This is a genomic window from Kitasatospora sp. NPDC018058 (assembly GCF_044327205.1).
Taxonomy (GTDB): domain Bacteria; phylum Actinomycetota; class Actinomycetes; order Streptomycetales; family Streptomycetaceae; genus Kitasatospora.
Genome location: NZ_JBIRFA010000014.1, coordinates 112925 through 170595 on the forward strand (window position 1 = coordinate 112925; position 57671 = coordinate 170595).

Consider the following 57671-nt stretch of genomic DNA (forward strand, 5'->3'; position numbering starts at 1 on the left):
GGACCGTCCTTGTCGAGAGCGGTGTGGTAGAGCATTCCCTCCTGCAGCGGCGACAGGGGCCAGACGTCTTCCACACCGGAGCGCGGCTTTGCACGAGTGTCGTCAACGGTCATGATCTGCTCCTTGTCGAAGTCATTCATCGGCCGGCCCGGTCTGGAGTCGGTCCATCTGGTCAGGCGTGAGAGCCAGGAGCATGCCGTCCTGGGACTCCGGCTTCCCGCTCTCCTCTCCCTCGGCCGGGAGCTCCTTGGCGAGCACCGCCAGCCGTTCGGGCGTCTTCTCCTCGAACACTTGCCAGGGCGACAGTTCCAGCCCTTCGCCGCGGAGCCGGGCCGACAGCTGCATCGAGCTGATCGAGTCGCCGCCGAGCTCGAAGAAGCTGTCGTCGACCCCGACCCGTTCCACCCCGAGGACCTCGGCGAACATGGCGCACAGCAGCTCTTCGACGGCCGTGCGCGGATCACGTCCGGAGGAGTTCCCGGCGAAGTCGGGGGCCTGTAGCGCCCGGTGGTCGACCTTGCCGTTCGGGGTCAGGGGCATCGCATCCAGCGGTACGAACGCCACCGGCCTCATGTGCTCGGGCAGGCGTTCGGCCGCCGTCCCGCGGAGGGCGGCGATCAGCTCGTCGGCCGACTGCGCGGCCGCCGGGACGACGTACGCCACCAGCCGCTTCTCGCCGGGCCCGTCCTCACGAGCGGCTATCACCACCTGGGCAGCCCCCGGATGGTCCGCCAGCACGGCCTCGATCTCACCCGGCTCGATCCGGTAACCGCGCACCTTGACCTGCGCGTCGGCCCGGCCGACGAAGACCAGCTCTCCCTCGCGGGTCCAGCGGACCCGGTCGCCGGTGCGGTACATGCGGCCCCCGGAGGAGTACGGGTCGGCGACGAACCGTTCCGCGGTCAGGCCCGGACGTCCGAGGTATCCACGCGCGAGCCCTGCCCCGGTGACATAGAGCTCACCGGCCACGCCGGGCGGCACCGGCTGCAGGAAGGCGTCGAGCACGTACGCCCGCACGTTGGTGATCGGGCGGCCGATGGGGACCACGTCGCGTCCCGGAGACAGCGGCGAGCTCATCGTCGCGCACACGGTCGTCTCGGTGGGCCCGAAGGCGTTGATCATCCGTCGGTCCCGCGACCAGCGGTCGACCAGGGGCAGCGGGCACGCCTCACCGGCGACGATCAGCGTCTCGAGGCAGTCCGGCAGGTCGTCCTCGACGGCCAGCACGCTCGGCGGCACGGTGACGTGGGTGATGCGCCACCGGCGCACCGCGTCACCCAGCGACACCCGCGGCGGCATGCTGCCGGGGTCGGCCAGCACCACGGTCCCGCCCGACAGCAGAGCCATGCACAGCTCGGAGATCGCGGCGTCGAACCCGAGGGACGCGAACTGCAGGATCCGTGCGGAGGATGTCACACCGAAGCGCTCGATCTGCGCGCCGGCCAGGTTGCCGAGCCCGGCGTGGGTGACCTGGACGCCCTTGGGCGTCCCCGCCGACCCGGAGGTGTAGATCACATACGCTCCGTCGCCCGCCGCCACGGCCGGCAGCGCCACTCCCGGGTCGGCGGCGGGCCGCTCGTCCAGTGCGACCACCACGCCCGCGAACCCGTCCGGCACGGCCGTCCGGGTCGCCCTCGTGCACAGCAGCACCTCGGGCGCGGAATCCGCCAGCATCAGCCCGATCCGACCGGCGGGATAGTCCGGGTCGACCGGTACGAACACCCCGCCCGACAGCGACACTCCGACCAGGGCCACCACCAGCTCCGCCGACCGTCCGACCAGCACGCCCACGCGCGTCTCGCGTCGGACGCCCAGCCCCACCAGCAGCCGCGCCAGATCCTCCGCCTCTCCCAGCAGCCCCTCGTACGACAGGCTCCGCGCCGCGTCCTCCACCGCGACCGCGTCCCGCGAGAGCTCCGCCCGGCGGCGGAACAGCACCGGCAGCGGCTCCGGCACGAACGGCGCACCGGTGGCGTTCCACCTCTCGACCACCAGGTCGCGTTCCGCCGCGCCGATCAGGCCGACCCGGCCCACCGGAGTCCGCGGATCGGCCGTCACCTGCTCCAGCGCCCGGACGACCGCCGCCAGCAGCTCCTCCGCCCGGGTCCGGTCGAAGACGTCCGGACGGAAGATGAACTCGCCGTGGACGCCGCCGTCGTGGGAGGCACGCATGGATATCGGATAGTGCCCGCTGTCGTTCGGGACCCCCGCAGGGCGCATGACGAGCGCATCGGGGTCTTCGGACGGGAGCGGCGGGCGGGGATAGTTCTCGAACACCACGATCGTGTCGAACGCGGCGCCCTGCCCGGCGAACTGGATGATCTCCGACAGCCCGACATGCTGATGCGCCATCATCTCGACCTGGCGCTCCTGCAGGTGCGTCAGCATGTCGAGGAACGGTTCACCACCCGCGAGGCGGGCCCGGACCGGCAGCGTGTTCATGAACAGGCCGACCACGGACTCGACTCCGGGGATCTCGGGCGGACGCCCGGCCACCGCGGAGCCGAAGACCACGTCGTCCCGGCCCGTCAGCCGGGCCAGGAGCAGCGCCCAGACCCCCTGGAAGAGGGTGTTCATCGTGACGCCGTGCCGGCGCGTGAACTCCACCAGCCGACGGCTCAGATCGTCGTCGAGTTCGAACCGGACGCGTTCGGGCTCGACGGGCGTGGTGGCGGTGTCCGGCGGCACGACGTGGGTCGCCTCGTCGAGCCCGGCGAGCTCGGTCCGCCACGCCTGCCAGGCGGCTTCCTTGTCCTGGCGGGAGAGCCAGGCGAGGTAGTCGCGGTACGACGTCGGGGCGGACAGGGACAGGCCGTCACCGCCCGATTCGTAGGCCGCCAGCACATCGCTGGAAAGGATCGGGAGCGACCATCCGTCGCAGGAGATGTGGTGGGAGGCGAGGGCCAGCCGGTGGCTGCGTTCGCCGATGCGCACCAGGTGCAGGCGCAGCAGCGGGGCCCGGTTCAGCTCGAACCGGTCGGCGTGCAGCTCCTCCGCGAGTCGCTCGAACTCCGCCAGCGCCTCGTCCTCGGGCAGATGGGACAGGTCGGTCTCGGTCCAGGGCAGCGCCACGTCACGTGCGATCGCCTGGACGGCCCGGCCGGACCCGAGCTGATGGAAACTCGCCCGCAGGGCGGCGTGCCGGTCGAGGAGGGCCTGCCAGGACGCGCGGAAGCGAGCGACGTCCAGTGGGCCGTCGAGGGCGAGGGTGCGGATGCCCGCGTAGACGTCCGGGCCCCGCTGGTCCATGGCGTGGAACAGCAGGCCCTCCTGGAGCGGAGAGAGCGGCCAGAGTTCGGCGAGGCCCGGAACGGCGGCCTCGATCTCCTCCACGTCCGCCTGCGTCAGTTCGACGAGGGAGAAGTCGCTGGGGGTGTGCCCGCCGGCTCCGGGGGCGGCGTGCGCGGCGAGGCCGGACAGCAGGTCCAGCCAGGCCTGGCCGAGCGACTCCGCCTCGGCCTCGCCGAGGATCCGTCCGGCCCAGGTCACGGTCAGACGGAGCTCGGGTCCGTCCGGGGAGTCGAGGAGGACGGCGTCGATCTCCACGGCGTGCCGCAACGGTGCGTTCTGCTCCGCCGCGCCGCCGACGGTCCCCGTCATCTGCCAGGGCTCCGGATCGCCGTCGGGGCGGGAGGAGAACCGGCCCAGGTAGTTGAACCCGACCTCCGCCTTCGGCAACGCCGCCAGGACCGGTGCCGTCTCGGCGTTCAGGTGGCGCAGCATCCCGTAGCCGAGGCCGCCGTCGGGCACGGCTCGCACGTTCTCCTTGACCTGCTTCAGCAGGCGGCCGGCCGCCTCGCCACCGGCGATCGCCTCGTCGGTGTCGATCCCGGTCACATCCAGCCGGAGCGGGTGGACGTCGGTGAACCAGCCGACCGTCCGCGTGAGATCCAGCTCTCCGAGGGGCCCGCGGCCATGGCCTTCGACGTCCACCACGACGGAGTCGCCGCCGCGCCAATGGGCGACCGCGCCCGCCAGGGTGGCCAGGAGCACCTCGTGGACACCGCAGTGGAAGGCCGGAGCGGCCTTCTCCACGAGCACGCCCGCGCGGTCGCGCGGCAGGGTCCATGACCTGCGTCCCGCAGTCGCGATGGTGTCGCGCGCGGGGTCGAGGGAGGCCAGCCGCGGTTGCGCGTGGTCGAGGATCTCCGTCCAGGTCTCGAGTTCCTCGGTCCGGGTCGCGGCTTGATCGGCCAGGGTCCGCGCCCATCGCCGGAACGGGACCTCCACCGGGTCGAGAGCGGGCTCCTCGCCCGCGACCACGGCCTCGCATGCCGCACGCAGGTCCAGCAGCAGGATCCGCCACGACACCGCGTCGACCACCAGGTGGTGCGCCACCAGCACGAGCCGTCCCACGCGACCGGGTCCGGCATCCACCCACACCGCCCGGATCATCGCACCGGCGGCGGGATCCAACCGCGCCGCCGCCTCGCCGGCACACCGGTCCGCGGCCTCATCGATGTCACCGGTGCCCGCCTCGACCCGCTCGACCAGACCCGCCGCGTCCACCGTCCCCCGGCCGGACACGACCAGGCTCGGCTCTTCGCCCCCGTCCGTGACGATCCGGCTCCGCAGCAGATCGTGGGCGTCGATCACCGCGCCCAACCCGGCCGCCAGCGCGTCCACCGACAGGTCGCCGGGAGCACCCACGGTCACCCACTGGGTCAGGGCCCCTCCGGTCAGCGCGCCGGGGTCGTGCTCGATGAGCGCCCGCATCACCGGCGTCCACGCGACCTCGCCGACACCGTCGGCGAGGTCTGCCCGCGTCGCGCCGCCGCGCTCGGCGACTGCCGCGATCCCCGCCGGTGTCTCCTGCGCGAAGACTTCCTTCGCGCCGAAGACGACGTCGACGCGGCGGGCTCGGGCGGCCAGTTGCATGGAGAGGATCGAGTCGCCGCCCAGCTCGAAGAAGCTGTCATCGGCTCCGACCCGGTCCAGCCCGAGGATCTCGGCGAACAGTGCGCACAGCACCCGCTCCGCCTCGGTGCGCGGCTCGCGGCCGGCGGGCTTCCCGGAGAACTCGGGAGCGGGCAGGGCCTCGCGGTCGACCTTCCCGTTGATCGTCAGCGGGAAGGCGTCCAGAACCACCACCGCGGCCGGGACCATGAACTCCGGCAGCCGCGCCGCGAGGTGTTCGCGGAGCGCGTCGGGGTCCGGGGCCTGGTCCGGTTCCGCGATCGCATAGGCGACCAGCCGCTTCTCACCCGGACGGTCCTCCCTCGCGACGACGACCGCCTGCGCGACCCGGGGAGCCTCGGCGAGTGCCGTCTCGATCTCCGTCGGCTCGACCCGGTAGCCCCGGATCTTCACCTGGGAGTCGGCCCGTCCGGCGAACAGCAGCTCGCCCCGGTCGGTCCAGCGTGCCAGGTCGCCGGTGCGGTACATCCTCCCTCCGTGCCCGCCGCCGGGCAGGAGGGGCCCATTGCCGGGGGCGAACGGGTCGGCGACGAACCGCTCCGCGGTCGCGCCGCGTGCCTCGGGATAGCCGAGCGCCAGACCGGCGCCCGCGAGGTAGAGCTCGCCGGCCACGTTCGGAGCGACCGGTTGGAGGAAGGCGTCGAGCACGTACGCCCGCCGCCCGGCCAGCGGGCGGCCGATCGGCAGGACGTCGCCCGTCTCGTCCCCCGGCTCGAGCAGCTGCCACGTGGCGCACAGGGTGGTCTCGGTCGGGCCGTACAGGTGCCGGACCCGGACATCCGGGCAGGCCCGGCGCAGCCGTGCGACGGAGGCGAGGGGCACCACGTCCCCGCCGGTGAGGACCTCGCGCAACCCGCTGAAGGAGTCCGGCGACTCCTCGGCCAGCACCCGGAAGCTCCCGGCCGTCAGATGGACGGTCGTCACGCCACGTGCGACCGCCTCCCGCAGGCGCTGCGTGTCGACCGCGCCCGGTTCGGCGACCAGGACGCGGGCCCCGCTGACCAGCGGCGCCCAGATTTCGAGCAGCGACGCGTCGAACGCGTGCGAGGCGTGCATCAGTACGCAGTCATCGGCACCGAGTGCCCAGCCGGGGTCGCCGGCCAGAGCCGCGACGCTTCCGTGCGGCACCGCGACGCCCTTGGGCACCCCGGTCGATCCCGACGTGTACATCACGTAGGCGACGTCGTACGCCGTGACCGTCGGCGTCCCCTGCCCCGTTCCCCCGGTCCACGGCACGTCCACGAGTACGGGCTCGACCCCGCCCGGCACCGCGTTGCGGGTTGCCTCGGCGCAGACCGCCACCGCCACGCCGGCGTCGGCCAGCATCCGCTCGATCCGCACCGGCGGGTAGTCCACGTTCACCGGGACGTACGCGGCCCCGGCCTTCCAGACCCCGAGGAATGCGACGAACAAGTCCGCGCCGCGCGCCATCACCACGCCGACGCGGTCGCCGCGCCGCACACCCATCCCGGCCAGATGCCCTGCCAGCCGGTCCGATTCCCGGTCGAGGTCGCCGTAGGACAGGGTGCGGTCCCCGTCGATGACGGCCACCGCGTCCGGCGCGCTCGCCGAGCGCCGCCGGAACAGCTCCACCACCGACGATCCCCCGGCGGCCTCGCCGGTCGCGTTCCAGCGCTCCACCACGGACGTGCGTGTCACGTCGCTCGTCGTGCCCAGGCGGCCCACGGGAAGCGAGGGCTCGGCCAGCAGTCGTTCGATGACGCGCACGACCTGCCCGGCGACCTCGACAGCGGTCTTCTCGTCGATCCGGTCGGGCCGGAAGGACACCCGGATCTGCAGGCGCTCGCCGGGACTGGCGCTCATGGTCAGCGGGAAGCCCGTACCGGTCCGGGTGAGGGCCGAGCTGATCGTGACACCGCCGTCGTCGCCGAGGCCGGCCGCGTCATGCGGGTAGTTCTCGACCATCACGATGGTGTCGAAGGCCGCGCCCGGCCCCACCGCCTTCTGGATCTCCGACAGACCCATGTACTGGTGTTCCGACAACGCCGACTGGCGTCGCTGCAGGTCCTGGAGCAGCTCCAGCACCGGCAGGCCGCCGTCGAGTCGCACCCGGACCGGAACGGTGTTGATGAACATCCCCACCATCCGCTCCACATCCGGCACGTCCGCCGGGCGGCCCGACACCACCGACCCGAACACCACGTCCGTCCGGTCCGCCAGCCGGGCCAGTACCAGGGCCCACGCGCCCTGCACGATCGTGCTCAGCGTCAGCCCGTGGCCGCGGGCGAAGTCGGTGAGCGTCCGAGTCGTCTCGGCGGACAACCATGCGCAATGCTCGTCCGGCATCACCATCGCCTTGCCCGCGTCGGCGTCCACCACCGTCGGCTCGTCCGACCCGGCGAACTCCGACCGCCACGCCGATCGCGTCGCGTCCTGGTCCTGACGGCTCAGCCACGCCAGGTAGTCACGGTAGGAGGGTGACGTCGACGAGCTCGGTCCGCCCGCGTAACCGGACGACATCTCGCCCAGGACGATCGGCGTCGACCAGCCGTCCAGGAGGACGTGGTGCGACGTCAGGACGAGCCGGTGCCTGTTCTCGCCGAGACGGATCAGCAGCAGCCGGAGCAGCGGCGGGCGGGACACGTCGAACCGCTCCGCCTGGTCCTCCGCGAGAAGGCGTTCGACCTCGACGGCCGCGTCGGCCTCGCCGAGATGCGACACGTCCGCCGTACGCCAAGGGATGTCGGCCTCACCCACGACGACCTGCACCGTCTCGCCCGAGCCGAGTTGGTGGAAGCTCGTCCGGAGCGACTCGTGCCGGGCGACCAGCGGCTGCCACGCCGCGCGCAGCCGTTCCGGGTCGAGCGGCCCGTCGAGGTCCAGGATCCGCTGGGTCTGGTAGACGTCCACTCCCCCGTCGTCGAGGGCCCGTTCGAAGAGCATGCCCGCCTGCAGGGGCGACAGGGGCCAGATGTCGGTCAGCCCTGGCGCGGCGGCCTCCAGCTCCGCCACGTCCCGCCGCGACACCTCGACGAGGTCGAAATCGGACGGTGTGTGGCCTCCGGCGCCGGGGGCGGCAGTGTGGGCGGCGAGGCCGGTGAGCATCTGCAGCCAGGCCTCCCCCAGCCGCTCTACCGTGGCGGGGTCGAGATCCCGGCCGTCCATGGTGAGCCTCAGTAGGGGACCGGCCGGCGTGTCCTGAACGTCCGCGCCGACCTCCAGGGCATGGGCGAGTACCAGTTCGGGGCCGGCGGCTCCCGCGCCGAGCGGCCCTTCGCTGACCTGCCACGGAGTGTCCGGGGAGGTGGCGGCCGACCGGCCGAGATAGTTGAATCCGATCTTCGGGGACGGCAGTTCGGCCAGCCTGGCCCCGGTGCCGGGGTTGAGATGGCGCAGCAGCCCGTAGCCGAGCCCGTCGCCCGGCACTGCGCGGACTTGCTCCTTCACGGCCTTCAGCAGCTCTCCGGCCGCCGCGTTCCCGGCCGCCGCCGCTGCCAGGTCGACGCCGGAAACGTCGAGGCGGACCGGATGGACGCTGGTGAACCAGCCCACGGTGCGCAGCAGGTCCTCGCCGTCGGCCGGGTGGCGGCCGTGGCCCTCCACGTCCAGGAGCACCCCGGCGTCACCGCCCCGCCGGCGCGCCACCGCGCCCGCCAGGCCCGCCAGCAGGACTTCTCGGATCCCGCAGTGGAAGGTTCCCGGGGCTTGATCCACCAGGCTCCGCGCCGTGGGCCCGGACAGTGTCCAGGACCATGAGTGCGGCCGCCCCTCGTGCTGCCCGGGGAACGGGTCCACGCCGTCCAGGACCCCGACCCAGTGATCGATCTCGGCGACGGTGCGCTCGCTGAACGCCTGCTCGGTCAGCCGCTGCGACCACTGCCGGTACGACGTCGTCGCAGGTTCGAGGGACGGGGTCCCTCCGGAGATCACCTCGTCATAGGCCGTGCGCAGATCCGGCAGCAGGATGCCCCACGAGACCGCGTCGACCACCAGGTGATGCGCCACCAGCGCCAACCGGCCCGGCTCGGCGCCTCCGGCATCGATCCACACGGCCCGCACCATGGTCCCCGTCGACGGGTCCAGGCGGCCTGCGGCCGTCGCGGCCTCGCGTCCGGCGATCTCATCGAGGTTCCCGGTCCCGGCCTCCACCCGGGTCACCAGTCCGGCCGCGTCCACCGTGCCCCGATCGGGCACGATCAGCCGTCCGTCGGACTCCACCCGGCCGCGCAACTGGTCATGGACGTCCAGCACCGCTCCCAGGGCGGCCACCAGCGCATCCCGGTCGAGGCCGGGCGGGGCGACGACGACTCGCGCCTGAGCGAAGCCGGGGCGCAGCGCGTCGGCTCCGAGGGCGCGCATCACCGGCGTCCAGGGAATCTCCCCGATGCCCGCGTCCGTCTCGGAGCGGCCCCGCCGCGTCGTTCCGACGGCCCCCGCCAGCGCGGCCAGCCGTCCGGGGGTCCGCTGCTCGAACACCTGCCGGGGGGTGAGGGCGATTCCCTCGCGCCGGGCGCGGGCGGCCACCTGCATCGACGAGATCGAGTCCCCGCCCAGCTCGAAGAAGCCGTCCTCGACCCCGACCCGTTCCAAGCCGAGGACCTCGGCGAACACCCGGCACAGGATCCGCTCGGCCTCGGTGGCCGGGTCCCGGCCCACCGACTTCGACGCGAAGTCCGGTTCGGGCAGGGCCTGCCGATCCACCTTCCCGTGGACCGTCAACGGCAGCGCGTCCAGCACGATCACCGCCGCCGGCACCATGAAGTCGGGCATCGTCTCGACGAGCCGGTCCCGCAGCCGTACCGGGTCGAGGTCCCGTCCCGCTTCGGCGACCACGTAGCCGGTCAGCCGCTCGTCCCGGGCGGCGACCACGGCCTGGGCGACGCCCGGAAGCCCGGCGAGAACCGCCTCGACCTCTCCCGGCTCCACGCGGTAGCCGCGGATCTTCACCTGATCGTCGGCCCTACCACCGAACACGAGCGTGCCCTGGTCCGTCCAGTGGGCCAGGTCACCGGTCCGGTACATCCGCTCGCCGGGGACGAAGGGATCGGCGATGAACCGCTCGGCCGTCAATGCCGAACGACCCAGGTAGCCTCGCGCGACACCGGCCCCGGCGACGTACAGTTCGCCCTTCACGCCCGGAGGTACGGGGCGCAGGAACGCGTCGAGGACGTAGCCGCGCCGGCCCGCGAGGGGACGTCCGATCGGCAGCACCGGACCGGTCTCGTCGCCGGGTTCGAGCAGCCACCAGGTCGCGCACAGCGTCGCCTCCGTCGGGCCGTAGAGATGCCGCACCCGGACGTCCGGGCACGCCCGCCGTACGCGCTCCACAGCCGCCGGCGGCACCTCGTCCCCGCCGGTCAGCACCTCCCGAAGCCCGGCGATCGACTCCGGTGACTCCTCGGCCAGCACCCGGAAGGTTCCCGCGGACAGGTGGGCGGCCGTGACGCCGCCCGCCACGTACCGGGCCAGGGCCTCCCCGTCCACCGCACCCGGTTCGGCGATCACCAGTCGGGCGCCCGACAGGAGCGGCACCCAGATCTCGAACAGGGAGATGTCGAAGGCGTGCGAGGCGTGCGTCAGCACGGCGTCGCCGGGCCCGATCCCCCACCGCGGCTCCCCGACCAGCCCCGCCACGTTGCCGTGCGACACCGCGACGCCCTTGGGCGTGCCCGTCGACCCCGAGGTGTACATCACGTAGGCGAGGTCGTCGGCTCCGACCTCCACCGCGGGGCGGGCGCACTCCGCCACGGCCCGCCGCGTCCCGGGATCGTCCAGGACGATCGGATCGAGCCCGCTGTCCAGCACCGCCGCCCGGCTCGCGGCCCGGCAGACCACCGCGGCCGGATCCGCGTCCGCCAGCATGAACTTCACGCGTTCCACCGGGTAGGCGGGGTCCACCGGCACGAACGCCGCCCCCGCCTTCCACACCGCGAGCAGCGTCGCGATCAGGTCGGATGACCGTTCCATCACCACGGCGACCCGATCCCCGCGCCGGACGCCGCAGCCGGTCAGGTAGCCCGCGAGCCTGTCCGCCTGCCCGGCCAGGTCTCGGAAGGACGTCGGCCGATCTCCGTCGGTGATCGCCGTCTCGTCTCCGCGACGCTCCGCCTGGCGATCGAACAGGGCCAGCGGCAGGCCTCCTGGCTCGGCGTCGGGTCCCGTGCCCCAGGCGTTCACCAGGTTGCGCTCGGCGGCGGTCGTCACGGCGACGTCGGCCACGGTGATCCCGCTGTCGGCCGTCAGCCGGCGCAGAACCCCCTGGAACCGCTCGAGGACGGCGAGCGCCGCGCCCGTGTCGAAGAGGTCGGTCAGATGGTCGAGCTTGAGGAGCATCGTGTCGCCGGGGACGGCGACCAGCGTCAGCGGATAGTGGGCGGCCTCCCTGCCCTGGTTCACCCGGACGGTGAAGGTCTCGGCGGAGTCCGGTTCACCGAGGTCGCGGGGAAAGTTCTCGAACACGAGCAGGGTGTCGAAGACCGCGCCGGGGCCGGCTGCCTTCTGGATGTCCGTCAACCCCACGTACTGCTCCGGGATGAGCGCCGACTGCCGCCGCTGCAACTCCGTCAGCAGTCCGATGACCGGCGTGGCACCGTTCAGCCGTACGCGCACGGGCACGGTATTGAGGAACAGCCCCACCATTGCCTCCACGCCGGGCAGGTCCGCGGGGCGTGCCGACACGGTCGCCCCGAACACCACGTCCGTCCGGCCCGACAGCTGCGCCAGCACCAACGCCCACGCGCCCTGCACGACCGTGTTCAGCGTCAGCCCGTGGCTGCGGGCCAGGTCTTCCAGCGATCGGGTGAGGTGTTCGGGGAGCTCGACCGTGACGCTCTCCGGTATGCCGGGCGCCCGGCCCGGGTCTGCGGGCGCCACCAGGGTCGGCTCCTGCGCGCCGCGCAATTCCGCCGCCCATGCCGCCAGCGCCCGCTCCTGGTCCTGCCGGTCCAGCCAGGCGAGGTAGTCCCGGTAGGACGCCACTTCCGGCAGTTCCGGCAGTTCCGGCAGTTCCGGCAGTTCCGGCAGTTCCGGCCGACCGTCGGCCGCGTACAGCGCCAGCAGCTCATCGAACACAATGGGCAACGACCAGCCGTCCATGACCGCGTGATGGCAGGTCACCACCAGTCGGTGCCTGGCGTCGTCGAGACGGATCAACGTGAGGCGCAGCAGTGGGGCCTTCGCGAGGTCGAATCGCCGTAGCCGGTCCTCCTCGGCCAGCTCCCGCACTGCCTCATCGGGATCGTCGAGGTGGGAAAGGTCGACCACGCGCCACGGCAGCTCCACCCGGCTCGCGATGACCTGCACCGTCTCGCCCGATGCACGCTGCCGGAAGCAGGCCCTGAGCGCGGCGTGCCGGGTGAGCAGCTCCTCCCATGCCGCACGTAACCTGGCCGGATCGACCGGACCCTGCAGCTCCAGGATCCAGTGGCCCAGGTAGATCTGGGGCCCTTCGTCGTCGTAGACCGTGTGGAACAGCAACCCTTCCTGCAGCGGCGACAGCGGCCAGATGTCCTCGATCCGCGACTGAGCCATCGATATCTCCCTCGATCCAGCGAACGGCTTAAAGGTCGTCGTCAAACTCGGCTTCGAGTTCCTCGATCTCGTCCTGGTCCAGGTCGAGGAGGTCGAAATCGGACGCGGTGTGCCCCCCGGCGGAAGGATCACCCGCCAGGCGGGCCAGGGCGGACAACACGTCCAGCCACAGCCGGCCGAACCGTTCGATCTCGGCCTCCGGGAAGAGACCGGCCGGCCAACTCACCGCGAGCACCAGTTCCAGGCCGTCCGGCAGTTCCCGGATGACCGCCTCGGCTTCCAGCGCGTGCGACGGCCTCACGTCGGGGTCCGATGAACAGCCGATTCCTCCGGACCGCTGCCACTCCCGCACTTCGCCCGTGGCGGACCGGCCCCGGTAGGCGAACCCGATCCGAGGCGACGGTGAGGCTTCCAGTACCGGTCCCGTTTCGCCGTTCAGATATCGCAGCAGCCCATAGCCGAGTCCGTCGCCGGGCACCGCCCTCGACTGCTCCTTCACCGCCTTCAGCAACGCCCCGGAGGCCGGATCGATCCCGCCCACGTCCAGCCGCACCGGATGCGCGCTCGTGAACCGGCCCACCGTCCGGGACGGATCCATCCCGCCGGCCGGGTGACGGCCGTGACTCTCCACGTCCACCAGCACCACGTGACCTCCGCGCCACCGCGCCACCGCGCCTGCCAGGCCTGCCAGCAGCACCTCGTGGACACCGCAGTGGAAGGCCGAGGTGACCTGCTCCACGAGCGCACCCGCGCGGTCCTTCGGCAAGGTCCATGATCGGCGTCCCGCGGCATGGCCGGCGCCGGGCTTGCCCAGCCGTGGCTCCGCTCCGTCGAGGAGCGCCGTCCACGCGGTCAGCTCCGCGACGCGTGCCGTGGCGGTCGCCTGCTCCGCCAGTGCGGCCGCCCACCGCCGGTACGAGACGTCCACCGGGTCGAGAACCGGCTCCCTGCCCGCGGCGACGGCCTCATAGGCGGCCTTCAGGTCCGGCAGCAGGATCTGCCACGACCACGCGTCGACCGCCAGCGGATGCGCCGCCAGCACGAGCCGTCCGACCCGGCCGGGTCCCGCGTCCACCCACACCGCACGGACCATCACACCCGCGGCGGGATCCAGCCGCGCGGCCGCCTCCCGAGCACACCGCTCCGCGACGGCATCGAGGTCCCCGGGGTTCGCCTCCACCCGCTCGATCAGGTTCGCGGCGTCCACCGCGCCCCTGCCGGACACGACCACCCGGGGCTTCCGGGCTGCCTCGACGATCCGGCTCCGCAGCATGTCATGAGCGTCGATCACCACGCTCAGCCCGGCCGCCAGCGCGTCCACCGCCAGATCGCCGGGCGCGCCGACGGTCACCCACTGCACGGGTCCCGTCCCCCCTACCGTCATCATCGGCGTCCAGGCGACGTCTCCTGTGCCCTCGGCCGGACCGGGCCGCGCGGCCGGATCGCCCTCCAGGTCGAGGATCCCGGCGATTCCCGCCGGGGTCCGGTGCTCGAACACCTCGCGCGCGCCGAAGGCCATTCCGGACCGACGGGCCCGCGCCGCCAGCTGCATCGAGGTGATGGAGTCTCCGCCCAGCTCGAAGAAGCTGTCGTCCGCGCCGACCCGTTCCAGGCCGAGAACCTCGGCGAACAGCGCGCACAGCGCCCGCTCGGAATCGGTGGCCGGTTCCCGGCCGGTGACGCGTCCGCCGAAGTCGGGGTCCGGCAGCGCCGCCCGGTCCACCTTGCCGTTGGTCGTCACCGGCAGGGCGTCCAGGACCATCACCGCCGCCGGCACCATGTAGCTCGGCAGCGCCCTGGCGATGTCCTCGCGCAGCCGTTCCGGATCGATGTCGCTGCCGGACACGACATAGCCGATCAGGCGCCCTTCGCGTGCCACCACCACGGCCTGGTCGATGCCCGGCCGCTCGGCCAGCACCGCCTCGACCTCGCCCGGCTCGACCCGGTAGCCGCGGATCTTCACCTGGTCGTCGGACCGCCCGACGTACACCAGCTCGCCCTCGTCCGTCCAGTACGCGACGTCGCCCGTCCGGTACATGCGCTGACCGGGGGCGAACGGGTCCGCGACGAACCGCTCCGCCGTCAGCCCCGGACGGTCCAGATAGCCGTGCGCCACCCCTGCGCCCGCGATATGGAGATCGCCCGCGACGCCCGGAGGCAACGGACGCAGGAAGACGTCCAGCACGTACAGCCGTCGGCCCGGCAGTGGGCGGCCGATCGGCAGGATCGACCCCAGCCGGTCGCCGGGCTCGATCGCCTTCCATGTCGCGCACAGGGTGGTCTCCGTCGGACCGTAGGTGTGCCAGACGACCAGCTCGGGGCAGGCCCGCCGGACCCGCTCCACCTCGCTGAGCGGCACCACGTCGCCGCCCGCCAGCACGTCGCGCAACCCTGAGAACGACTCCGGCGACTCCTGCGCCAGCGCCCGGAACTGGCCCGCCGTGATGTTCACCGAGACGAGGCCCTGTGCGACCTGAGCGGCGAGGCGCTCCGCGTCGACCACGCCCGGCTCGGCGAGCATCACCCGCGCACCCGAGACGAGCGGCACCCAGAGGTCGTACACGGAGGCATCGAAGGTGTGCGGCGCGTGCATCAGCACGGAGTCACCCGCTCCGACGCCCCACACCGGGTCTCCCGCCAGGGCCGCGACGCCGCCGTGCGGGACGGCGACGCCCTTCGGCGCCCCGGTCGATCCCGACGTGTACATCACATACGCCAGATCGTCCGCCCCGATCGGGACCAGCGAGGTCTCACCGTCGACGGCGTCGTCCATCATGATGAGCTCATGGCCCGGGGGCACAGCGGCCGCGGTCCCCGCACTGCACACCACCGCGGCGACCGCGGCGTCGGACAGCATGAACGCGACCCGGTCCGCCGGGTAGTCCGGATCGACGGGCACGAACGCCGCCCCCGCCTTCCACACCCCGAGCCATGCCGCCGGCACGTCCGGCGAACGTTCCAGCAGGACACCGACGCGGTCGCCGCGTCGCACGCCCCGGTCCTTCAGCACCCGCGCCAGCCGGCCCGACCACTCGTCGAGCTCCACGTACGACCAGTCCCGGCCCCCGGCCGTCATCGCCGTCGTGTCCGGAGTCTTCTCCACCTGCCGGAGGAAGAGATCCACCGCCGTCGGCGCGGCGATCGGGTCGCCCGTCGCATTCCAGCGATCGACGACCAGCTCACGTTCGGCGTCGCTCACCAGGTCCAGGCGGCCCACCGGCGTGCCCGGCTCCGCGATCATCCGTTCCAGGGCTCGAACGAGCCAGGGGAGAGCGGCCTCGGCGACCGGGGCGTCGACCATCCCCGGCTGATACTGCAGCTCGGTCTCGATGCTCTCGCCCGGCATGACGCCCAGAGTGATCGCGTAGGGGGACGCCTGGTGGAACTCCCGCAGGGTCAGGCTCAGATCGCGCGGGGACTTCGAGCCCGCCGCGGGATCGACGTAGTTCTCGAACACCACGATCGTGTCCAGGCCCGACCCTCCGAGCTTCTGGATCTCCGGGAGCCCGAGATGCTGGTGCGCGATCAGCGCGGACTGCCGCTCCTGCAGCTCCGTCAGCGTCTCCAGGACGGTCTTCTCTCCGTCCAACCGCACGCGCACCGGCACGGTGTTGATGAACAGCCCCACCATGCCCTCCGCGCCCGGCAGGTCCGCCGGACGCCCGGAGACCGTCGCGCCGAAGAGCACGTCCCGGCGGCGCGCCAGTCGGGCCAGCACCAGCGCCCACGCGCCCTGCACCACGGTGTTCAGCGTCAGCCCGTGGCCGCGGGCGAACTCCACCAGGGCGGAGGTGAAGGCCGGTGAATGGCGGATCACCTTCCGGACCGGCAGTTCCGGAGCCCGGCCGGGCCTTTCGGGAATGCCGAGCGCCGATCCGTCGGCGCCGGACAGCTCCGTGCGCCATGCCGCCCGGGCGGCGTCCTTGTCCTGCCGTCCCAGCCACGCCAGATGGTTCCGGTAGGAGGCCGCTGACCGCAGACCCGACGCGACGCCGCCGGCCGCGTAGACCTCGAGGAGTTCCGACTCGAGGACCGCCCGCGACCACCCGTCCATGAGCAGGTGGTGGCTCGTCGTCACGAGACAGTGCCGCTCCGGACCGAACCGGATCAGCGTCAACCGCAGCAGCGGAGGCCGCGTCAGATCGAACCCCCTGGCACGCTCCTTCTCCGCGATCACGGTCGCCTCGGCGAGCGCGTCCTCCTCGGCCAGGCCGGACAAGTCGCATTCGGTCCAGGGGAGTTCCGCCTCCCGGGGAATGAGCTGGACCGTCTCGCCGGACTTCCGCCGGTGGAAGGACGCCCGAAGCGTCGCGTGCCGGTCGAGGAGGGCCTGCCAGGACCTCCGGAGCCGCTCCGCGTCCAGCGGCCCGTCGATGATCTGGGATTGCTGGATGACGTAGATGTCGGGGGTCTCGTCGTCGAGGGAGGAGTGGTAGAACATTCCCTCCTGCATCGGTGACAGCGGCCAGACCTCCGCGAGCGCCGATCCGGGGGACGTGGTCGACTTGGTCACGATTCCTGGCCTCCTCCGAAGTGCGCCGCTATTGCCTCGAAACCCTCGATCTCGTCCTGATCGAGGTCGAGAAGGTCGAAGTCGGACGCGGTGTGTCCCCCGGCGGAGGAATCGTCCGCCAGGCGGGCCAGGCCGGACAGCACGTCCCACCACATCCGGCCGAACCGTTCGATCTCGGCCTCTTCGAAGAGGCCGGCCGGCCAGCTCACCATGAGCGTCAGTTCCGGGCCCTCCGGCGTTTCCCGGACGACCGCATCGGCCTGCAGCGCATGCGGCAGTGCCATGGCCTGATCCAGAGAACCGCCGATGTCTCCAACCTGCTGCCATTCCGCCACGTCGTTCTGCTGACCCACGACGAACCGGCCCATGTAGTTGAATCCGATCCGGGGCGCCGGCACGGCCTCCAGCACCGGTCTCGTCCCGGCGTTCAGATGACGCAACAGCCCATGACCGAGCCCGTCACCGGGCACTGCCCGCGACTGCTCCTTCACCGCCTTCAGCAGATCCCCGGACGCCAGGTCGATCCCCGACGTGTCCAGTCGCACCGGATGCACGCTGGTGAACCAGCCGACCGTCCGGGACAGGTCCAGCCCGCCGACCGCATGACGGCCATGACTCTCCACATCCACCAGCACCACATGACCGCCGGACCAGCGCGCCACCGCCCCCGCCAAGCCCGCGAGCAGCACCTCGTGGACCCCGCAGAAGAACAGCACCGGAACCCGTCCCAGCAGCGCCGACGCCTCGGCTCCCGACATCGCCCACGACCGTGAGCGCACGCTCCCCGTGCTCACCTCCGGCCTGCCGATCGGCCCGTCCCCCTGGCCCAGGATCGCCTGCCACGCCGGCAGTTCGCCGACCCGTTCCGCCGCGGCCGCCCATTCCTCCAGCAGGCTCGCCCACTGCCGGAACGGCACCGCCACCGGCTCCAGCGCAGGAGTCCGTCCCGCCGCGGCCGCCTCGCATGCTTCCCGCAGATCCGGTACCAGGACTCGCCACGACATTCCGTCGACAGCCAGATGGTGCACCACCAGCACCAGTCGGCCCACCCGACCCGGCCCGGCGTCCACCCACACCGCCTGCACCATCACGCCCGTCTCCGGGTCCAGCCGTCCCACCGCGTCCCGCACCGCGCCCGCCACGGCCTCGTCCAACGAGCCTCCGCCAAGCCCCACTCGCCGGACCTGACCGGCCGTGTCCACCGAGCCGCGGTCACCCACGATCAGGCGTCCCTGCTCCACGCGGGCTCGCAACATGTCGTGCGTATCCACCACGGCGGCCAGCGCGGCGGCCAGGACCCCCTCGCCCAGATCCACGGGCGCGCCCACAACCACCCACTGCGCGAATCCCGCACCGGTGATCCCGTCGCCCAGCATCCTCATCACCGGGGTCCACGGCACCTCGCCCACACCGTCGGCCGTCGCGGGCCGGGCGCGTTCCGGCAGCGGCGATTCCGGCACCAGCCGCGCGAGTCCCTCCGGCGTCTTCTGCCCGAAGACGTCCTGCGCGGCGAGGGCCAGTCCTTCCCGCCGCGCCCGCGCCACCAGCTGCATGGCGGTGATCGAGTCTCCGCCCAGGGCGAAGAAGCTGTCATCCGCGCCGACCCGCTCCCGGCCGAGCACCTCGGCGAACAGTCGGCACAGCACCCGTTCGTGCTCCGTGACCGGATCTCGACCGACGGTCCCGGCAGTGAGATCGGGGTTGGGCAGCGCGCTGCGGTCGATCTTCCCGTTCGGGGTGGTGGGCAGCGCTTCCAGCACCACCACAGCGGGCACCATGTGCTGGGGCAGCCGGGAGGCGAGGTACTCCCGCACCGCGTGCGGATCGACCTCGGCCGGCGACACGTAGGCCAGGAGGCGGTCGTCCCGGACGGCCGCCGCCGCCTGAGCAACCCGCGGGTGGCCGGACAGGACGGACTCGATCTCGCCGAGCTCGATCCGGAACCCACGGAGCTTCACCTGATCATCGGCCCGCCCGGCGAACACCAGCTCACCGCGGCTCGTCAGATAGGCCAGGTCTCCCGTCCTGTACATCCGCGCACCGGAGGCGAAAGGATCGGCGACGAACCGCTCCGCCGTCAGCGCCGCACGGCCCAGGTAGCCACGGGCCACCCCTATCCCCGCCACGTACAGCTCACCGGTGATCCCCGGCGGCAACGGCCGGAGGAACGCGTCCAGTACGTGGCAGCGGCTTCCCGCGATCGGTGCCCCGATCGGGACCACGTCCCGGCCCGCCGTCAAGGGCATGCTCATCGCAGCACACACCGTGGTCTCGGTCGGCCCGTAGGCATTGATCAGCCGCCGTCCCTCCGACCAGCGATCCGCGAGGCCCGGCGGGCAGGCCTCCCCCGCCACCACCACCGTCTCCAGCCCCGCCGGCAGCATGTCGGCCGTGGCGAGCACCGACGGCGGAACCGTCACGTGAGTGGCGTCCCACCGCTCCAGTGCCTCGGCCAGCGACACCCGCGGCGGCAGGTCCCGCTCCGGCGCCATCACCAGCGTCGCCCCCGAAAGCAACGCCATCAGCGCCTCCGAGACCGTGGCGTCGAAGCCCAGCGCCGCGAACTGCAGGACCCGTGACGACGGCGACACGGCGAACCGGTCGATCTGTGCCACCGCCAGATTCCCCAGGCCCGCGTGGGTGACGACGACCCCCTTCGGACTTCCCGTCGACCCCGACGTATAGATCACGTACGCCGCGTCGGCCGGCCCCACCCGCGGCGACACCGCATCCGGGCCCGCCGCGAGATCCACTTCGTCGATCACCACCGACCGATCGGCGAACTCCTCGGGCACTGCGTCCCGCGTCTTCCCCTCGCACACCACCAGCACGGGATCCGCGTCTCCCAGCAGCAGTCGCACGCGCTCGGCCGGATACGCGGGATCCACCGGAACGAACGCGCCTCCGGCCAGCGACACCCCCAGCATCCCGACCACCCACCACGCCGACCGCCCCACGACGAGGCCCACCCGGGACTCCGGTCCGGCCCCACGGCCCCTCAGCACGGCGGCGAGCGCCGATGCCCGTTCCCAGAGCCGCTCGAAGGTCAGTTCGCCGTCGCCGTCCACCACCGCCACCTCGTGCGGCCGCTCCGCCACGACCCGCGCCACCAGCCCCGGCAAGGACTCCCCCACCGCCAGCGCCGCATCCGCGCGGCTCACCCGGCCCCCGGCCACACCGAGCCGCCCCACCGACCCGGAAGGGTCAGCGGCCATCGCGCCGAGGGCGCCGACGAACCACCCCAGCACGGACTCGGCGACGGTCTCCTCGATCTGCCCGTGCCGGTAGGCGAGTTGGATCCTGAGTCGGTCCCCCGGGATGATGCCGAGGGTCAGTGGATAGTGGGTGCCCTCGACCGTGCCCAGGTACGTGAACTGGTCGGCGAAGTCCCGCGGATAGTTCTCGAACACCAGCAGCGTGTCGAACTTCGCGCCCGGCCCGCCCGCTCTCTGGATCTCGGGCAGTCCCAGATGCTGATGCGGGATCAGGGCCGCCTGCCGCTGCTGCAGACCGGTGAGCAGGTCGGAGACCGTCTGCCCGCCGGCCAGCGATACCCGGACCGGCACGGTGTTCATCATGAGCCCGGGCATCGACTCCACCCCGGGGAGCTCCGCGGGACGGCAAGCGACCGTGGTGCCGAACACCACCTCGGTGCGCCGCGCGAGCCGGGCCAGCACCATCGCCCACGCGCCCTGCACCATCGTGTTCAGCGTCAGCCCGTGGTCACGGGCCACCTGCGTCAGCCTGGTGTAGAGCTCCGGCGTGACGTGGGCGATGCGGTACTCGTATCCCATCCCGGCGGCCGTCTTCGCGATCGACGCGTCCCCGTCGAGGCCGGACAACTCCGCCTGCCAGGCCGCGCGTGCCTCGTCCTTGTCCTGTCGATCCAGCCAGGCCAGGTAGTCCCGGTAGGATGCCGCGCCGGTCCGCTCCGGGAGCCGGCCGCCGCCCGCATACGCCTCGGCCACCTCGTTGAGGATGACCGCCACCGACCAACCGTCAGTCAGGATGTGGTGGTGGACGACCAGCAGGCGGTGCCGGTCCTCACCGATCCGGACCAGCAGCAGCCGGAACAGCGGGCCCGCGGCCAGGTCGAATCGCTGTTCCTGTTCCCGCCGGGCGAGGACCTCGACGGCCGCCTCGGCGTCGCTCACGCCCGTGAGGTCGACCGCCCGCCAGGGCAGGACGACGTGTCCGGCGACGGCCTGGAGCGTCCTCCCCGACGCGAGCCGTACGAAACTGACCCGGAGCTCGGCGTGCCGTGCGAAGACCGCCTCCCACGCGGCCCGGAGCCGGGCCACGTCCAGCGGCCCGTTCAGCTCCAGGATCCACTGCGCCTGGTAGATGTCGAGGCCTTCTTCTTCGAGGGTCGACTGGAAGAGCAGCCCCTCCTGGAGCGGGGCGAGCGGCCAAACCTCCTCGGCACCCGGTACGGCGATCGCCAGCTCGCTCTCCTCCTCCGCGGTGAGAGCGATCAGGGGCCGGGCGTCGGGGGCATCGGGGGCGTCGACGGGTACAGGACGCGCTGCGGCCGCCAACCGTGCGGGGGTCCTCTCCTCGAAGATCTGGGAGGGCGTCACCAGCAGACCGGCCCCGGACGCGCGGGCCGCCAGCCGCATCGCGGAGATCGAGTCGCCGCCCAGGGCGAAGAAGTCCTCGTCGACACCGACCCGGTCCAGGCCGAACAGCTCGGCGAACAGTCCGCTCAGGACGCGCTCCGCCTCGGTGGCGGGTTCGCGGCCCCCGGCATTCCCCCCGAAGACGGGCGCGGGCAGCGCCGCCCGGTCCACCTTGCCGTTGCCGGTGAGCGGAAGCCGGTCCAGCGTGATCACGGCAGCCGGGACCATGTACTCCGGCAGCATCGCCCCGAGACGCTCACGGAGGACGACGGGATCCACGTCCGTCACCGCGTAGCCGATCAGGCGGCCGTCGATCGCCACCACGACGGCCTCGTGGACATCCGGCCGGGCGGTCAGCGCGGCCTCGATCTCACCCGGCTCGATCCGGAACCCGCGGATCTTCACCTGGTCGTCGGCTCTGCCCGCGAACAGCAGCTCGCCGTCGGCGGTCCAGCGGGCGAGATCCCCTGTGCGGTACATCCGGCCGCCGGGTACGGACGGATCCGCCACGAACCGCTCCGCCGTCAGCGCCGCCCGGTCCAGGTAGCCGTCCGCAAGGCCGGCACCGGAAAGGTAGAGGTCGCCGACCGTACCCGGCGGCACGGGCAGCAGCGACGCATCGAGCACCTGAGCCCGGCGACCCGGAAGCGGACGGCCGATCGGCAGGGTGGAACCCAGCGCATCGCCCGGCTGGAGCAGGTGCCACGTCGCGCACAGCGTCGTCTCCGTCGGACCGTACAGGTGCCGGATCCGCGCTCGGGGGATCACCCTTCGCACTTTCTCCACCGCGGGTGCGGGCACCACGTCGCCGCCCGTCAGCACCTCGTGGAGGCCGGCGAAGGATTCCGGCGACTCCTCCGCCAGCGCGCGGAAGCTCCCCGCGGTCAGATGCACCTTCGTCACGCCGGCGGCGACCGCCTCCCGCAGACGCCGGGCGTCCACCGCACCCGGCTCGGCGATCACCACGCGGGCGCCCGAGGCAAGCGGTACCCAGATCTCGAAAAGGGACGCGTCGAAGGCGTGCGGCGCGTGCATGAGGATCGCGTCACCGGGGTCCACCGTCCAGCCGGGGTTCCCCACCAGCTCCGCGACGCTCCGGTGCGGGACGGCCACTCCCTTCGGGACCCCCGTCGACCCGGAGGTGTACATCACGTACGCCAGGTCCCCCGGACACACCGGGACCGTCGGCACGTCGCCCGAAACCTCGTCCGTGACGACGATCGACTCGACCCCCTCCGGAACGCTGTCGCCCGCCGCGGCCGAACACGCCACCAGGGACGCCCCCGAGTCCGCGAGCATGAACGCCACCCGCCGCGCGGGATAGGCGGCATCCACCGGCACGTACGCCGCTCCCGCCTTCCACACGGCGAGCAGCGTCACCACCAGGTCCGCAGAGCGTTCCATCAGGACCGCCACACGGTCGCCGCGGCGGACGCCCCGACCGATCAGCCGCCCGGCCAGCCGGCCCGCGAGCTCGTCCAGCCGCCGGTAGGTCAGCGCCCGGTCCCCATCAACTACGGCCACCGCGTCGGGCGTCCGCTCCGCCTGGCGGGCGAACAGCTCCGGCACCGTCGGCGTGGCCAGCGCTGCGGAATTCATCGTCCCCCTTCAGGAACCATCTGGTGGACCGGCCCGGCCCCGTTGCCTTCGGGCTCGGGTCCGATGTCGCCCGGCTTGGCGAACTGCGTGTGATAGAGCTCCGCGTAGAGACCGGCCTCGGCCAGCAGTTCCTCGTGCGTCCCGCGCTCCCGGACGCCTCCGTCGTCGATCACGACGATCTGATCGGCCTCACGGATCGTGGACAACCGGTGGGCGATCACCAGGGAGGTGCGGTCGCGCAGCGCGGTCCTGAGCGCCCGCTGGACGGCGGCCTCCGACTCGGGGTCCAGGTGAGCGGTGGCCTCGTCGAGCACGACGACCGAGGGCGCCTTCAGGAGCAGCCTCGCGATGGCCAGTCGCTGCTTCTCCCCGCCCGACAGCCGGTAGCCGCGGTCTCCCGCGACGGTGTCGAGCCCCTTCGGGAGGGATTCGATCAAGTCCCAGATCTGGGCTCCCTTGCACGCCTCGATCAGCTCGTCCTCGGTGGCGGTCGGACGGGCGTAGCGAAGGTTCTCCCGAATCGTGTCGTGGAAGAGGTAGGTGTCCTGGCTGACCACGCCCACCGCGTCGCGGAGTGAGCCGACGGAGAGATCCCGAAGATCGTGTCCGCCGACACGGACGGTGCCGGAGGTCGGGTCGTACAGCCGGGACACCAGGTGGGTGAGAGTGCTCTTCCCCGCGCCGGACGGGCCGACGAGTGCGGTGAGGGTTCCGGCCGGCGCACGCAGGCTCACGTGGCGCAGGACCTCCGGCGCCGTCTCCCCTCGATCCCCTCCGCCACGCACGTTCTGCTCCAGCGACGGCAACGAGACCTCGTCCGCGCCCGGGTAGCGGAACGACACGTCCTCGAACTCGATCTCCGGGGCCGTGTTCCGCGTGAGCGTGACGGCGTCGGGGCGTTCCTCGATCAGCGGCTTCAGGTCGAGGAGCTCGAAGATCCGGTCGAAGCTCACCAGGACGACCAGCGCGTTCGCCTGCATCCCGGACAGCTGGGTGATCGGCCCGAACAGCCGCCCGAGCAGGGCGGCGAGAGCGATCAGCGTGCCGAGCTGGAAGGCCCCGGAAAGCACGAGGCCGCCGCCGACCCCGTAGGTGAGCGCCGTGGCGAGCGCGGCGATCAGCAACATGACGACGAAGGCCATCCGGCCGTAGACGACGACGCTCACACCGGCCTTGCGGAGCCTTTCCGACCGGTCCTCGTACTCGGCCATCTCCTCGTCCGGACGGCCGAAGAGTTTGGAGAGCATCGCCCCCTGAGCGTTGAACCGCTCCTGGAGGAGGCCGGCCAGGCCGGCGTTCACCTCCATCGATTGCCTGGTGTACCGCTGTGTCACTCGCCCCACGTACACCCAGGGAACGACGAACAGCGGGATCATCACCAGCGTGATGACCGCGACGATCCACGACAGGTAGAACAGCTCGGCCATCACCAGGACGACCCCGAGCACGCTGGGGAGCGCCATCAACAGTTGGCTGAACGCCTGCTGCGTCATGATCAGATCCGTGTGGAGCCGTCCGACCAGCACACCGGTCTGGGTGCGGGTGAAGAATGCGACCGGCAGCCGCTGGACGTGCTCGATCGCCTGGATCCGGACGTCGTGGCTGACCCCCTGCCCGATCCTCCCGGCGAGGTAGGCGAGCACCAGCTGCAGTAGCGCGTCGAGGACGGCGAGCCCCGCGGTGAGGCAGGCCAGCAGGGTGACCTCTCCGGAGTCGCCCTTGAGGATCCCGTCGTCGACGATCTGCTTGAGCAGCAACGGAGTCGCCACCACGATGAGCGACTCCAGGACGGCGCCGATTGCGAAGAGTGCGATTCTGCCGGTGTGCGGGCGAAAGTAGGCGAGCACCCTGCGTGGCGTTTCAGGGCGGAGCTTGGCCGGCTCGGGATCGTCGCCTCCGCCGGCCCTTTGCGCCCCCCTGCTGGACGGCATCATGACCATCCGGACATCCCCTCTCCCACGACACCGAAGTCCGCAGGTCCATGGTGCTGATCGGACTCGCTGTCCACGAGTCGCCGTCCACGCGTCGGTGTCCAAGCGAGCATTTCCGACACTTGGACGCGGCCCCTGATTCCGATCTCGAAAATTCCTCAGTGTCGCGAAATGAACCAATTGGGGAATGTGGGGAGCGGAAAGCGGAAGGACTCACCGGTCGAATGTCGGTGAGTCCTTGAGTGCGGGGTGCATCAGTGGGCGAGACGAACCCTGCCGACTGGTTTCCGACTCACACCCGACGACCCGCCCCCGCCGAGGTCACCGGGAGTGCGCCGAGTGACCGGCTGGATCACGCGCAACCCTGACCGCATCCGTGACGGGGATCAGCGCAAGCTGAAAGGAAATCCTGGCCCGCTGCCCCGAGTTGGACGCGGCTACCGGGCACCTGGCGAGTTCCTCGCTCTCGCACGTGGTGACCATCCAGCCCACGGTGTCGCGGGAGTAGACGTCGATCATCGTGTAGAGGAAGTAGAAGACCCGCTCGTGCGGGCCTCGCAGCTTGGTGACGTCCCAGGACCAGACCTGGTTGGGGGTGAAGTCACGAACATCGAGCTCCTGAAGCGGCGGCTGGCAGGTCGTGCCGGACATCCCCTGCTCCGCAAGCGAGTTCCACTCATCGCCGCCGATCGCCGACGACACAGAGTCACGTCCACGCTGGCTACGTGATCGGTTTCACGGGCCGGGCCGGCGGAGGGGCGATCGGCAGCCGCACCGTGACGTGGAGGCCGCCTCCGGGGCGCGGGGCGATGGTGAGGGTTCCGTCATGCGCTTCGACGATGCTCTTGACGATGGCCAGGCCCAGGCCGACGCCCGCGTGGTCGTGGCGGATGCGTTCGGTGCCGCGCTGGAAGGGCTCGGTGAGGGTCGAGACCAGCTGTGCTGAGAGGATCTCGCCGGTGTTCTCGACGGTGAGCGTCACGCTTCCGGGATGGATGCCGGTCGTTACCCGCACGATGCCCCGACCGGGCAGGTTGTGGACGATCGCGTTATGGATGAGATTGACTGTCATCTGCAGCAGGAGCGCGCGGGAGCCGATGGTCGGGGTGATGTCGCCCGAGTCCTCGATGGTTACGCCGTGTTTCTCCGCCATGGGAAGCAGCGTCTCGACGGCCTCCTCGACGTTCAGGGACAGGTCGACGGGCTCCCGGGTGAAGGATCGCTGGTCGGCACGGCTGAGCAGGAGCAACGCCTCGGTGAGGTCGATCGCCCTGGCATTGACGTTGTGGAGGCGTCGGAACAGCTCGCCCGAGTCTCGCGCCGGGTCGTTGAGAGCCACGTCGAGAAGGGCCCTCGTGATCGCCAGCGGGGTGCGCAGCTCGTGGGAGGCGTTGGCCGCGAACCTCCGCTGCTCGGTGACGTGCGCTTCGAGGCGCGCGAGCATGGTGTCGAAGGCGTCGGCCAGCTCGCGGAACTCGTCCTTGCGGCCTTCCAGCTCGATCCGGTGGGAGAGCGACCCGTTCGCGGCCATGGAGGTGGCGTCGGTGATTCGGGTCAGTGGGGCGAGCATTCGGCCGGCGAGCAGCCAGCCTCCCAGCAGGCCGAACACCAGTAGGAGCGCCAGCACTCCGGCCGCCGCCGGAACGTAGGCGTGCAGCACGATGGTGCGGATGGGCACGAGCCCGTTGGGGCTGCTCGCTGCACTGGGCAGGCCGCGCAGCAGATACACCCACACAGTGGCCAGCATCAGCACGCCCGCGAGCATGACGAAGCCCGCATAGCTGAGGGCGAATTTGAGGCGGACGCTCAAGCCTGGTGTTCTAGGCGCCCGCATTGCCCTCACGCCTGATGTCCGCCTGGGTGATGATCCGGTATCCCACGCCGGGCACGGTGGCGATGATCTGAGGTTCACCGAGGCGTTTGCGCAGAGTCGAGACCGTGATGCGTACGGCATTGGTGAACGAGTCGGCGTTCTCGTCCCAGGCCCGCTCCAACAGTTCCTCGGCACTGACGACGCCGCCTTCAGCGGCGACGAGCACGTCGAGCACGGCGAATTGTTTGCGAGTGAGTGCGATGTAGCGGTCGTCGCGGTAGACCTCGCGACGGAAGGGGTCCAGCCGCAGGCCCGCGATCTCCCGCACGGGCGGTCTGATGTACGCGCGCCTGCGGTCGAGCGCCCTGAGCCTGAGGACGAGTTCACGCATCTTGAACGGCTTGGTGAGGTAGTCGTCGGCACCGAGCCCGAACCCGGAGGCCTTGTCGTCGATCCGGTCGGCGGCGGTGAGCATGAGGATGGGCATGCCCGATCCCGCCGCGACGATCCGTTCGGCGATCTCGTCACCGGAGGGGCCGGGGATGTCGCGGTCGAGGACGGCGATGTCGTAGGCGTTGACGCTCAGCAACTCCAGGGCGGTGTCGCCGTCACCGGCGATGTCCGCCGCAATCGCCTCCAGGCGCAGCCCGTCACGGATGGCCTCTGCCATGTACAGCTCGTCCTCGACGATCAAGACACGCATGTGCCAATGCTACGCACCGGAGCCTGTCGTCAACCTATCGAAAAACGCATACGTCCCGGCGATTTCTCCTTGGGGCCGAAGGCCCACGCGGTCACGGCCGAGGAGGCGGCGAACCAAGAGCTCCTGTTCCTCGCGGTGCCGTTCTCGCCGTGCCGGAACTGACAGGCCTCACCACCTGGGCCGGGAAGATCGTCGTCGACACGACCAATCACTTCGCGGCAGCCCACCCGTGGCGGGGCCGATACGACGTCGGAGACCTCACGGGCAGCGAGTGGGTGGCCCAGCACCTTCCCGGCGCCCGGGTCGTGAAGGCTCTCAACACCCTGTACGCCCGGTTCATCGCCGCGGACCCCCGGCACGCCGAAGGCCGACAAGTGGCCTTCTACGCGGGCGACGACGCCGACGCGAAGACCATCGTGGCCGGCTTGCTGGACTCATTCGGATTCGCCGCCCCGGACCTCGGCGGTCTCGGCGAGGGCGGGCGGTTGATGCAGCTCGACGGCGCGCTCAACGCGAAACACCTGCTGCTGCAGGACGTCGGCTGACGCCGCGGCCGAGCGCGCCACACCCCAGCGCTCAGGAGGAGGACCATCGACCACCGCGTCGTCCACCCGGGTCGGAATGGGCCTTCCAGGCCGGTGGTTGTAGGTCTGCAAAGGTGATTCCAACTGGATTGCGAGGAGTTCTCATGACTCCGTCGCTGAATGGCTCGAACGCCCTGGTCACGGGCGCGACCAGTGGCATCGGCCGGGCGATCGCGCAGGTTCTGGCCGAGCGGGGCGCGCATGTGGTCGTCTCCGGCCGCGATCCCGTCCGTGGGGAGCAGACCGTGCGGGAGATCCGTGCGGCAGGCGGGAAGGCCGACTTCGTTCAGGCCGACCTGGGCAGTGTGGCCGCCGCCCGCCGATTGGCCCGCGAGGCGAGGCAGTTGACCGGGGGGATCGACATCCTGGTCAACAACGCGGGCATCTATCCGTTCGTCGGCACCACCGACACCACCGAGGAGGTCTTCGACCAGGTCTTCGACGTCAACGTCAAGGCGCCCTTCTTCCTGACCGCCGAGCTGGTCCCCGGCATGGTCGACAAGGGCGGCGGCGCGATCGTCAACGTGAGCTCCGTCGCGGCCGACAAGGCCGTACTCGGGGCCACCGCCTATGGTTCGAGCAAGTCCGCCGTCAACCAGCTCACCCGGATCTGGGCGGCCGAGTACGGCCCGGCCGGCGTGCGGGTCAACGCCGTCCTCCCGGGCGTGACCGAGACCGAAGGCGTGCGGGCCGCTCTCGGCGAGGACCTCAGCGAGCTCCTCACCATCCCCGCCGGCCGGGTCGGCCTTCCCGGCGAGGTCGCCGAGGCCGTGGCCTACCTCGTGTCCGACGCGGCCTCCTACGTCAACGGCGCCCTGCTCACCGTCGACGGCGGAGCATCCGTGAGCTGACCTCCTCCGCTGTTCCCCGCGCGCCTCAGGAGAGCCGGGCGGGGCTACGGCGCCGGCCGCGAAGCCGTGTAGCCGGGTGCGGCGGCGTCGTCATCGTCCAGCTGCGCCTGCAGGGCACCCACCCTCGGCCCGCTCGAACTGCCCTCGGGCACCGTCCCGCCGACCGGAAAGCGTATGGACGCCCCGTGCTGCGACGTGTTCGAGCTGGTCGACGGCAAGATCAAGCGCTTCGACTGCTACGCGAAGGGCTCCGTCATCGCCGCCCGGCTCGGCCCGGCCTGAGCCCGGTGATGAACATGGGCCTTCAAGCGAGGGGCCTCCCCCATGGCGTGAAGGCTCAAGCCAGCCGAGGCACGAAGACCACCTCAGGTAGCCGTGAGGACCAGCATGGCCTGGTCGTCGTTCGTGGCGTCGGCCGCGAAGGCGGCGACCGCGGCGGAGACCGATTCGAGGAGCGCCCCGGCGGTCGGGGGCGAGGTCCGGAACGTGCCGAAGGCGTCGGCCAAGCGCTCCTCCCCGAAGAGCTCGCCGCTCGCGGAGCGGGCCTCGGTGATGCCGTCGGTGACCAGGAGCAGGCTGTCGCCCGGGTACAGGTCGATGCTGCAGGGAGACGGGGCGGGGTCGGGCCCGATGCCCAGCAGCAGGCCCGGGTGGGTGAGTTCCTCGATCGTGCCGTCGGCTCGTCGGACGAGTGGGGGTACGTGGCCTGCGCGAATCAGGTTGAGCGCCAGATGGGTTGCGGTGCGCCGCAGTTCGCCGTAGACGAGTGAGACGAAGGAGTCCTCGTCGGCTGTGTCCACCAGAGCGTCGTTGATGGCGGTGACCACCGCCGCCGGGTCGTGCACGAGGTGGGCGGCGGCGCGTGCGCTGTGGCGGACCATGCCGGTCGTGGTGGCGGCCCGGGCTCCGCGCCCGCACACGTCGCCGATCATGAGTGCCCAGCGGTCGTCGGGAAGCGGGAAGACGTCGAAGAAGTCGCCCCCGACATCGAGGCCTTCGCCGGCGGGGCGGTAGGAGGCCGCCAGATCCGCACCGGGGATCTCGGGCAACTCGGGCGGCAGCAGGCCGGCCTGCAGGTCGTGGGCGAGTCTGGCCCGGTCGCTGAACTGGCGGGCGTTGTCCGCGGTGGAGGCGGCCCGGCGGGCGAGCTCCTCGGCCAGCGCGACGGCGTGGCCGTCCAGCGGTCGGTCGGTGGCCAGGAGGGTCAGCACACCGAAGGTGCGGCCCCGGGTGGCCAGCGGCACGCACACGTAGCCGGTGATGCCGAGCTGCGCGGACGAGCCGTCCGGGCGAGAGCCGGCCTGGCCGCTCTCGGTAGTGCCGGAGGCCAGCACGCGAGCAACCGCGTCGTCGACCTCGCCGCGCAGTTCGGGGGAGGCGAGCAGGTCCTCCTCGGCTCGGGTGGCGGCGACGGCGATCCGCTGGACCTGGCCGTTCTCGAGCACGTGAACGGCGCACAGCGGCGCGAGGGCCGGCACGGACAGCCGGGCCATGCGCTCCAGGCAGTCGAAGTAGTACGGCTCGTGCGCGATGGCGGTACTGGCGTCCAGGACGAAGGCCAGGTCCTCACGGGCGGCCTTCTCCCGTTCCTGAGCGGTCCGGCGCGCCTCCACCGCGTGATGGCGCTCGATCGCCAGGGCGGCGATGCGCGCGAAGGCCGCGCTGAGCGCCACGTCCTTGTCCTCGGGCGCCTTGGGGGTGCGGTGGTAGATCGCGAAGGTGCCCAACAGGCGGCCGTCCAGGCCGTGGATCGGCGTCGACCAACACGCCGCGACATCCGCCCGCTTCGCGATCTCCCGGTACCCCTCCCACAGGGGATCCGTGGCGATGTCGCTGACGATCACCTGGGCCTGTCGGTAGGCGGCGGTGCCGCACGAGCCGACGCCGTCGCCGATGGCGATCCCGTCGATCGCGTCGTTGTAGAAGTCGGGCAGGCGCGGGGCGGCACCGCTGCGCAGATGACGGCCGTCCGGATCGACGAGCAGCACCGAGACGATCATGTCCGGGGACAACTCCTCGATCGCCTTCGCCATGCCGTCGAGGATCTCGTTCAGCGGGGCGTCGCGGGCGATCTGTTCCAGCAGGACGCGCTGCTCGGCCGCCAGCAGCTGCGCGTGGTGGTACGCGGTGGTCTCCACCGCGATCACCGCAATGCCGTCGACCCGGCCGACCGCATCTCGGCGGGGCTCGTAGGCCACGTCGAAGAACGCCTCCCGCTGCGCCGCCGGGCCGCCGAGGACGAGCCGGCCACATCGGTTCCGGTACGCGGCCCCGGTGCGGTACACCTCGTCGAGCCGATCGAGGACGCCCTGCCGAGCCGGTTCCGGAAGCAGCTCCACGACGGGCACACCGGTGGTCGCCCGGCCACCCGTGAGAGCGTCGAAGAAAGCCGGATTCGCCGTCTCCAGCACGTGTCTCGGACCGCTCAGCGCAGCGAAGAGCACCGGAGCCTGCCCGAACAGGTCCGTGTACTCCTCGCTCCGCAGTCGAACGATCACGGCTTGTGCCGTGGTCGGCCTGGGGCGATCAGGCTGTACTGGCATGACAGGAAACCTTCTCCCGCTCCCACCTGCGCCGTCGCGCCTTACCCCCACTTTGACACGGAACGGTGCGACCCGGACCGCAGCACCGCACACGCCGAGGAGCGGATGCCGTCGCGGGACCGCGACTCGATCGCCGGTCCGGGCCCCGCTACCCGACGCCGGCCCCCGGTCCGCGGGCAGGACCTGATCACGCCGTCGCCCTGCGGCACAGCGGCCGCAGAACGGTCGCCATGGCGGGCGGCGCGGCGAGAACATCCCGGGCCGAGGGACCGACCCACGAGGAGCAGGCCGTCCGATTATCCGACTCGTGGACAAAATCAGACAGGCTTGAATTGCGATATTTCATCAGCGACGCAAAAGGAGTCGCCCCACACGGACAAACGTTCAATATGCGCCCGCCCGGCCGAAAACCCTGCCCCTGCGACTACAGTGCGATTCCCTGAGCCGACTTCCGGGGGCGTCGGCGGCAGGTGTCCATGAGAACACGGCCGATAGCGGAGACATGTCAGAAATCGGTATACCGACGCACTGGAATCCAGGTCCCCGCGTGGGGGAGGCCGGCTCCGTGAGGGTACTTCCGCTGCCCGCGGCCTTGCGGTCGGGCGGTTCGGGGCTGGACTTCCCCCGGGTGCTGATGGAGGTCCCGCACGGCCGCCTCTCCGGGACGCTCCTCGTGACGGGCGACCCGGGCGGCCGCTTCCACCTTGAGGACGGTGTCATCCTCGAGGTCACCTCACCCGGTTCGCCGGGGGTCGAGACCCTCCTCCTGCGGTCCGGCCGTGTCACCGAGACCGACTGGGCAGCGGCGGTCCGGTCCGGAGCCGCGGGACGGCGCGTCGGCGCCGAACTGGTCGCCCGGGAACTGGTCGGCTTGGCGGAGCTGCAGCTGATCTGCGTGATGGCGGCACTGGACGGCGCGCTGGCGATGGGAATGGGCCGGATCGACCGGGTCACGCTCGATCCCGAACCGCCGGCCTCCTGTTTCGCCGCGCCGGAGGGAATCGAACCGGAATGGCTGAGCCACGAAACCGAGCGGCGAATCAGGGCCCTGGGCGGACAGCCGGTCTCACCGTTCCGCGACCGGTTGTCACGAACCGACGCCGGAACCCGGCTCCTGGACGACGGAATCGCCGGTGAACGGCGGGACATCCTGCGGACGGCCAATGGCAGGCGCAGTTCCCGGGACATCGCCTTCCTGCTCGGGCGGGGCCTCTACGCCGTGACGGTCGAGACCTCACGACTGCTGCACGAAGGATTGGTCGACCTCGCGCCCTCGGCCCTGGAGGAGGCCGAAGGATCCTTTCCCGCCCCGGAGGGCGGCCGGAACCCGGAGCCGGCCGGGCAGTCGGGTCGCCCGGTGAACGCGGCCCGACTGCCGCGTCGTCGGCCGGGGGCCAGCGGGATCACCGACGTCCTTCCGCTGCGCCCCGTGTCCGGCGCCTGGCGGCCCTCGACGGCACTCGCCGCGGAGGACCGGCTGTTCGGCAGCGCGCAGTAGCAGTCACCGCGGACGCACCCGGCGCGCACCGGGTGGACGAACGGACCGGGGCGATGACGGCTCGTCGGCACCCGGCAACCAATCAACTGGAGAACCGTGACAGACAGACATGATCAGCTGGCCGCAGAGGTGCGGGTGCTTCGGGACCGCGTCGTCGGAGTCACCGACGTCGTGGTGGCCTCCGTCGACGGGCTGCTGATCACATCCGAGACGGACGAGACCGACGAGACCGCGGGGGCCGAGGGCCTGGCCGCCCTCACCGCGGCTTCCTTCAGCATCGCCCGCCGCGCCGGCAGCATGAGCAGCAAGGGTCGACTCCACCACACCGTGTCGCAGTTCACCGACGGCTACCTGGTCGCCCGGGCCATCGGCGACATGGCACTGATCGGGGTGCTCGGCGACGCCGGCATGGACGTGCAGCGGCTGCAGGTCGAGGCCCGGGAGTCCGCAGAACGCATCAGCGTGCTGCTGACCGCGGCGGGCGGCAAGGACGAGACCAACCACCTTCACCATTAGCCGAGTTGTCGACCACAGCGTCGACACCGGTGCACTTTCCAGGACAACCCACGAAGAAGGAGCGCAAGTGAGCGGGTCGGAAGCAAGAGGGTCCCGGAGCATGGCCGACAGGGTCGCGACCCTGGTGAAGACCCTGCGTGCCGAGGTTCCGGACTGCGTGGCCGCAGGGGTCATCGACATGTCCACCGGCATGCTGCTGTCGGTGGAGACCGTGGAATCGCACCCGCCGGAGGTGCTCGACATGCTGGCGGCGGCCACCCTCGACCTGTTCCAGGGCCGCAACGTGGTGATGATCGAGGGCATCTTCAAGGAACGGCGCGGGGTCGTCAGCGACCGTCACTACTTCCAGGAGATCCTCGTCAACAGCGACAACCTGGCACACCTCTTCCTACGGATCGACAGCACCGACGAGGTCGTCGCCGTGGTCGTCTGCCGCAAGACCGTCAACGTGGGCATGCTGTTCGCCCAGGCCCGGAGGGTGCTCAAGGAGCACGGCCGACTGTGACCACGCCGCCCGTCCGGCGTCGGTGGCGGCACCGGTCGTGTGTCGCCACCGACGCCGGACGGGCGGTGCAGCCGGAACGCCCTGACGCCGAAGGGCCGATGCGCCGTGCGGGGGTCTGCTACCGTCCCGCCCATGGTCAAGATCGTGCCGTTCACCGGCGGTGAGAAGGAAAGCCTGCACGCGGCCCTCGACCGGCACCGTGACGCGGTGCTGTGGAAGGTCGAGGGCCTGGACGACGAGCAGCTGCGCCGTCCGCTGACGCCCTCCGGGACGAACCTGCTGGGGCTGGTCAAGCATCTCGGCGGTGCCGAACTCGGCTGGTTCCGCGAGCCCTTCGGGCTGGAGACCGGCCCGCTACCGTTCGACATCGACGCCGACGAGGCCTCCGACCTGCGGATCGAGCCGCACGAGTCGACGGCGGACGTGCTGGCCTTCTACGCCCGCGCCCGGGCCGCCGCGGACGAGGCGATCGACCGGCTGGAGCTGGACTCCCTCGGCACCTCCTGGTCCGGCCGGACCGTCTCGCTGCGCTGGGTGCTGATCCACATGACCACCGAGACCGCCCGGCACGCCGGGCACATGGACATCCTGCGCGAGCTGACCGACGGCGCGACCGGAGACCACAACCGGAGCTGACGGGGCGGCGGGTCCGACCGCCGCCCCGCACCCGCCAGGCGCTCAGGCGGTGTAGCCGCCGTCCACCGCGAGGGCGGTGCCGGTGATGTAGCGCCCACCGGGGCCGGCCAGGAAGGCCACCGCGGCGGCGATGTCCTCCGCCTCTCCGTAGCGGTCCAGGGCGGTGAGCCCGCGCTGGAAGTCGGCGGAGTCGCCGTCGGCCGGGTTGTCGGTGTCGATCGGGCCCGGGTCGACGATGGTGGCGGTGATCCCGCGCGGGCCGAGCTCCCGGGCCAGGCCCTTGGTGAGCCCGGTCAACGCGGTCTTGGCGGTCGCCTGGAGGACGAAGTTCGCGCCGGGGACGCGCCCGTTGAAGCAGGAGCCGATGCTGATGATCCGCCCGCCCTCGCCCATGTGCCGTGCGGCGGCCTGGGCGGCCAGGAACACCGAGCGGATGTCGACGGCGAGCACCCGGTCGAGCTCCTCGACCGACACCTCGGTGAGCGGGCCGTAGGTGAGGAAGCCCGCGTTGTTCACCAGGACGTCGATCCCGCCCAGCTCGCGGACCGTCTCCTCGACCGCCCGCGCGGCGGCGTCCGGCTCGACCAGGTCCGCCCGGATCGCCACCGCCCGGCCGCCGGCCGCCTCGATCTCCTTGACCACCGTCCGGGCCTGCTCCTCGGCCCGGACGTAGGTCAGCGCCACCGCCGCCCCCTCGGCCGCCAGTCGCTTGGCCACCGCCGCGCCGATGCCCCGACTGCCGCCGGTCACCAGGGCCACCTTGCCGGTCAACTCGCTCATCTCCCGTTTCCCCCTCCGTGTTCGCCGTGTTCCTCGCACACCGACGGTAGGAGCTGACACCGGTGTCAGATTCAAGTCCTCACGCGCGGACCGCTTCGCGGTCGGGCAGCGAATCCTCCGGCGCGCCCCGCTTCGCCGGGCCCATCGCGAGGGTCAGCACGGCCAGCCCGGCGAACAGCGCGGCCGCGATCAGCCCGTTGACGTGCAGCCCGGCGGTGAAGGCCGCCCGCGCGCCGCGCAGCAGTTCGGCGCCCTGCCCGGCGGGCAGGTGCCGGGCGGCCTCGACCGCACCCGCCAGCGAGTCGGAGCCGCCGCCCGCCCGGCCGCGGTAGACCGCCGCCGCCACGGTGCCGAGCAGCGCGAAGCCGAGCGAGCCGCCGAAGTAGTTGCCGGTCTCCGACATCGAGGCCGCCGAGCCCGCCCGCTCGGGCGGCACCGCGCCGAGCACCAGCCCGGTGCCCAGGGCGAACAGCGGTCCGGTGCCCAGGGCGAGCACCGTGATGGCGGTCATCACCAGCGGCAGCGAGCCCGCGCCGTCATCGGCGGCGACCAGCAGCAGACCGCCCAGCGCCGAGCACGCCAGCCCGCCCGCGATGGCGCTGGTCCGCCGCACCCGGCGGGCCAGCCTGGGCGCGACCATGGTGCCGACCGCCACGCCCAGGCCCATCGGGGCGAACAGCACGGCGGAGGCGAACGGCGAGTGGCCCAGCACGCTCTGCAGGTACTGGGTCACCAGCAGGCCGGTGCCGGCCATCGCCACCCCGGCGAGCACCAGCGAGACCAGGACGGCCGTGAACGGGCGGCTGCGCAGCAGACGCAGGTCCAGCAGCGGCCGGTCCGACCGCAGCTGCCGCCGCACGAACAGGTACCCGACACCCGCACCCACCAGCAGGGCCAGAAGCGGGACCAAGGGCGCCTCCTCGGCCGGCAGTTGCTTGACGCCGTACAGCATCAGCAGCACCGCCGCCAGCGACAGCCCGACCCCGGCCGGGTCCGGCCGCCCGGCCGCCTCGCTGCGGAACTCCGGCAGCAGGAACGGCCCGACGATGAGCAGCACCGCCATCGCCGGTACGGCGGCCAGGAACACCGACCCCCACCAGAAGTGCTGCAGCAGGAAGCCGGCCAGCACCGGCCCGAGCGCACCGCCCGCGAACTGGCAGGTCGCCCAGACGGCGACGGCCTGCCCGCGCTGGCGCCCGTCCCGGAACATGGTAGTGATCAGCGCCAGCGTGGACGGCGCCAGGGTCGCGCCGGCGACGCCGAGCAGGGCCCGCGCGACGATCAGCACCAGCGGGTCGGCGGCGAAGGCGGCCACCACCGACAGCACCGCGAAGGCCGCCGCCCCGGTGAGCAGCAGGCGTCGGCGGCCGAACCGGTCGCCGAGCGTGCCCATGGTGATGACCAGGCCGGCCACCATCAGCCCGTAACTGTCGCTGATCCACAGCTGCTGGACACCACTGGCGCCCAGGTCGGCGCTGAGCCTCGGCAGGGCGAGCAGCAGCGCCGTCACGTCCATCGCGACCAGCAGGGTCGGCAGCATCAGGACGGCCAGTCCCAGTCGTGCCCGGGTGGCTTCCATCCCGGTGACTCCTCTCCTAGGAAACATGTCGCCGGTCGGTCGGAGCAGGTCGGCGCTTCTTGACACCGGTGGGCGCTGCGACGGCGGAGAACTCGTGGGAGATTTCTCGGCGGATGATGTCAAGAAGGCGGCGGCGGCTCCGACCGGCGGTCGAAGGGCCCAGCCGGGGCCCGGCCACGACGAGGAGTGACGCGATGAAGTTCCTGATCAGCCTGCACATCAACCCGGCCGTGCTGGACGCGCTGACCGACGAGGAGAAGGCGGCGATCGGCGCCGGGCACGGCAGGTTCATCGAGGCGCTGAAGTCCTCCGGCGAGCTGATCGTCACCCAGGCGCTGGTCGACCCGTCCCAGGCCGCGGTGGTCACCGTGCGGGGCGGCCAGCCCGCGGTGACCGACGGCCCGTTCCTGGAGGCCAAGGAGTTCCTGGGCGGCTTCTACCTGGTCGACTGCGAGGACAAGGAGCGGGCGATCGAGCTCGCGGCGCAGATCCCGGACGCCGCGATCGAGGGTCTGGGCGTCGAGGTGCGGCAGGTGATGTTCTCCGACGGACACTTGGAGGCATGACAGCACCGAACTTCGAGGGCCTGCTGCGTGAGCTCACGCCGCAGGTCCTCGGCACGTTGGTCCGCCGGTACGGCCGGTTCGAGGGCTGCGAGGACGCCGTGCAGGAGGCCGTCCTCGCCGCGACCGTGCAGTGGCCCGACGAGGGGGTGCCGGAGAACCCGCGCGGCTGGCTGGTGACCGTCGCCTCCCGGCGGCTGGTGGACCGGATCCGCAGCGACCACGCCCGTCGCGAACGGGAGAGCGCGAACGCGGCCGCCGAGGTGGTGCCCGAGGACGTGCCGGACACCGACGACACCCTGCTGCTGCTGTTCCTGTGCTGCCACCCGGCACTGACCCCCGCCTCGCAGACCGCGCTCACCCTGCGGGCGGTCGGCGGCCTGACCACCGCCGAGATCGCCCGCGCCTTCCTGGTGCCGGAGGCCACCATGGCGGCCCGGATCAGCCGGGCCAAGCAGCGGATCAGGGCGGCCGGCAGCTCCTTCACCCTCCCCGAGGGCGCCGAGCGCGAGGAGCGGCTGCGGGTCGTCCTGCACGTGCTCTACCTGATCTTCAACGAGGGCTACACCGCCTCCTCGGGCAGCGAGCTGGAGCGCGCCGACCTCGCCCGGGAGGCGATCCGGCTGGCCCGGACGGTGCACGCCCAGCTCCCCGAGGACGGCGGGGTGACCGGGCTGCTGGCGCTGATGCTGCTCACCCACGCCCGCCGGACGGCCCGGACCACCGCGACGGGCGACCTGGTGCCGCTGGCCGAGCAGGACCGGACGACCTGGGACCGCGAGCTGCTGGACGAGGGCACGGCGCTCGCCGAGGCCGCGCTGGCCGGCCCCGAGCTGGGCCCGTACCAGTTGCAGGCCGCCATCGCCGCCACCCACGCCGACGCGGCCACCGCCGAGGAGACCGACTGGGCGCAGGTACACGCCCTCTACCTGATCCTGGAGCGGATCGCGCCCAATCCGATGGTCACCCTCAACCGCGCCGTCGCCCTCACCGAGCTGAACGGCCCGCAGGCCGGCCTCGCCCTGCTGGCCGCCCTGGACGGGGACCAGCGGCTGGCCGGGCACCACCGGCTGCTGTCCGTCCGGGCGCACCTGCTGGAGCGCGCGGGGGACCAGGCCGGAGCGTACGAGCACTACCGCCGGGCGGCGCGGGCCACGGCGAGCCTCGCCGAGCAGCGGTTCCTCGCGGCCCGGGCCCGACGGCTGCAGGCCTAGGGCGCCGGCGAGGCGGGCCGACGGTCCCGGGCCGGGCGGGCGGGCGGCGAGGCGCCGGACGTCGCCACCCCAGCACCCCGCCCGGTGGGGCGCCACCCGTACGGAGGGGGCGGCGGTATCGCCGGGGTAAGGCCCACCTAGGCTGTATGCCAAGCAAAACGGGCGAACCGGACCCGCACCAGGGACCACGAGGACGGAAAGCAGGACCCGCCGATGGGCGACGGAATGTCAGGAATGCACCACCACGGCGGGATGACCCGACTAGGCCCGTTCGACCTCTCCAACGTGTGGACCTGGTCCCCGGACTGGGTGTTCCTGCTCGGCGGCCTGGTCGCGCTCGGGCTGTACCTGTTCGGCGCGGTCCGGCTGTACAGGCGCGGCGACCGCTGGCCGATCGGCCGGGTGGTCGGCTGGGTGGCCGGCATCGCCAGCCTGCTGCTGGTCACCTGCTCCGGGCTGAACGACTACGGCATGGTGCTGTTCAGCGCGCACATGATCCAGCACATGGTGCTGTCCATGCTGACGCCGATCCTGCTGCTGCTCGGCGCCCCGATCACCCTCGCGCTGCGCGCCCTGCGCCCGGCGGGCAAGGGCCGTCCGCGCGGGCCGCGCGAGCTGCTGGTGGCGCTGCTGCACAGCCGGTACGTCCGGGTGATCTCGCACCCGGCGTTCACCATCCCGATGTTCATCGCGAGCCTGTACGGGGTCTACTTCACCCCGCTGTTCGACTTCCTGATGCAGTACCGCCTCGGGCACATCTTCATGATGGTCCACTTCCTGCTCACCGGTCTGACCTTCTTCTGGCCGATCATGGGCGTGGACCCGGGCCCGCACCGCCCCGGCCACGTGATGCGGATCATCGAGCTGTTCATGGGGATGCCGTTCCACGCCTTCTTCGGCGTGGCGGTGATGATGGCCGGCCACCCGCTGGTCTCCACCTTCACTGTCCAGGGCTCGCCGCCCGGGACGGACCTGTTGGAGGACCAGAAGCTGGCCGGTGGCATCACCTGGGCGTTCGGCGAGATCCCGACCGCGATCGTGCTGATCGCCCTGGTCTACCAGTGGATGGGCTCGGAGCAGCGCCAGGCCCGTCGCCGCGACCGCGCCGAGGAGCGCAGCGGCGACGCCGAGCTGGAGGCCTACAACGCCTACCTGGCCTCGTTGCACAAGCGCGGCCAGCGCCCGGGTGCGGCCGGCACCCCCACCGCACCGGTCACCCCCGCCGCACCCGTCACCCCCGCCGCACCGGCGGCCGACGTCGGCTGAACCCGGTCGGCCGGACATCCCGGAGCCCACGTTCCCCAGCGGAGGACGTGGGCTCCGCGGCGTTGCGGGACGGTGCCCACCGGCTCCGGCCACCTGGTGGTCCTGGGCGCCGCGCTGCTGCTGCTCACCGGCACCGGGGTCGTGCCGGGGCCGGCCCGAACGGGCCTTCGGATCACGGCGCACCGGCCGTCGGCATGACCGCCCGGCACGCGGGGAGGCCCCGGGTCCGCGGACCCGGGGCCTCCCGGTGCTTCGACTCGTCCGAGGTCAGGCGAGGTTGGCGAGCGCCTCGTTGAAGGTCTTGGACGGGCGCATCACGGCCGCGGCCTTGGCCGGGTCCGGCTGGTAGTAGCCGCCGAGGTCGACCGCCGAGCCCTGGACGGCGATCAGCTCGTCCACGATCGCCTGCTCCTGCTCGGTCAGCGCCTTGGCCAGACCGTCGAACGCCTTGGCCAGCTCGGCGTCGACGGTCTGCTTGGCCAGCTCCTGGGCCCAGTACATGGCCAGGTAGAAGTGGCTGCCGCGGTTGTCGATGCCGCCGAGGCGACGGCTCGGCGACTTGTCCTCGTTGAGGAAGGTGCCGGTGGCGCGGTCCAGGGTGTCGGCCAGCACCTGGGCGCGGGCGTTGTCCGTGGTGGAGGCCAGGTGCTCGAAGCTGGCGGCCAGCGCGAAGAACTCGCCCAGGCTGTCCCAGCGCAGGTAGTTCTCCTTGACCAGCTGCTGGACGTGCTTCGGGGCGGAGCCGCCGGCACCGGTCTCGAACAGGCCGCCGCCCGCCATCAGCGGGACGACCGACAGCATCTTGGCGCTGGTGCCCAGCTCCAGGATCGGGAACAGGTCGGTCAGGTAGTCGCGCAGCACGTTGCCGGTCACCGAGATGGTGTTCTCGCCGCGGCGGATGCGCTCCAGCGAGAACTCGGTGGCCTCGACCGGGGACTTGATCTCGATCTGCAGGCCGGTGGTGTCGTGCTCCGGCAGGTAGGTCTTGACCTTCTCGATCAGCACGGCGTCGTGGGCGCGGTTCTCGTCCAGCCAGAACACCGCCGGGTCGCCGGTGGCGCGGGCGCGGGTGACGGCCAGCTTGACCCAGTCCTGGATCGGCGCGTCCTTGGTCTGGCAGGCGCGGAAGATGTCGCCCGGCTGGACGGCCTGCTCCAGCACCACGTTGCCCTCGGCGTCGACCAGGCGGACGGTGCCGGCGGCCGCGATCTCGAAGGTCTTGTCGTGGGAGCCGTACTCCTCGGCGGCCTGGGCCATCAGGCCGACGTTCGGCACCGAGCCGATGGTGGCCGGGTCCAGGGCGCCGTTGGCGCGGCAGTCGTCGATGACGGCCTGGTACACGCCGGCGTAGCTGTGGTCCGGCAGGACGGCGAGGGTGTCGGCCTCCTGGCCGTCCGGGCCCCACATGTGGCCGGAGGTGCGGATCATGGCCGGCATCGAGGCGTCGACGATGACGTCGCTCGGCACGTGCAGGTTGGTGATGCCCTTGTCCGAGTCGACCATGGCCAGGGCCGGGCCCTCGGCCAGCTCGGCCTCGAAGGAGGCCTTGATCTCGGCACCCAGGTGCGGCACGTTGTCGAGGCCGGCCAGGATGCCGCCGAGGCCGTTGTTCGGGTTCAGACCGGCGGCGACCAGCACCTCGCCGTACTTGGCGAAGGTCTTCGGGAAGAAGGCGCGGACCACGTGGCCGAAGATGATCGGGTCGGAGACCTTCATCATGGTGGCCTTGAGGTGCACCGAGAACAGCACGCCCTCGGCCTTGGCGCGGGCGACCTGGGCGGCCAGGAACTCGTTCAGGGCGGCGGCGCGCATCACCGAGGCGTCGACGACCTCGCCGGCCAGCACCGGGACCTTCTCGCGCAGCACGGTGGTGGTGCCGTCCTGGCCGAGCAGCTCGATGCGCAGGGCACCGTCGGCGGCGATCACGGCGGACTTCTCGGTGCTCGCGAAGTCGTTCTCGCCCATGGTGGCGACGTTGGTCTTGGACTCGGCGGTCCAGGCGCCCATGCGGTGCGGGTGGGTCTTGGCGTAGTTCTTGACCGACAGCGGGGCGCGACGGTCCGAGTTGCCCTCGCGCAGGACCGGGTTGACGGCGCTGCCCTTGATCTTGTCGTAGCGGGCGCGGACGTCCTTGTCCTCGTCGGTCTGCGGGTCGTCCGGGTAGTCCGGCAGGGCGTAGCCCTGGGCCTGCAGCTCGGCGATGGCGGCCTTCAGCTGCGGCACGGAGGCCGAGATGTTCGGCAGCTTGATGATGTTGGCGCTCGGGGTCTTGGCGAGCTCACCCAGCTCGGCCAGGGCGTCGCCGATCCGCTGCGCCTCGGTCAGACGCTCCGGGAAGCTGGCGATGATGCGCCCGGCCAGGGAGATGTCGCGGGTCTCCACCCGCACACCCGCCGTCGAGGCGTACGCCTGGACCACCGGCAGGAACGAGTAGGTCGCCAGGGCCGGAGCCTCGTCGGTGTGCGTATAGATGATGGTCGAGTCAGTCATCGGTACTCCGCTTCACGTCTCCAACGTCTTGACGTCAAGATATCTCGTCCCGGGCCCCTCGCTCCACCTCCCCCCGCCGCGGAGTGCGCGCCGGTCGGATCCGGGGGGCGCTCCGACGGTCGCGACTGCGGCCGTCTCCACCGTGGTCCGCGGCGGGACGGGAGGCAAGCGGAGCGCTCCCGGTCCGTCCGGATCAGGTGTCGGTCGGGCGGTGTTCGGGTCGCGTCCGGGCAGTGTTCGGGCGATCGCGAAAGTGGTGTAGTCCAATAGGGTGAGTCGGGTGTCAGGAGTGCGTCAACGCACCACCCCATTCGGTCAACGCTGCGTCAGGACGGGCGACGCCGCGCCCGACCCGGCCTAGCGTCGAGGAAGTAGTTCCGGCAGGCACCATCACCCCACTCGGGAGCATTCGCATGGCCCGCGTCGTCTGGCACGTTCCGGTCACCGCCACCACCAACGGCACCGGAAGCACCACCGCCCTCCGCCTGTTCCGCCTGCGCGACGGCCGCCGCTGCGCGGTCGGATTCTCCAGCCCCGAGGCCCTCGCCGCCCTCCTGGGGCCCGACCAGGCCTACACCGAGATCGGCGAGCCCGCCCTGCGCGACCTCACCGCCCCGCTCGGGGTCGACACCCTGGTCCTGGACCCGCGGCTGGTCGCCCCGCCCGTCTCCGTACCCGCCGCGCCGCGCACCCCGGCCCCGACCGCACAACTGCAGCACCGGTGACGGCCCCGCTGCATCTGGTCCCGGCCGGCCCCGAGGCCGCACCGGGACGGCCCGCGCAGGCCCGGGCCCTGCACGCGATCGCCCGGGTCAGCTACGGGCCGGTCCCGCTCGACTTCGACCGGCTGGCGGCGGAGTGCCCCGCCGTCCAGAGCGGCCTGGCCCTGGCCGGGGACGCCGACCTGGAGCTCCGCCTGGCCTGTACCGGGCCGGAGGAGTTACGGGCGGTCGCCGCCGCGCTCCAGCGGGCGGGCGCCGCCAAGGTGCGGATCGACCTGGTGCTACGGGCGCTGACCCCGCAGCCGGTGACCCTACGGCCGGTGCCGTGAGCACCGGCCTCGAAGGGCTCCGCGCCCTCAGCCCTCCTGACCGGGGCGCGGGTCCGGGTTGACCGCCTGCCCGTCGATGGGATCACCCCAGGCGTCCTCACCGTCGGCGTCGACGCAGTAGCCGCTGCCCTCGACGTGCCCTCCCGCGGCACGGCACTGCTCGGCGGTGACGTCGCGCTTGCCGCTCGCCGCCGCGAAGGCGGCGGGGGCGGCGGCGCCGGCGGTGAGGAGGACGGCGGTCGTGGTCGTGACGGCCACCCGGGCCAGGAGTGAGGAGTTCATGCGGCCACGACAGCACGGCGGCGCGCGCCCGGCGAGCACGACTCGCCGCCCGGGTACACGCCGCCGTCCTCGGTCGCTACGCCCGCGCCAGCGCCGCGATCGCGGCCAGCAGCAGCGCCGAACCGGCCACCAGGGCCGCGGTGAACGGCTCGCCGAGGAACAGCACCCCGATCACCGCCGCCGTCGCCGGCTCCAGCAGCACCAGCACCGATGCCGTCGTGCCCGGCACGGCCGTCAGGCCACTGAAGTACCAGCGGTAGGCCAGCAGCGTCGGCACCGTCCCGAGGAACAGCAGCGCTCCCCCGGTCACCGCCGGGTTCCCGGCGGTCGGCAGCACGCCCTGGGCGGCCGCGAACGGCAGCAGGCAGAGCAGCCCGGTCGTGAAGGCTCCGGTACTGGCGCGGGCCGAGCCGCCGCCCCGGGCCCACAGGGTCAGCCCGCTCTGGCCGGCTCCCGCGAGCACCGCCAGCGCGACGCCCAGCGCCGGGCGCGGCCCGGCGGCCGGTGCCGCCACCAACAGGGCCAGCCCGCCGAGCGCCGGCACCACGGCGGCCACCGCCCGCCCGGTGAGGCGCTCGCCCAGCAGCAGGTGCCCGCCGAGGCTGGTGAGTACCGGCCCGGCACCGATGGTGATCAGGGTGCCCAGCCCCAGGCCCGCGTACTGCACGGAGCCGAAGTACGCGCACTGGCTGACAGCCAGCCCGAGCCCGGTCAGCACGGCGGCGCCACGGCGGCCGCCGCCCCTCTCGCCGGAGGGCAGCAGCGCCAGGCAGAGCGCCGCGACGCCGAAGCGCCAGCAGCAGACGGCCACCGGACCGAGCCCGCTGGTGCGCAGCAGCAGCGCGGCCACGGCTCCGCCCACACCCCAGGCGACGGCGGCGGCGGAAATGGACAACAAGCCGTGCCGGAACGGCACGGCGGCGTAGGAGGTCATGCGTCGGTACTCCACGATGGATCGCCGGTTCAGGTCCGCGGGGTACGCGGGCGGCAGCCATCGCCCCGGAAACGGCGGGCAGTCCCGCTCGGCCGGGTCGGGTGAAGTACGCCGCCCGCTAGCGGACCGGCGGCGGGAGGATCACGAGACGCATGAGGGCCAGCCTACGCCGCCTGTCGGTGATCTTTTCCGGCCCGCCCGGGCCGACTACGGTCGAGCGGGAACACCCCCGGGCGAAGGAGCACGCGCGATGGACCAGCTGACGCACGACGAGGTGAAGGCCGCCGGGCAGCGGATCGCCGGGCGGGTTCGGCAGGTCGCGGTGGCGCCGGGTGACGACGGCGGGCGGACCTGGCTGGCGCTGGAGTTCCTGCAGCACACCGGCAGCTTCAAGGCACGCGGCGCGCAGAACTTCCTGCTCGCCCACGCCGAGGCGGGCACCCTCCCGCAGGCCGGGGTCACCATCGCCTCGGGCGGCAACGCCGGGCTGGCCTGCGCCTGGGCGGCACGCGAACTCGATGTCCGGGCAAGGGTGTTCCTGCCGGAGACGGCCTCACCGGTGAAGCTGGCGCGGCTGCGCTCGTACGGTGCCGAGGTACGGCTGGCCGGCCGGGAGTACGCGGAGGCGCTGGCGGCCTGCGAGGAGTTCGCGGCGGCCAGCGGGGCACTGGCTTCGCACGCGTACGACCACCCGCTGATCGCGGCCGGGGCGGGGACGGTCCTGGAGGAGATCCGCGCCCGGGTGCCCGGGCTGGACACGGTGGTGGTGTCGGTGGGCGGCGGCGGGCTGTTCGCCGGGGTCGCGGTCGCGGCCCGCGAGCACGGCATCCGCGTGGTGGCGGTGGAGCCGGAGGGCAGTCGGGCCCTCAACGCGGCGCTGGCGGCGGGCTGCCCGGTGGACGTCCCGGTCGCGTCGGTGGCCCAGGACGCGCTCGGCGCCCGCCGGGCCACCGCCCTCGCCGTGCGCGCCGCCGGGCACGAGAGCGTCCGCTCGGTACTGGTGCCCGACGACGCCATCGTCCGGGCCCGTCGGCAGCTGTGGGACGACCACCGGATCGCCGTCGAGCACGCCGCCGCCACCGCCCTGGCGGCACTGGACCAGGTGGACGGCGAGCGCATCGCCGTCCTGCTGTGCGGCGCCAACACGGATCCGTCGGACCTTGTGCGGTAGCGGAACCGTCACGTCGTTCTCGAGTTGACGGGTCATCGTCCTGCCCGGGTGGCGGGCAGGACGCACTCGACAGCGCTCTGACCGCCCCCACGCCGCCGACCCCGACCGTCCCGCCCGCCCCGGCGCCGGTGGACGCCACGGATCCGGACGGCGCCACCACCCGGTTCACCGTCCACGCGCAGGGCGCCGCGGAGCGGATCGACGACCTGGAGGCGCTACTGCGCGGCCTCGGGACGCCCGGCCGCGCCCTGGCGGTGAAGATCGAGATCGCCGAGCACGCCGCGCAGGACGGCTCGCCACGGAGGCCTGCCACCAGCTCGGCAGCTTCCTCCGGGAGGTCCAGGACGAGCGGGACGAGCGGGGCGAGCACCTGACGGCCGACCAGCGGGCTCGGCCGATCGCCGACGGCCGGCGGATCCAGGCGGTCCCCAGCCCCCACGTCCCGCCGCTGAGGGGCCTGAACTCGCCCAACCCACACCACATTTGACGAAGACCGAGCGAAGAGGTCCCGCTCTCCGACCACTCGGAGCGCGGGACCTCTTTCCTGCACGGGGCGCGAGGAAAAAGATCATCAGAGTTTCCCACTCGACGGATCACGCAGAAGCCGAGAGCCCCCCCTCGCCAGTGCGAAACCCGACAGGCGCGCCACGGCCACACGGCCCGAATCAGGGGCCTCGGCACGGACCGCGAGGCCGATGATTTGGCACCCCGTCATTCCGGTCCAACGCCGCAGGCGCGCCAGAGGGCGCCAAAAGGGTGAGCAGGGGTCAGTCGCCACCCGAAAGACCCAATCCGTTCCGTCAACTCCCGCTCGAATCAGGCACTTTGAGAAACCTGATAGCCGGCCATATCGGCCCCCGAAAACAGGGTCAAGGCGCCCCGCATCCCCCATTCGGCCCCCGTCATCAACCATTCGGCACGAGTTGATATGACAGTCCTTCAAGCGGCCAGTACGTTCATATGTGTCGGCACCAAGCCGATCCAGTCGAGACAGGAGAAGTTCCATGAACAAGATGACCACCGCCATTGTCCTCGCGGCAACGGCTGGCGTGGCCGTCACCGGCATCACCTACGCGTCGGCCGCGTCCGAGCCGGTGGCGAAGGCAGCGCCGGTCGTCCAGAAGGCGGCCCCGGCGGCCGCTCTCCCCCAGGCGCCGTCCGACGGCGGCGGCGCGAAGGGCAACGAGGGCAAGGGCAACGAGGGCCGCGAGGAGCGCCGCGAGCACCGCGGGCACCGTGAGCACCACGAGCGGGGCGTGATCCACGTCAACGAGCGGTCGTACTCCGCCGACGACTTCGGCTGCATCACTGTGGTCAGCGGCCTGGGTGCCAAGTCGCTGAACATCCGCAACGACAGCTGGCGCGAGGTCGAGGTCTTCAGCGGCGCGGTCTGCGACAACGGCGCCCCCATCGCCACCGTCGGGCCCCACAGCTCCAGCGACGGCGTTCACCCGAAGCGCGTGCACGAGGGTGTCGAGGTCGACGACGGCGTTGTGGGCAGCTTCCGGGTCGCCCACCGCTTCCACGGCGGCGAGGGCTTCGGCGAGGGCCGTGGCGAGGGCCACGGCGAGGGCCACGGCGACCGGGACTTCCGGAACTGAGCCCGACCGGAACTTCCGGAACTCAGCCCGACCGGGACTTCCGGAACTGAGCCCGACCGGAACTTCCGGAACTGATCCAGCGGCATGACTGGAGCCCCGGCCCGCCGAAATCGGGCCGGGGCACCGACATGGCGATTCTCCTACAGGTTTACGCGTCCTGCACGCGGGTGATGTCCGCCGGGGTGGCGCATAGCGGCCACCCGGCGGGCCGACTTCGAGACTGCGCGCAGCCGATCGCCCGACGCCCGGCGTCCAGGCGGTCCTCGGCTGCCACTGCCCGCCGCCGAACGGCCGAATTGGCTGCACGCACGCCCCGTCCGATGAAGACGGGGCAGAGGTCCCGCGCTCCGATCGATCGGAGCGCGGGACCTCGTTCATGGCACCACCATTGACGTGGCGTCACGCAGAGCCACTTCCCGCGAGTCCGCACACGGCGCGCGCTGGCGCGCCGACCTGCCGGCCGGCGCCCCATCCGCACAGTGGCCGCCGCACTCCGCCGATCCGAGCCGGCTCACCGCACGGGACGTCCGGCTCGGCGCCGGCCCGCTCGCCCCAGCCGGCACGCCGAGCCTGCCCGTCGACGGCGGGCCGCAGCACGCCGCGGTCCTGCTCGCCGGCGGCGCGTTCGACCGGAACGAGATCGGCGGCGGCCACGACTCCGGTCCGGCACGGGCGCGACCACGCGGACGACGTCGACGCCGCGCAGCACGCACGGACGGCCGCAGCACGCGCGACGAGACCCGACCGGACGGGGCACCGGGGTGGGCGCGGCGGGCCGTCGACCGGCCATCGACCCGGGCCGACCGCATCACTATGCGGCGATCACCATCCCCATGAAACGACGTGGCCGCCAATAATGCACGCTCGCCAGCCGATGCTCAATTCCGGCTCAAATCCTGAACCTACCCGCGAGTCACGTAATCCGCCGGAAACTGCACCACCCCCTACCTGCACGGTTATCCGGCAAAGAAAGTAAACATTCAGTAATGAAATCTGTGCAGAGGTCTATGAATAGCCCTACTGTGTGGCAACTCTCCAGCGCTCCGGCTGCCGGAGCCCCCACACACAGAGAGATCGCCCATGGCTTCCCTCAACCAGATCTCGCCGCCTGGCCAGAGCACCGACTCCGGTACCACCCACCGGTCGCTCAACCGCCACGTCGGCCTCATCGGCCTCATGTGGGCCTCGGTCGGCTCGATCATCGGCTCCGGCTGGCTCTTCGGAGCGAAGAACGGCGTCGTCGCCGCCGGCCCGGCAGCAATCATCTCCTGGGGCATCGGCGCCGTAGCGATCGTGCTGCTGGCCCTCGTGCACGCCGAGCTCGGCGGCCTCTTCCCCGTCGCGGGTGGCACCGCTCGCTACCCGCACTACGCCTTCGGCGGCCTGGCCGGCATGTCCTTCGGCTGGTTCACCTGGCTCCAGGCGGCCACCGTGGCGCCGATCGAGGTCGAGGCCATGATCGGCTACGCCAAGGACATGCCCTGGGCCAGTGGGCTGCAGAACGCCAACGGCACCCTCACCACCAGCGGGTTCATCGTCGCGACCGCACTGATGGCGGTGTTCGTCGCGGTCAACTTCCTCGGCGTGAAGGCCCTGGCCCGGACCAACAACGTCGCCACCTGGCTGAAGATCTTCGTTCCTCTGTTCACGATCTTCCTCCTGGCGATCACCAGCTTCCACGGCTCCAACTTCACCTCGCACGGCTTCGCCCCGTTCGGCGCCAAGGGCGTGCTCGCCGCGATCAGCTCCAGCGGCATCATCTTCGCCCTGCTGGGCTTCGAGCAGGCCATCCAGATCGCCGGTGAGAGCCGCAACCCGAAGCGCGACATCCCCCGCGCGGTGCTCGGCTCGGTCGCCATCGGCACCCTGATCTACACCCTGCTCCAGGTGGTCTTCATCGGCGCGCTGCCGGTCAGCGCCTTCGCCAACGGCTGGGACAAGCTCGACTTCCCCGGCATCGACGGCCCCTTCGCCGGTCTGGCCACCCTGGTCGGCCTCGGCTGGCTGGCCTGGATCCTGAAGGTCGACGCGATCATCTCCCCCGGTGGCACCGGCCTGATCTACACCACCTCCACCTCGCGCATCTCCTACGGCCTGAGCCGCAACGGCTACGCGCCGCAGAAGTTCGAGCAGCTCGACAAGAACGGCGTGCCGTGGGCCGGCCTGATCCTGTCCTTCGTCACCGGCGTGGTCTGCTTCCTGCCCTTCCCGAGCTGGCAGGAGCTGGTCGGCTTCATCACCTCCGCCAGCGTGCTGATGTACGCCGGTGCCCCGCTGGCCTTCGGCGCGCTGCGCCGCCGCCTGCCGAACCGTGAGCGCTCCTACCGGCTGCCGCTCGGCGGTGTGATCTCGCCGGTCGCCTTCGTGGTCTCGAGCCTGATCATCTACTGGTCCGGCTGGCACATCCTGTCCCGCCTGGGCATCGCCATCGTGCTCGGCTACGTGCTGCTCGGCAGCTACGCGGCGTACGCGATCAAGAAGGGCCTGCCGAACGCGCCGCGGCTGAACTGGAAGTCCGCCCAGTGGCTGCCGGTCTACCTGCTGGGCCTCGGCCTGATCTCCTGGCAGGGCGGCTTCGGCGACGGCACCGGCCGGATCCCGATGTGGTGGGACATGGGCCTCGTGGCGGTGTTCGCCGTCGGCATCTACTACTGGGCGATCCGGGTCGCCCTGCCGGCCGAGGCGATCGAGCGCGAGGTCGCGGACGTCGATGTGGTCGACGCGGGCGGCCACTGATCACCGACAACCGATAGGACGGGCCCGCCGGTCGACACAACGACCGGCGGGCCCGTCCGCGTGCGTGCGTCAGAGATCCAGCACCGCCCGCAGCGCCGCCGCCACCTCGGCCTCCGGGTCGTCGACCGGGCCGGGCGAGCGCCAGGCGACGAAGCCGTCCGGGCGCACCAGCAGCGCGCCGTCCGGGCCGATGCCGTGCAGGGCGGCGAAGTCCGCGCCCGGCTCGGGGGCCAGGTCGTCCTCGGCGCCGTTGCCGATCCGGTAGGCGTCCAGCGGGACGGCCAGCCGGTCGGCCGCCCGCCGGGCGCCCCGCTGCCAGGCTGTTCCCGCGGGGCCGGTGAGCAGCACCATCGCCTGCTCGTACAGGTCCAGCGTGGACAGCCGGACGCCCGCGCGCAGCAGCCACTGGTGCGGGGCGCGGCTGCCCGGCTCGCCGGCGGACTCGAACGTCTCCGGGACGACCGCGCCGGACGGGTCCGTGCCGAGCACCGCGCCCTGCGGGTAGCGGTAGCCGAGCGCGACCGCCAGCACGCCCGCCTGACGGCCGACTCCCGGGACCACCGCGTAGCCGGGGTGGCTGTGCTCGGCGGAACGGGCCGAGGCGCGCTCGCTGGTCACCAGGGCGACCGGGCGGCGCTCCTGCCCGTACGTCTCCAGCAGGCCGGGCCCGGCCCAACCGCACAGCACGCCGGCGAGCTTCCAGGCCAGGTTGTGGGCGTCCTGGATGCCCGTGTTGGAGCCGAAGGCGCCGGTCGGGGACATCTCGTGGGCGGAGTCCCCGGCGAGGAACACCCGCCCCGCGCCGTAGCGCTCGGCCACCCGTTCGGCGGCGTGCCAGGGCGCCTTGCCGGTCACCTCGACGTCCAGCTCCGGCAGGCCGACGGCGGTGCGGATGTGCCCCTCGCAACGCTCGTCGGTGAAGGCCTCCAGCGGCTCGCCGTGCTCGGGGTGCCAGGGCGCGTGGAAGACCCACTCGCTCTGATTGTCCACCGGCAGCAGCGCGCCGTCCGCCTCCGGGTTGGTCAGGTAGCAGGCGATGAAGTGCCGGTCGCCGACCACCTCGGCCAGCCGCTTGGCCCGGAAGGTGATGCTGACGTTGTGGAACAGCTCGCCCTTGCCGGTCTGGCCGATGCCCAGCCGCTCGCGGACCGGGCTGCGCGGGCCGTCCGCCGCGACCAGGTACTCCGAACGCACCACCCGCTCCTCGCCGGTCTCCCGGCTGCGCAGCACCGAGGTGACGCCGTCCGCGTCCTGCTCGAACGAGACCAGCTCGGTGCCGAACCGGACGTCTCCGCCGAGCTCGCGGGCCGCCCGCAGCAGCACCGGCTCCAGGTCGTTCTGGCTGCACAGACACCAGGCGCTGGGGCTGAACCGGGCCAGCTTGCCGCCCGGGTCGATCTCCCGGAACAGCCACTCCTGCTCCACGCCGGTCAGTGAGGGCGCCTGGAGGATGCCGTGGTTGGGGGCCAGCACCGAGGCCGCCTCACGGATCGCCGGCTCGATCCCGGCCCCCCGGTACAGCTCCATCGTGCGGACGTTGTTGCCTCGCCCGCGCGGGTGATGCGAGGTGTCGGCGTGCTTCTCGACCAGCAGGTGCCTGACACCCAGCCGACCGAGGAACAGCGAGGCCGACAGCCCGACCAGGGAACCGCCCACGATCAGGACCGGCACCCGGTCGTCAACCTTCGGATTCATCAATTGCTCCGCCCTGTCAGGGGATTCCGCGGCCCGGCGACTGGGCTCGGTGCCGCCCTCGACGGGCCCGCTCAGCCGGGGCCCCGCTCTTCCATCCCCCGCCCGGGGCGGGCTGTGCCGCCCCTTCGCCCGGATGGCCCGCAAATCTCGCGCCGTACCCGGTCGGCCGCTCACGATCGACCTCAGGCCTGGCGCCGACTGCCCCGGGCCGCCCGCCACCGCAACTGCCTCCCCCAGGCCGGGAGGACTCCGGCAGACGCGGCCGTCACGGCCCGCCGCGTGCGGCCCAGAGCAGAAAGTGGATCATGACAACTCTGTCCGAACCGCAGCCGAAGCAGCACGAAGAGTTCGACACCCGGCTGAGGGTGGTGCTGATGCTGGAGATCCGGGACGGCGCCCAACAGCGCTTCCTCGACGTCTACGAGCAGCTGCGCCACCAGGTGGCCGCGGTGCCCGGCCATGTCAGCGACCAGCTGTGCCAGTCGATCAACGACCCCCGCCAGTGGCTGATCACCAGCGAGTGGAAGGACCAGGAGACCTTCCTGCAGTGGGTGGACAGCCCGGCCCACCGCAAGATGGTCCAACCGATGCACGGCTGCGTCAGCGACAGCTTCCGCTCGCTGCGGTACGCCGTCCTGCGCGAGACCTCGGCGGCCGGCTCCACCGGCACCCGGGCCCCGATGGAGGTCCCGCCCGGACTGCCGCGCAGCGCGCCCGCCGGGCACGTCGGCCCGCCGAAGGCCGACCCGGGCCCGGACGGCGTGATCCGCCACGCGCTGACCTTCACCGTCAAGCCCGGCAGCGAGTCCAAGGTGGCCCGGATCCTGGCCGGCTACGCCTCCCCCAAGGCCGAGGTGGACGAGCACACCCGACTGCGCCGCACCTCGCTGTTCATGCACGGCAACCGGGTGGTCCGGGCCGTCGAGGTGGTCGGCGACCTGGGCGACGCGCTGCGCCACGTGGCGATGCAGCCCGAGGTGCGGGCGGTCGAGGAGGAGATCAACCCGTACCTGGAGGAGGCCCGCCAGCTGGGCGACCCGATGGCCGCCCGCGCCTTCTTCGCCAAGGCGGCGCTGCCCGCCAAGCACCAGGCGATCGCCAGCTCCCCCGCCTCCGCGCGACTGCACCGGCACGCCGTGCTGTACCCGGTCCGCCCGGGCCGGGGGCAGGCCGTCGCCGAGCTGCTCTTCGACCACGACAACCTCGCCACCGCCGACCCGACCGGCCCGGTCGCGGCGGCCATCGTCTTCCAGCGCGAGGACACCGTGGTGCGCCTGGTCGACCTGCGGGTGCCGGCCGAGGCCGAGCCGGCCGCCGCCCTCGGCGTGGCGGGCGAGCAGGAGGCCGCCGAGCTCACCCGGCTGCTGGACCTAGGCCCGCGGAGCGACCTGCGCACCGTCGCCGGCCTGAGCGCGTTCCTCGCCGCCCGCGCCATGAGCCCGGTCACCGACCGCAGCTCGCAGGACAACTGACGCCAATCGACTCTTCCGGAGGAAAGCCATCATGACCACGCAGTACCCACGGATCGTCAACGTCGACGAGGCTCCGGAGAACCGCCGCCACGGTGCCGAACTGCGCACCATGCTCACCCCGACCAGCTGCGGGGCGACCAGCGGCTTCATGGGCCTGGCGATCGTCCAGCCCGGGGAGCGGATCGGCGAGCACTACCACCCGTACTCCGAGGAGTTCGTGTTCGTCGTCCACGGCGACCTGGAGGTGGACCTGGACGGGGAGACCCGGCGACTCGAGCCCGACCAGGGCCTGATGATCCCGATCAACATGCGGCACCGCTTCCGCAACGTCGGCGGCACCGAGGCCCGGATGGTCTTCCACCTCAGCCCGCTCGCCCCGCGCCCCGACCTCGGCCATGTGAGCACCGAGGAGACCGCCGCCTCCGACCCGCCGGAACACGCCAAGGTGACCTCGTGACACGGCGGGTCGCCGTCACGGGGATCGGTGTGGTCGCGCCCGGAGGGATCGGGATCCCCGCCTTCTGGGATCTCCTGACCGCCGGCCGCACCGCCACCCGGGGCATCACCCTGTTCGACCCGACCGGGTTCCGCTCCCGGATCGCCGCCGAGTGCGACTTCGACCCGGCGGCCCACGGACTGACCTCCGAGGACGTCCAACGGGCCGACCGCTACGTGCAGTTCGCAATGGTCGCGGCCGACGAGGCGATCGCCGACGCCGGCCTGGACCTGGCCGCCGAGAACCCGTGGCGGGTCGCCGTCTCGCTCGGCACCGCCGTCGGCGGCACCACCCGACTGGAGCACGACTACGCCCTGGTCAGCTCCGCCGGCGCACGCTGGGACGTGGACCACCGGCAGGCCGAGCCGCAGCTGCACCGGGCCTTCGCCCCCAGCACGCTCGCCTCCGCGGTGGCCGAGCGGGTCGGCGCGCACGGGCCGGTGCAGACCGTCTCCACCGGCTGCACCTCCGGCCTGGACGCGATCGGCTACGGCTTCCAGGCGGTCGAGGAGGGGCGCGCCGACATCTGCGTCGCCGGCGCCTCCGACTCCCCGATCTCCCCGATCACCGTCGCCTGCTTCGACGCCATCAAGGCCACCAGCGAGCGCAACGACGACCCGGAGCACGCCTCCCGCCCCTTCGACGCCCACCGGGACGGCTTCGTCCTCGGCGAGGGCGGCGCCGTCCTGGTGCTGGAGGAGCTGGAGCACGCCCGTCGCCGGGGCGCCCGGATCTACGGCGAGGTCGGCGGCTTCGCCACCTTCGGCAACGCGTACCACATGACCGGCCTCACCAAGGAGGGGCTGGAGATGTCCCGGGCGATCGACCACGCGCTCGACCACGCCCAGGTCAACCGCACCGACGTCGACTACGTCAACGCGCACGGCTCGGGCACCAAGCAGAACGACCGGCACGAGACCGCCGCGGTCAAGCGCTCGCTGGGCGGCCACGCCTTCGAGACGCCGATGAGCTCGATCAAGTCGATGGTCGGGCACTCGCTCGGCGCGATCGGCGCCATCGAGGTGGTCGCCTGCACCCTGGCGCTGGCCCACGGCGTGGTGCCGCCGACCGCCAACTACGAGACTCCGGACCCGGAGTGCGACCTCGACTACGTGCCGCGCACCGCGCGCGAGCTGCCGCTGAGCCACATCCTCTCGGTCGGCAGCGGATTCGGCGGATTCCAGTCCGCCGTCGTGCTCAACAGGACGGGGTGAGTTCCATGACGTCACGTCAGCAGGGCCGCCGGGCGGTGGTCACCGGCCTCGGCGTGGTGGCGCCGAACGGTGTCGGGGCCGACGCCTTCTGGAAGGCCACCAGGCAGGGCGTGAGCGTCCTCGACCGGATATCCCGCGAGGGCTGCACCGAGATGCCGCTCAAAATCGCGGGCGAGGTACGGGAGTTCGACCCCCAGTCGGCGATCGACAGCCGCTTCCTCGTGCAGACCGACCGGTTCACGCACTATGCGATGGCCGCTGCCGACCTGGCGGTGGCGGACGCCGGCTTCCGGCCCGACTCCGGCCAACCCTTCGCGGTCGGCGTGGTGACCGCGGCCGGCTCCGGCGGCGGCGAGTTCGGCCAGCGCGAGCTCCAGCAACTCTGGGGCCAGGGGCCGAAGTTCGTCGGACCGTACCAGTCCATCGCCTGGTTCTACGCGGCCAGCACCGGCCAGATCTCGATCCGCGGCGGCTACAAGGGCCCGTGCGGGGTGGTCGCCAGCGACGAGGCCGGTGGCCTGGACGCCCTCGCGCACGCCGCCCGCTCGATCAGGCGCGGCACCGACACGGTGGTGGTCGGCGCCGCCGAGGCCCCGCTGGCGCCGTACTCGGTGGTCTGCCAACTCGGCTACCCGGAACTGAGCCTGGCCGACCAACCCGACGCGGCCTACCTGCCGTTCACCGCGCAGGCCTGCGGCTTCGCCCCCGCCGAGGGCGGCGCGATGCTGCTGCTGGAGGACGAGCAGGCGGCCCGACGGCGCGGCGCCAACGTCCGGGCATACCTGGCCGGACACGGCGCCACCTTCACCGGGGCCTCCCGCTGGGAGGAGTCCCGGGAGGGGCTGGCCGCCGCGATCCGGATCGCACTGGACGAGGCCCGGACGGCGCCCGAGGAGGTCGACGTGGTCTTCGCCGACGCGCTCGGCGTCCCCGCCGCCGACCGGGCCGAGGCCCTCGCGCTGGCCGACGCACTCGGCTCGGCCGTCGAGAGCGTCCCGGTCACCGCACCCAAGTCCGGAACGGGGCGGGCCTACTGCGGTGCCCCGATGCTGGACGTGGCCGCCGCCGTACTGGCCATGGAGGACGGCGTCCTGCCGCCCACCCCCAATGTCACCAAGGTCTGCCACGACCTCGCCCTGGTGACCGACCACGCCCGCCCGGCCGAGCTGCGCACCGCGCTGGTGCTCAGCCGCGGGCTGATGGGCTCCAACTCCGCGCTGGTGCTCCGGCGCGGGAACCAGCCCTGATCCACTACACCTTTCGAAAGGACACCCCGTGAGCAACACCCTCAGCTATCCCGAGCTGGCCGCCCTGCTCCAGGCCCGGGCCGGCGTCACCGTCGACCCCGGCGACCTGCAACAACCGGGCGCACTGTTCGACGAGTTCGGCGTCGACTCGCTCGGACTGCTCGGAATCGTCGGCGAGTTGGAGAACCGGCACGGCCTCAAGGTCACCTCCGGTGCCGAATCCGCCAAGACCCCGGCCGAGTTCATGGAGCTGGTCAACACCTCCCTCGCCGTGAAGGCCGGTGCCTGAGATGCCCGGACACACCGACAACGAGATCGTCATCAACGCCCCGCTCGACCTGGTCTGGGAGATGACCAACGACCTGGAGAACTGGCCGGAGCTGTTCAGCGAGTACGCCTCGGTCGAGGTGCTGGAGCGCGAGGGCGACCGCGTGCAGTTCCGGCTCACCATGCACCCGGACGAGAACGGCATGGTGTGGAGCTGGGTCTCCGAGCGCACCACCGACAAGCCCTCGCTCGCGGTCAACGCCCGCAGGGTCGAACCCGGCCCGTTCGAGTTCATGGAGATCCGCTGGGAGTACGCGGAGGTCCCGGCCGGCACGAAGATGCGCTGGATCCAGGACTTCGCGATGAAGCCCACCGCCCCGGTCGACGACGAGGGCATGGTCAACCACATCAACAGGAACTCCCGGATCCAGATGCAGCTGATCCGCGAGAAGGTCGAGAAGCGGGCGGCCGAGCGATGAGCGGAACCCACCGCGCCCTGATCGTCGCCCGGATGAAGCCCGGGGCGGCCCCGGACATCGCCGAGGTGTTCGCCGACTCCGACCGGGGCGAACTGCCGCACCTGATCGGCGTCACCGGCCGCAGCCTCTTCCAGTTCGGCGACGTCTACCTGCACCTGATCGAGGCGGACCGCCCGCCGGGCCCCGCCGTCGCCAAGGTCCTCGGCCACCCGGAGTTCCGAGCCGTCAGCGACCGCCTGACCGCCTTCGTCCAGGCCTACGACCCGGCCACCTGGCGCGAGCCGAAGGACGCGATGGCGCGCGAGTTCTACCGCTGGGAGCGCTGACCTCCCGCTCCCCGCATGGGCCCGCCCCCGGCCGTACGCCGGGGGCGGGCCCATGTCCGTACCACCGCGCACCCGCACCGATTCACCCG

The 57671-nt window shown here is 72.0% G+C and carries 36 protein-coding genes and 1 pseudogene (1 of these 37 cut by a window edge); 22 read left to right on the forward strand and 15 right to left on the reverse strand.

The annotated features are described in order from the left end of the window. The 8 genes and pseudogenes from ACH4E7_RS21165 to ACH4E7_RS21200 all read right to left on the reverse strand — a co-directional run. Positions 1-113, reverse strand: partial view of an amino acid adenylation domain-containing protein gene (locus tag ACH4E7_RS21165; protein ID WP_396250551.1) — the beginning only. 5452 nt of this gene lie to the left of the window's left edge; 113 of the gene's 5565 nt are visible here — the first part of the coding sequence; its start codon is at positions 111-113; its stop codon lies beyond the left edge, outside the window. A 19-nt stretch (positions 114-132) separates the two neighbouring features. Then, positions 133-12408 (reverse strand): amino acid adenylation domain-containing protein, encoded by a 12276-nt coding sequence (locus ACH4E7_RS21170; RefSeq protein WP_396250552.1) that lies wholly within the window; start codon positions 12406-12408, stop codon positions 133-135. Positions 12409-12436: 28 nt separating this feature from the next. Then, on the reverse strand, positions 12437-16921 hold the full coding sequence (locus ACH4E7_RS21175) for an amino acid adenylation domain-containing protein (protein WP_396250553.1): 4485 nt from the start codon (positions 16919-16921) through the stop codon (positions 12437-12439). Continuing rightward, positions 16918-23139 carry an amino acid adenylation domain-containing protein gene (locus tag ACH4E7_RS21180; RefSeq protein ID WP_396250554.1) on the reverse strand — a complete coding sequence of 2074 codons (6222 nt, stop codon included), beginning with the start codon at positions 23137-23139 and terminating at the stop codon, positions 16918-16920. The genes ACH4E7_RS21175 and ACH4E7_RS21180 overlap by 4 nt, the downstream gene beginning before the upstream one ends. Further along, positions 23136-24986: an ABC transporter ATP-binding protein gene (locus ACH4E7_RS21185; protein WP_396250555.1), complete on the reverse strand. Its 1851-nt coding sequence runs from the start codon at positions 24984-24986 to the stop codon at positions 23136-23138. Before ACH4E7_RS21185 ends, ACH4E7_RS21180 begins: the two co-directional genes overlap by 4 nt. 534 nt (positions 24987-25520) lie before the next feature. Further along, a pseudogene (locus tag ACH4E7_RS21190) lies at positions 25521-25670 on the reverse strand (DDE-type integrase/transposase/recombinase); the annotation flags it as partial. Positions 25671-25791: 121 nt separating this feature from the next. Next, positions 25792-26904 carry a sensor histidine kinase gene (locus ACH4E7_RS21195; RefSeq protein WP_396250645.1) on the reverse strand — a complete coding sequence of 371 codons (1113 nt, stop codon included), beginning with the start codon at positions 26902-26904 and terminating at the stop codon, positions 25792-25794. Then, on the reverse strand, positions 26891-27586 hold the full coding sequence (locus tag ACH4E7_RS21200; RefSeq protein ID WP_396250556.1) for a response regulator transcription factor: 696 nt from the start codon (positions 27584-27586) through the stop codon (positions 26891-26893). Before ACH4E7_RS21200 ends, ACH4E7_RS21195 begins: the two co-directional genes overlap by 14 nt. A gap of 149 nt (positions 27587-27735) precedes the next feature. Here ACH4E7_RS21200 and ACH4E7_RS21205 point away from each other — a divergent pair, with 149 nt between their 5' ends. Continuing rightward, on the forward strand, positions 27736-28131 hold the full coding sequence (locus ACH4E7_RS21205) for an NADPH-dependent F420 reductase (protein ID WP_396250557.1): 396 nt from the start codon (positions 27736-27738) through the stop codon (positions 28129-28131). A 143-nt stretch (positions 28132-28274) separates the two neighbouring features. Continuing rightward, entirely contained in the window at positions 28275-29021 is a 747-nt protein-coding gene (locus tag ACH4E7_RS21210) for an SDR family NAD(P)-dependent oxidoreductase (protein WP_396250558.1), read from the forward strand. Between the two features lie 365 nt (positions 29022-29386). Here the strand turns inward: ACH4E7_RS21210 and ACH4E7_RS21215 are convergent, their stop codons facing one another. Continuing rightward, the gene (locus tag ACH4E7_RS21215) at positions 29387-31519 is read right to left on the reverse strand and encodes a SpoIIE family protein phosphatase (protein WP_396250559.1); all 2133 of its coding nucleotides are present in this window, start codon (positions 31517-31519) and stop codon (positions 29387-29389) included. Positions 31520-32129: 610 nt separating this feature from the next. On the opposite strand from ACH4E7_RS21215, the gene ACH4E7_RS21220 reads away from it, so the two are divergent. The 4 genes from ACH4E7_RS21220 (at position 32130) to ACH4E7_RS21235 (ending at position 34719) form a co-directional block, all read left to right on the forward strand. Next, entirely contained in the window at positions 32130-33062 is a 933-nt protein-coding gene (locus ACH4E7_RS21220) for a MarR family transcriptional regulator (RefSeq protein ID WP_396250560.1), read from the forward strand. A gap of 96 nt (positions 33063-33158) precedes the next feature. Further along, positions 33159-33578 (forward strand): roadblock/LC7 domain-containing protein, encoded by a 420-nt coding sequence (locus tag ACH4E7_RS21225; RefSeq protein ID WP_396250561.1) that lies wholly within the window; start codon positions 33159-33161, stop codon positions 33576-33578. A 100-nt stretch (positions 33579-33678) separates the two neighbouring features. Beyond that, complete coding sequence (locus ACH4E7_RS21230) at positions 33679-34083, forward strand: hypothetical protein (RefSeq protein WP_396250562.1); 405 nt, start codon at positions 33679-33681, stop codon at positions 34081-34083. 132 nt (positions 34084-34215) lie between these two features. Continuing rightward, complete coding sequence (locus ACH4E7_RS21235; RefSeq protein WP_396250563.1) at positions 34216-34719, forward strand: DinB family protein; 504 nt, start codon at positions 34216-34218, stop codon at positions 34717-34719. A 42-nt stretch (positions 34720-34761) separates the two neighbouring features. Here the strand turns inward: ACH4E7_RS21235 and ACH4E7_RS21240 are convergent, their stop codons facing one another. Together ACH4E7_RS21240 and ACH4E7_RS21245 are read right to left on the reverse strand one after the other, a co-directional pair. Then, positions 34762-35499, reverse strand: a complete 738-nt coding sequence (locus ACH4E7_RS21240) for an SDR family NAD(P)-dependent oxidoreductase (protein WP_396250564.1) — start codon at positions 35497-35499, stop codon at positions 34762-34764. A gap of 79 nt (positions 35500-35578) precedes the next feature. After that, positions 35579-37105 (reverse strand): MFS transporter, encoded by a 1527-nt coding sequence (locus ACH4E7_RS21245; RefSeq protein ID WP_396250565.1) that lies wholly within the window; start codon positions 37103-37105, stop codon positions 35579-35581. A 167-nt stretch (positions 37106-37272) separates the two neighbouring features. Between ACH4E7_RS21245 and ACH4E7_RS21250 the strand changes: the two genes are divergently transcribed. The 3 genes from ACH4E7_RS21250 (at position 37273) to ACH4E7_RS21260 (ending at position 40121) form a co-directional block, all read left to right on the forward strand. Next, a complete protein-coding gene (locus ACH4E7_RS21250; RefSeq protein WP_355676179.1) occupies positions 37273-37644 on the forward strand; it encodes a YciI family protein in 372 nt (123 codons plus the stop codon). After that, positions 37641-38855 carry an RNA polymerase sigma factor gene (locus ACH4E7_RS21255; protein WP_396250566.1) on the forward strand — a complete coding sequence of 405 codons (1215 nt, stop codon included), beginning with the start codon at positions 37641-37643 and terminating at the stop codon, positions 38853-38855. The genes ACH4E7_RS21250 and ACH4E7_RS21255 overlap by 4 nt, the downstream gene beginning before the upstream one ends. 234 nt (positions 38856-39089) lie before the next feature. Beyond that, complete coding sequence (locus ACH4E7_RS21260) at positions 39090-40121, forward strand: cytochrome c oxidase assembly protein (protein ID WP_396250646.1); 1032 nt, start codon at positions 39090-39092, stop codon at positions 40119-40121. A 267-nt stretch (positions 40122-40388) separates the two neighbouring features. On the opposite strand, the gene ACH4E7_RS21265 is transcribed toward ACH4E7_RS21260, so the two are convergent. Next, the gene (locus ACH4E7_RS21265; RefSeq protein WP_396250567.1) at positions 40389-42611 is read right to left on the reverse strand and encodes an NADP-dependent isocitrate dehydrogenase; all 2223 of its coding nucleotides are present in this window, start codon (positions 42609-42611) and stop codon (positions 40389-40391) included. A gap of 413 nt (positions 42612-43024) precedes the next feature. Here ACH4E7_RS21265 and ACH4E7_RS21270 point away from each other — a divergent pair, with 413 nt between their 5' ends. Further along, positions 43025-43336: an SAV_915 family protein gene (locus tag ACH4E7_RS21270; RefSeq protein ID WP_396250568.1), complete on the forward strand. Its 312-nt coding sequence runs from the start codon at positions 43025-43027 to the stop codon at positions 43334-43336. After that, a complete protein-coding gene (locus ACH4E7_RS21275; RefSeq protein ID WP_396250569.1) occupies positions 43333-43662 on the forward strand; it encodes a hypothetical protein in 330 nt (109 codons plus the stop codon). Before ACH4E7_RS21270 ends, ACH4E7_RS21275 begins: the two co-directional genes overlap by 4 nt. Before the next feature lie 27 nt (positions 43663-43689). Here ACH4E7_RS21275 and ACH4E7_RS21280 read toward each other — a convergent pair whose 3' ends face one another. Both ACH4E7_RS21280 and ACH4E7_RS21285 read right to left on the reverse strand, forming a co-directional pair. Beyond that, on the reverse strand, positions 43690-43944 hold the full coding sequence (locus ACH4E7_RS21280; RefSeq protein WP_396250570.1) for a hypothetical protein: 255 nt from the start codon (positions 43942-43944) through the stop codon (positions 43690-43692). A gap of 76 nt (positions 43945-44020) precedes the next feature. Next, a complete protein-coding gene (locus ACH4E7_RS21285; protein WP_396250571.1) occupies positions 44021-44878 on the reverse strand; it encodes a DMT family transporter in 858 nt (285 codons plus the stop codon). 250 nt (positions 44879-45128) lie between these two features. Between ACH4E7_RS21285 and ACH4E7_RS21290 the strand changes: the two genes are divergently transcribed. The 4 genes from ACH4E7_RS21290 to ACH4E7_RS21305 all read left to right on the forward strand — a co-directional run bounded on the left by ACH4E7_RS21290 (position 45129) and on the right by ACH4E7_RS21305 (position 50386). Then, positions 45129-46049, forward strand: coding sequence for a serine/threonine dehydratase (locus ACH4E7_RS21290; RefSeq protein WP_396250572.1), 921 nt, complete (start codon positions 45129-45131; stop codon positions 46047-46049). Positions 46050-46177: 128 nt separating this feature from the next. Then, complete coding sequence (locus ACH4E7_RS21295; RefSeq protein ID WP_396250573.1) at positions 46178-46423, forward strand: hypothetical protein; 246 nt, start codon at positions 46178-46180, stop codon at positions 46421-46423. 630 nt (positions 46424-47053) lie between these two features. Then, positions 47054-47650 carry a hypothetical protein gene (locus tag ACH4E7_RS21300; RefSeq protein ID WP_396250574.1) on the forward strand — a complete coding sequence of 199 codons (597 nt, stop codon included), beginning with the start codon at positions 47054-47056 and terminating at the stop codon, positions 47648-47650. A 1080-nt stretch (positions 47651-48730) separates the two neighbouring features. Continuing rightward, positions 48731-50386, forward strand: coding sequence for an APC family permease (locus tag ACH4E7_RS21305; RefSeq protein WP_396250575.1), 1656 nt, complete (start codon positions 48731-48733; stop codon positions 50384-50386). Between the two features lie 69 nt (positions 50387-50455). On the opposite strand, the gene ACH4E7_RS21310 is transcribed toward ACH4E7_RS21305, so the two are convergent. Then, positions 50456-52081 carry an FAD-dependent oxidoreductase gene (locus ACH4E7_RS21310; protein WP_396250576.1) on the reverse strand — a complete coding sequence of 542 codons (1626 nt, stop codon included), beginning with the start codon at positions 52079-52081 and terminating at the stop codon, positions 50456-50458. Between the two features lie 305 nt (positions 52082-52386). On the opposite strand from ACH4E7_RS21310, the gene ACH4E7_RS21315 reads away from it, so the two are divergent. From ACH4E7_RS21315 to ACH4E7_RS21345, 7 genes are read left to right on the forward strand one after another with little or no spacing between them, the layout of a single operon-like run. Then, entirely contained in the window at positions 52387-53553 is a 1167-nt protein-coding gene (locus tag ACH4E7_RS21315) for a SchA/CurD-like domain-containing protein (RefSeq protein WP_396250577.1), read from the forward strand. A 31-nt stretch (positions 53554-53584) separates the two neighbouring features. Further along, positions 53585-54010: a cupin domain-containing protein gene (locus ACH4E7_RS21320; protein WP_396250578.1), complete on the forward strand. Its 426-nt coding sequence runs from the start codon at positions 53585-53587 to the stop codon at positions 54008-54010. Next, entirely contained in the window at positions 54007-55263 is a 1257-nt protein-coding gene (locus ACH4E7_RS21325; RefSeq protein ID WP_396250579.1) for a beta-ketoacyl-[acyl-carrier-protein] synthase family protein, read from the forward strand. The genes ACH4E7_RS21320 and ACH4E7_RS21325 overlap by 4 nt, the downstream gene beginning before the upstream one ends. Before the next feature lie 5 nt (positions 55264-55268). Further along, complete coding sequence (locus tag ACH4E7_RS21330) at positions 55269-56510, forward strand: beta-ketoacyl synthase N-terminal-like domain-containing protein (protein WP_396250580.1); 1242 nt, start codon at positions 55269-55271, stop codon at positions 56508-56510. A gap of 28 nt (positions 56511-56538) precedes the next feature. Then, positions 56539-56799 (forward strand): acyl carrier protein, encoded by a 261-nt coding sequence (locus ACH4E7_RS21335; RefSeq protein ID WP_396250581.1) that lies wholly within the window; start codon positions 56539-56541, stop codon positions 56797-56799. A 1-nt stretch (position 56800) separates the two neighbouring features. Then, entirely contained in the window at positions 56801-57256 is a 456-nt protein-coding gene (locus ACH4E7_RS21340; RefSeq protein WP_396250582.1) for an SRPBCC family protein, read from the forward strand. Continuing rightward, on the forward strand, positions 57253-57582 hold the full coding sequence (locus ACH4E7_RS21345) for a TcmI family type II polyketide cyclase (RefSeq protein ID WP_396250584.1): 330 nt from the start codon (positions 57253-57255) through the stop codon (positions 57580-57582). Before ACH4E7_RS21340 ends, ACH4E7_RS21345 begins: the two co-directional genes overlap by 4 nt. The last annotated feature ends 89 nt before the right edge of the window (positions 57583-57671 follow it).

Bases quoted from the DNA above. Each gene is read 5' to 3' on its own strand.
- ACH4E7_RS21170 (WP_396250552.1), bottom strand. From the start codon at position 12,408: ATGGCTCAGTCGCGGATCGAGGACATCTGGCCGCTGTCGCCGCTGCAG.
- ACH4E7_RS21180 (WP_396250554.1), bottom strand. From the start codon at position 23,139: ATGAATTCCGCAGCGCTGGCCACGCCGACGGTGCCGGAGCTGTTCGCC.
- ACH4E7_RS21195 (WP_396250645.1), bottom strand. From the start codon at position 26,904: ATGCGGGCGCCTAGAACACCAGGCTTGAGCGTCCGCCTCAAATTCGCC.
- ACH4E7_RS21200 (WP_396250556.1), bottom strand. From the start codon at position 27,586: ATGCGTGTCTTGATCGTCGAGGACGAGCTGTACATGGCAGAGGCCATC.
- ACH4E7_RS21210 (WP_396250558.1), top strand. From the start codon at position 28,275: ATGACTCCGTCGCTGAATGGCTCGAACGCCCTGGTCACGGGCGCGACC.
- ACH4E7_RS21230 (WP_396250562.1), top strand. From the start codon at position 33,679: ATGGCCGACAGGGTCGCGACCCTGGTGAAGACCCTGCGTGCCGAGGTT.
- ACH4E7_RS21235 (WP_396250563.1), top strand. From the start codon at position 34,216: ATGGTCAAGATCGTGCCGTTCACCGGCGGTGAGAAGGAAAGCCTGCAC.
- ACH4E7_RS21240 (WP_396250564.1), bottom strand. From the start codon at position 35,499: ATGAGCGAGTTGACCGGCAAGGTGGCCCTGGTGACCGGCGGCAGTCGG.
- ACH4E7_RS21245 (WP_396250565.1), bottom strand. From the start codon at position 37,105: ATGTTTCCTAGGAGAGGAGTCACCGGGATGGAAGCCACCCGGGCACGA.
- ACH4E7_RS21250 (WP_355676179.1), top strand. From the start codon at position 37,273: ATGAAGTTCCTGATCAGCCTGCACATCAACCCGGCCGTGCTGGACGCG.
- ACH4E7_RS21255 (WP_396250566.1), top strand. From the start codon at position 37,641: ATGACAGCACCGAACTTCGAGGGCCTGCTGCGTGAGCTCACGCCGCAG.
- ACH4E7_RS21260 (WP_396250646.1), top strand. From the start codon at position 39,090: ATGCACCACCACGGCGGGATGACCCGACTAGGCCCGTTCGACCTCTCC.
- ACH4E7_RS21265 (WP_396250567.1), bottom strand. From the start codon at position 42,611: ATGACTGACTCGACCATCATCTATACGCACACCGACGAGGCTCCGGCC.
- ACH4E7_RS21270 (WP_396250568.1), top strand. From the start codon at position 43,025: ATGGCCCGCGTCGTCTGGCACGTTCCGGTCACCGCCACCACCAACGGC.
- ACH4E7_RS21280 (WP_396250570.1), bottom strand. From the start codon at position 43,944: ATGAACTCCTCACTCCTGGCCCGGGTGGCCGTCACGACCACGACCGCC.
- ACH4E7_RS21285 (WP_396250571.1), bottom strand. From the start codon at position 44,878: ATGACCTCCTACGCCGCCGTGCCGTTCCGGCACGGCTTGTTGTCCATT.
- ACH4E7_RS21290 (WP_396250572.1), top strand. From the start codon at position 45,129: ATGGACCAGCTGACGCACGACGAGGTGAAGGCCGCCGGGCAGCGGATC.
- ACH4E7_RS21300 (WP_396250574.1), top strand. From the start codon at position 47,054: ATGAACAAGATGACCACCGCCATTGTCCTCGCGGCAACGGCTGGCGTG.
- ACH4E7_RS21305 (WP_396250575.1), top strand. From the start codon at position 48,731: ATGGCTTCCCTCAACCAGATCTCGCCGCCTGGCCAGAGCACCGACTCC.
- ACH4E7_RS21310 (WP_396250576.1), bottom strand. From the start codon at position 52,081: ATGAATCCGAAGGTTGACGACCGGGTGCCGGTCCTGATCGTGGGCGGT.
- ACH4E7_RS21315 (WP_396250577.1), top strand. From the start codon at position 52,387: ATGACAACTCTGTCCGAACCGCAGCCGAAGCAGCACGAAGAGTTCGAC.
- ACH4E7_RS21320 (WP_396250578.1), top strand. From the start codon at position 53,585: ATGACCACGCAGTACCCACGGATCGTCAACGTCGACGAGGCTCCGGAG.
- ACH4E7_RS21330 (WP_396250580.1), top strand. From the start codon at position 55,269: ATGACGTCACGTCAGCAGGGCCGCCGGGCGGTGGTCACCGGCCTCGGC.
- ACH4E7_RS21340 (WP_396250582.1), top strand. From the start codon at position 56,801: ATGCCCGGACACACCGACAACGAGATCGTCATCAACGCCCCGCTCGAC.
- ACH4E7_RS21345 (WP_396250584.1), top strand. From the start codon at position 57,253: ATGAGCGGAACCCACCGCGCCCTGATCGTCGCCCGGATGAAGCCCGGG.